Origin of the sequence: Blautia sp. MCC270, assembly GCF_018785605.1 — a bacterium.
Classification (GTDB): Bacteria; Bacillota; Clostridia; order Lachnospirales; family Lachnospiraceae; genus Blautia_A; species Blautia_A fusiformis.
The window spans coordinates 1-41,354 of record NZ_WQQD01000018.1; the positions used below are offsets into that span (position 1 = coordinate 1).

Here is a 41,354-nt window from a genome sequence, read left to right on the forward strand (position 1 = left end):
GCAAAAAAATCAACAACCAATGCATTCGGTTTATCATCCAAATAATATTTCAAACAATCTCTGACTGCATACAATGATTTTGGATATGGAAACCTTTTTTCATCAGCAAAAATATTTTTTAACAAATTAGTTCCTTCAGTTTCTGCATTATGACTTGGTCTCATCCATACAGAAACTGGTGCTTTCTTTATCTCATCAACATAAATTGCCTTAATACTACCATCAGAATTTTTTCCAATAATAGTTGCACGACCGCTTTCAACATCATCAACAACACCTGACAATAAATATGACAATTCCCACTTTTGTGGTTTTTTAGGTGTATAACGTCCCACTCTGATATAACCCTTTTTAAGCATTTCAGCACAAGTAGTATTTGTCATTGCCCAATTCATTTCCGTTCCATCATCCCTTATAGGAAAAACAGCAGTCGTTCCTTCTGGTGCTGGAAAATCAGTAATATCCTGTGTCTCTGGCAAAGGTGAACCAATATCGACAATTTTACCTTTATCGTTTACATATATAGGATAAAACTGGTTGGGTCCAACAGCACCATATCCATGATTCCCTCGTCTTTGATTCAAACTGCTTCTTCTCATTGTACGCCAAGAAATATTTGTAACCCCTGTCGCATCCATATCTTCTTCTTGATGAATAGTAGCATTTCCATTCTGTACAAAAAATAAGTATTCTTCAGTTCTTGAAAATCTACCAGTCCGCTGTTTTCCTCTAGGATTAGTAACTGTTGTAACCATATCAATATTTGAAGCCGGAAATAACTGTTCCAATAATATAGACAGCCTTGCACACTCAACTTCATCAATTGCTATAATTAACATTGAATCCTTAGGATTAAGTAACTGTTTTGCTAATTTTAATCTACGCTCCATAAATGCCAACCATTTACTATGCTTATACTGGTCATTCCCATCAACATAATTGCAATTGTATTTCCAATCTTTTGTATCTTTTTTATTATATGGTGGGTCAATATAAATACAATCAACCTTACCAGCATATGCATATGTCAATGCTTCTAACGCATGATAATTCTCAGAATTAATCACCATATGATATGGGTCTTCTGGATTTCCACGTTCTACACGGTCAATCTCTTTTAATCCTGGATAGATAACATCCCTATAACTCACAAGGACACAGATGTCTTCTAATGGAACATCTTTTGCTTCTCCATCATGTTCAAGATATGCAATACCATTATCAATATATTTCACACACCAAGGAACAGAATTTTCTTCCGTTTCCTTTTGTCCACGAGGTGCAAGAATATTCACTGTATCACCTACAGCAGGTTGCTTTTTATAAAGCCTAACTGCTTCCGGTAAATTATGTTCAAAAACCAAACCATACGAATGGTCTTTTACATATTTCTGAATCTGACGTGCAAGCTCTGGATTTAACTTTGCAACCTCAGAAATTGTTTCATTAATATTTGCCATAATACGCATCCTTTCTTTTTGTACACATTTTCATGAATTCATTAAAATCCTTGTGATTTCAAAAATTCATCTGTCATTTTATTCAAAACATCTGTCATCTTTGTATCATTGGACAGACAATACATTTTCAATTTTTTCTTCATATCATTTGTCATATAGAACTGGACAGGAACCATTTTCTGATTTCCATGATTTTTTCCAGATTCAGATGTAGTTCCACCCTTTGCCTGTTCCAGACGTGATTCTTCCTCAACAGCTCGCTTTTGCTGACGAGCTTTGAATCTATTTTCAGTCATATCTTAAAATCTCCTTTCTAAACTTTATGGAAAATATGGATAACTCTACGAGTTACCCACATATCCCATAAAGTCGGCTACTACTCCTAATTCAATTTTCATGATTTCATTTTATCATGATTTCATTAAAATTTCAATTTTAAGATTTTCCATACGCCATGTGTCAGCACGCTTGTAGCCAATGCAGCTGGAAGCCTTGGATTATATGCAACCACCGACTGATTTGCAAGCCTTGACTGTACAAACGCTTCACTTTGTGGCAGGCAATAGATTGGCTCGTCTTTATGTTCTTCTTTGAAAAATTCCATAAATTCCTTTGTAGCCTTAAATCTATTTGTACCATTAACCACATACACAATAGGTGTATCTGGTGCATTACGCTTTACAAGGTCAATCGTTGTTTCCGTAGCTGGCATATCCGTCACACTTGGACGCATCGGAATAATAACTACATCCGCATCTTTGACCCATTCACCCATCTCACCTTGTAATGAACCCGGTGTATCAATAATTGATATATCCGCATTATCCATTTCAACAGGTTCATGCAGTGTACCGCCCTGACCGTCGAGGTCATAAAAGCAATACGGAACATTCTTGGCATCCAAAGCAAAAGCAAGCTCATCTGCAACCAGCGTCTTACCAACACCGCCCTTACGGTTGATAATCAATATATTCTTCATGATTCATGCTCCTTTCATGATTTCATTGTTTCATGTTTTCATGAAAACATTATATCATGATAATACAGTGGATTTCAAGCTGCTTTTCCCTACCCAAATACACATTTAAAATCGCTATCATGTTTCAATATTCCGTATTTGATTAAAAATAAGCCCGTGGTGAAGATTTTCATATAAAATCGAGTAATTTTACAGATTAGTGATTTTATACGCGTGGTGACGTCATACGGCGTGTTAAACGATGGGTTTTGAATTGTTCTGCTAATTGCATATATGGAAAATGTGATGATAGATATTATCAGCATTTGAAAATACAGAAGCCCAAAAAATGTAGCACGTTTCGTGCTACGCATAAATCCAGTGCCCAGCAGCACATTCAGCGTTTTTGTAGCAGACAGTGTAGCAGACAAAAAAACAACGTGCTACGCATAAATCCAGTACTGGGTAAGGGATTTATGTGTTTTGTAGCACGTGTAGCACGTTTTTTTTGGAACATATATATAACATTTTTATTTTAGTCTACACTAAATACAAATCCATTACGTATCAACGGATTTATCCAAATTACACATAATATCATAATGATACAAAGTAAAATACACTTATAGATAACATCACAATGATACAAAGTAAAATCCTCATAAATCAATGTTTTTAGGCTTTTTTTATTTTTCACGTGTATATATCTTAAAAAAATGTGCTACATCTGCTACAAATGGATAAATCTGTTGTGTATCAACGGATTTCATGTAGCATCAACATTTTTCTACATGCTACATTTTTTGTAAAATTCGCTAAATCCAGTACCAGTCAACGGATTTCATGTAGCACGAAACGTGCTACATTTCTGCTACATTTCTCAAAAAATCCCGAAAAATAAAAAGTGATAGCACATTTTCTGTACTATCACTCTGTATTACACTCTTAAAATTCCTCTGTAACTTGATTTCAACGTCGGACAACACTTTTTCTTTAAATCATTTCCTTTGTATGTAGTGCTATACCAATCTTCCAGCTTGTATTCATCAATCATCCATTCTGGCTTATCCATCATATTCTTAGGTCTGACAGCTTTTTTACTGTCAGGACAATCCCAATCTGGATAATCTTTCAGCAGATTCAGAACATCTTTGATAAATACCTGTAATGATTTTACTTCCTGTTTTCCAACGTACTTTTTGTACCATTCTTTGTATAAATCATACAAGAATGTAAACGGAACAAAATCCCACTGTAATTCCGGCATAATTTCAGCCATGAACTGTCTTACAGGGTCATTGAACTCCTTATATTCTTCCAATGCTGTTTTACATGCTTCTGGAACATCGAATTCATAATAGTTCATATTAAGAACCTTATACATCACATATTCTACGACTTCCTTACGTTTCAGATAATCATCCTTGATGTATTTGCGTTCCGCACCTGTAAAGCATTTTGTAAACGGAATGAAAAGCTGACGTCTGTAGAATGAATCAGATTTATCCTTCACTCTTGGCATTTCGTTCAGACACTGCACCATAAATCCTTTAAACTTAAAAGAAATCGGTGCTTTAAATTTACGATTAACCTGAATTGTATCACCTGTAATTACAGCCTTTAAATTCGCAGCCTTGTCGATATATGTACCGACGTCGTTTTCATCAACAATAACAGATGTAGTTCTAATCAAAGGTTCCAGCATAAAATCTTTACCGAAATCTTTCAATGGAATAGATGCATATCTTCCTTCTCCGACAAGCCGTCTCATCAATACACACAATGTACCTTTACCATTGTTACCAGATTCTGAATACATAAAACAAGCCTTATTCCATGATACATTTGGACGAATGATAGCACCTAAAATCTGCCAGAGAATTGTAACCACCCCTTTGTCATCAGACAATGTGTTCATCCAGCTTTCTACATCCCAGTCTGTACCATCTTCATCGTTATGAATCACCACATTTTTTGCATTTGGATTGTAATCTACTCTTGATTTTGAAGTGAACACTTTATCCGGTGTAAACGGCATCAAAGTCTTTGTATCAAAATCAAAAATACCGTTATTGACAGCAATCAGATTCCGCTCACTACAGCGTTTCACTCTCGGAGCTTCCTCTCTCATGATATACATCATTTCCTGAAATTCCTTATATGTGATTCTTCTCTTATAGAGTCTTGCAATACGACGGATTTCAGAATCCTTTGTTGTATAAATACCTTCATCTTCACCATCTTCCATGTATACGCCCAAAAGAGAACAATCTGCATCATCTTCAGATTCAGTTGTCTCAATCAATGCAATATAATGCACACGCAGCATTATATACGCAATCTGATATGTTTCCAACTCCACAGGCACCTTCCACTTTGCCCCCTGCTGAGCAATCGAATTATACATTGTAACTTCGTTTCTGCTGTTATCTAAAATATTACCCTTAATTTCATCAGGTGTTGGCAACACTGGCTGTGCTAATGCATCGTTCACAGCATCTACTGTTGCATCAAAAATAGTTTCTTCGTAAGTTCTAGCCATATATTAACATGTCCTTTCTCATGATTTCATGTTTTCATGAATCTTCTGTTTTTCTCTTGAAGTCACCAAGAAAATATGCTAATATATGAGCATAAATAATAACTGAAAGAATTTCTTGGTAACTTCCTTGATAGCAACAGTGATGCCACTCACAGTTGCTATTTTTTTGTAATTTTACTTTTCAATATGTTTTTTCGCTTTAAGGAAATTTTCAAAAGCGATTCTATCTACCATAACTTTATTCTGTTTTCCTACTGTAATATAATCTTCAAATTCCCCACCCTTGACATATTTTCTAACTAAATCATAGCTGATGCCAGTATATCTACTAAGCTCTCTCTGGGTAAGAAATGTTCTTTCCTGAACAGGAATTGAATTTGTCCAACCTTTTTGCTTTGCCATCTTTATTCCTCCATTTTACTGTATTTCTTATGGTTTAATAAAAGTCTAGCACACTGGATTTCTAATTGCAATACTTTTCCTACCCAATTATGTATCATTTACTTTAAACGTGTTGTCTGACAACGTATCCAGCTCAAAAAAATTTTTTTCAGAACATCAAAAAAAGAGAAAGCAGATGTTCTCCACTTTCTCTCATTCTGATTTTTTCTTATATCATTCTAAAATGCTTGAACGCTTCCAGAATCAATTTTTCTTTCTCAGCTGGACAGTTCGGTACTCTATGACCGTCAACACCTTTATTATAATTTTCACGCTTCTCAAAGCCTAATTTGTCTTTTACTTGAGCAATGTATAGATTTGATACAGAAACATCATGTTGTTCCTTAATCCACTCTTTGATTTCTCTGTATGACGCTGAACCCTTAGCACTTTTCAGATACTCTGCATCTTTTGGCTCATAATCAACATGAGCATACTCAACGTTCTTATCGTTGACTATTTCCCTACCCAAAAGGCAAACCGTCTCCACATGGGCGGTGCAAGAGAACAAATCCATATATTATGGAAAGAAAACTTTTAATTTTGAAGTGTAGTAGTCACCTGGTAGAACCCGATTAACGATTATCAGCAAGGGGTGCATACAATATATACCCGATTAACGATTGCCCCTACATTCCCGAATTTAAAGTCGTTTATTTGTAGTCTCCTGGTAGTCTCACCCCCGGCGGACGCCAAATTATGCCCCAGTTTGCCCCATTATTCCGAGGATTGCGAGTAGTCATGGAGTTCTGCCGTGGCAGATGAAAAATATTTTTATCATTGTTTTATTTCTCCTTGATTTGCCCGGAAATGCCCTGTTTTGCAATGGATTTCGGGGATTTGTGAAATGTGTGTTTTAGCTGCCATCTTGGCAAAATGGGGCAAGATTAAGCAAGTTATTGCGTGATCTTATCATTTCCAAGCAGAATACCAAACAAAGCATATCCCAGCATTCCAGCCTCATATCCTGTCAGTGTAAAGGGAAAATAGATATCCTTTTCTTTTAAAAGTTTACAAAGCAGCCTTCCTGCAAAAATCCCACCTGCGGTCACTCCGAAGAAGGTAACTGGAAATATCACAGTATCTGCTTTAATACTTGCCCGATAAAAAGTATAAAACAATGAGATTAGAAGTGTAAAATTCATAACCAATGCCTGAAGTCCTTCAATTCTCTCTGGGCGGATCAGTTTTTTCTCTCTGCAGATCATCCCAATAATAAGCATTATGATCACGGGTAAAATTACTTGTAATAAACTCACTATTGTTCAGCCTCCCGTACCTGTTTCTCAGCATTCCACTGCTACTTTAATCACACCATCTCTCTTATTTTCGAACAATTCATATGCCTCTTCAATCCTGTTTAACGGATATGTATGCGTAATCAGCGGTTCCGTGTTGATCTTACCTTCTGATATCAGCTTCAGAATTTCTTCGCAATCGCAGCCATCCACTCCACCTGTTTTAAAAGTGAGATTTTTACCATACATATCTGGGAGTGGTAACATCTGCGCTTTATCGTAAAGCGCAACCACTGTCACGATTGCATTTGGTCGGGCACATTCCCACGCCAGTTTAAATGTCGATTCTGCTCCGGCAACTTCAAGGACTGCATCAGCTCCACCATGCTCACTATTAGTCTTAACAAACTCTTTACAGTCTTCCGGTGAAACAGTAAGAATCTCCGGATAATGCTCATTAATAAAGCGAATACGTGTCTCGTCCTTTTCACATATAATGATCTTCGCTGGATTTTTCAGCATAACACTAAGTAAAGTACATATTCCCGTTGGACCGGCTCCAATGATTAGTACAGTATCTTCCTCTGTGATTTCAGAAATACGTGCTGCCCAATAACCAGTAGCAAGAACATCTCCTACCAGTAAAGCCTGTCTGTCCGTAACACCTTCCGGGATTTTATTCAATCCCTGATCTGCAAAAGGAACCCGGACATATTCTGCCTGTCCCCCATCGATACGACAGCCAAGTGCCCAGCCACCATTCTTGTCGGTACAATTGTTTACATATCCTTTCTTACAGAAAAAACACTCTCCGCAAAAGGTTTCTACATTTACAGTCACCCGGTCTCCCGGTTTTACATGCGTCACCTTAGAACCGACTGCCTCAACAATACCTACCATCTCATGGCCAACTGTAATTCCCGGGACTGCACGCGGAACACTTCCGTGTTTAATATGCAGGTCACTGGAACAGATGCTGGCCAGTGTCACCTTTACAATGGCATCTCGTTCATGCATGAGCACTGGTTTCGGTTTTTCCATTAGTTCAAATTTTCCCTTTGAAACATATGTATAAGTCAGCATTATTTTGCCCCCATCTATTAGAATGTATACTAGTAAAATATCCGGTACGGAACACATCTGTTCTTATACCGGATATTTCTGATTCTATTTTGTATACACTGTTTTACCTCTTGCTATTACCTCAACAAGCTGCAGGTCCTGATCCAGGATACAAAGATCCGCATCATAGCCCTCTTCAATCTTTCCTTTTCCATTAAGACGAAGGATTTCTGCCGGATTGGATGTTATTGTTGAAAGTGCAATTTCCAACGGGATATCCGCTTTAAACACACACTCTTTAACTTCCTTCAGAAGGCAGCTGGACTGTCCAACGCCCATTCCAAGGAATTCGCCATCACTACTGTACATCGGAAGGCTTCCCTGTCCATCAGAAGAAATTGTCATGCGGTTAGGATTTACTCCTGCATCTAACATCCGTTTGATACCATTACATACTCGTACCTCATCACAGATAGTTTCCCAATAGTCAATATCTTCATTTCCGGTAAAATCTACTGCTCCGCCTTTCAGCGCATATTCCATTGACTTGCAGAAAAGCAGCTCATTTCGATTGATATGTGTTGGCAGTATTTGAGAAGTCGGTATCTCTGTCTCATCTACCACCCGTTCAATAAGATCTAAGCATCTCGGACTGTCACCAAGATGAACATTTACAATACCAGCTTTCCCGGAAAGAACACCACCAAGTCTTGTATCCGCAACGACACGTACAAATTCCTCAAAAGTCGGCTGTGAAGACCGATGATCGGAGATCGCGATTTCTCCAGTTCCAATGATTTCCTGAATCATCATAATATCTTTCACAATACTGTCAGTCAACGTACGAACCGGAATCTGATAACTGCCTGTATAACAGTATGCAGACATTCCCTGCTCATTCAATCCTTTTGTCTTTGCAACCAGTGCACATATATCACGACCGATTCCATCTGTTCCAAGGCAGCCAACAACTGTTGTTACTCCAAACTTCGTAAGTCCTTCCATAGTTGCTTCCGGAGTACGATTGGCGAATCCACCTTCGCCACCGCCTCCGAGTACATGAACATGACTATCAATGAATCCCGGAGTTAAAAGTAACCCCTCTCCATTGATCATTTCTGCCTCAGAAAGAAATCCGTCTGCGGATATAGAACCTGCATCTTTAATCTTAACAATCTTATCATTGATCATAAGTACATCTTTTTTCCCCAGATGCTGTGGAGCATAAACATCAATATTCTGAATTAATTTCATCATAAATCACTCCCAATTATCCAATGCATGTTTTAGAATCCAATTCCAACTGCAATAAGAACTGTAATGATTGCACCAATCATTAAGACGCCAAGGAATTTCCACATGAATTTAATCCAATTAGACCACTCGATCTTTGCAATTGCAAGAGATCCGATCAGACATCCGGATGTAGGAACAATCAGGTTTGTAAATGCATCACCAAGCTGGAATGCAACTACAGCTGTCTGTCGTGAAACACCTAACAGGTCTGACAGTGGAGCCATGATCGGCATTGTGATCGCAGCCTGTCCTGTTCCGGATACAACAAAGAAGTTAAATACGGACTGGAACAGATACATAAGTACTGCTGCAACCGCTCCGGAAACTCCAGCCAATGCATTTGAAATATTATACATAATTGTATTGATAACTGTAGGTGTGGTCGGATCAGATCCACCAAGAACCTGCATGATACCCTGTGCCATAGCAACAACAAGTGCAGCACCAATCAGATCTTTTGCTCCATCTTTGAATGATATTGCAATATCATTTAGTTTCATGTCGTTCAGTTTAAAGATAACTCCGATCACACCGGAAACAATTCCCATAATAAAGAACTGTGTAGCAATCTCCGGCATGTAGTATCCTTGAGTCATAACTCCCCAAATTACCCATACTACTGTAGCAGCCAGTGTCAGAAGAACTAAAATGTGTCCAAGACCAAATGAATGTCCTTCGTCAATTCCTGTTTTTTCATTCTGCTCACGGAAATATGAATCAGTCTTATATGCGATTGAGATTGTCGGAGTCTTTTTGATCTTTGATGCATAGAACATAGTCATTCCACAGCCGAGTGCTGTAAATACTACCCACATTACCATACGGAATCCTGCTCCGGAGAATACGTCAATACCTGCAATACCCTGTGCAATACCTACAGAGAATGGATTCATCCAAGATGAACCAAAACCAATCTGTGTTGCAACATAAGTAACAAGAACTGCGATAACTGAATCATATCCAACTGCTACAAACAACGGACAAAGAATCATAGTAAACGGAAGCGCTTCTTCTCCCATCCCGAAAACTGCTCCACCAAGAGAAAACAGTACGAAAAGTATCGGAATCAGTAGTTTTTCTGCTCCCTCTGCCTTACGGATCAATCCGATCAATCCGGATTCAATCGCACCTGTACGGATCATGATACCGAATGCACCACCTACTACCATAAGAAATGCGATAATCTCGATTGCAGAACTATTTACGATTCCGTTATACATATAGTTAAAAAATCCTGTTCCACCATCTCCACTAAAGAGTGCTACTCCTTCTGTTACTACATTTCCTGTATCATCTGTCAGATACTGGAAACTTCCGTCTTTGATTACTGTGCGGGTTTTCTCAACACCATTGATCATATATGAAATATCCTGTGTTTCGTAAAATCCCTTTGGTACAAGAAATGTCATAAGTGCTGCGAAAACAACTACAAAAAAGATGATAATGTAGGTATCAGGCACTTGGAATCCCTTGTTAAAAGACTTTAACCCTTTTCCTTCGTTTTTGCTCATTTTTGAATCTCCCTCCCATTTTTCATTAAACCTGTCAATATTATTTTTCAAAAAAACTGCTCTTATTTCCTGCAGCGTCCAAGTCTGCCTTTAAAATCTTCATACCCAAAATCAGTAAGACGTTCCATGGTTTTATCGCCATGTCTCAGCCATATATCAGGCAAAGGCATTCCATTAAAGGTATTGTTCTTGCAGGTTGTATAAATGGCCATATCACCAAACATGAGGATATCTCCGTACTTCAACGGCTCTGAAAAGCTGTAATCTCCTATGATATCTCCTGACAGGCAGGTTGGTCCTCCGAGCCGGATTGTGACTGCATTTTCTCCCGGTTCATCTGCTCCAAGAAGAGGAGGACGATAAGGCATTTCCAGAACATCCGGCATATGACAGGCAGCACTTCCATCCAAAATTGCAAGCCGGGTATCACCATTTTGCAGCACATCCAGAACAGTTGTCAAAAAGAATCCTGCATTTAAGGCCCATGCCTCTCCGGGCTCCAGATAAACATCTACCTTCCATTCTTCCTTTGCTGCTCTGATGCACTTCTCAAGCCGTGCAATATCATAGCCTGGTCTTGTAATATGATGTCCACCTCCCAGGTTCAGCCATTTCATCTGAGAAATCAGATCTCCGAATTTCGTCTTTACTGCTGTAAGAGTAGTTTCCAGATCAGAAGAGTCCTGCTCACAAAGGGTGTGAAAATGAATACCATCCAATAATCCGATCAGCTCCGGATGCTTTCTCACAGCAGTCTCCCACTGTGCCCTTGTGGTACCCATGCGGCTGCCTGGGGCACAGGGATCATAAATAGCATGTCCCTCCTGGGTAGAGCATTCCGGATTGATCCGAAGCCCTGCACTTTTCCCGGCCTCCTTCACTCTTTTTCCAAAGCGAAGAAGCTGAGAAGGAGAGTTAAACACTATATGATCTGCAAAGCTAAGCAGCTCCTCAAATTCATCCTCACGATATCCGGCGCAAAATACATGTACCTCTTTTCCGGGCATCTCCTGGGCACCAAGCCTGGCTTCGTACAGTCCGCTTGCTTCTGTTCCTGTCAAATATGGTTCCAAAAGATGATAGCAGTCATAATTACTGAAAGCCTTCTGTGCCAGGAGCATTTTGCAGCCTGTTCTCTTGGCAATATTCCCCATTAATTCTGCATTTTTTATAAGCGCCGCTTCGTCGAGAACATAACAAGGTGTTTTGATCTTCCGCAGCTCCGGCGGAATAATTCCGCCGGACGCTGCAAAGGGTGGTCTTGTATCTGTTCTTTCCATTAATCCACCAGCTCCGGATCATGATTTTCGCTGCGTGGAAGTCCATATTTGTCAAGTGCTTCCAGGAACGGATCCGGGTCAAATTCTTCTACTGTGTACACTCCCGGGCGGATCCATTTTCCGGTAAGCATCATTAATGCTCCGCACATAGCCGGAACGCCTGTCGTATAGCTGATTGCCTGACTTCCAACCTCTTTATAACATTCCTGGTGGTCACAAACATTATAAATATAATAGGTTTTCTCTTTTCCATCCTTTACCCCGGTGAAAATGCAGCCAATATTAGTTTTTCCCTTAGTACGTGGACCCAGGCTGGCCGGATCCGGGAGAAGAGCCTTCAAAAACTGGATAGGAACGATTTCCTGTCCATTATAGTTGATCGGAGTAGTAGAAAGCATTCCCACATCCTCCAGACAGCGCATGTGATCCAGATAGCTCTGTCCGAAGGTCATAAAGAAACGGATTCTCTTTACTCCCGGAATTGTCTGGGCAAGGGACTCGATCTCCTCGTGATGCAGAAGATACATATCTTTATCGCCGACCTGATCAAAATCATATTCCCGCTTGATCGCCATCGGAGGAATTTCCACCCAATGTCCATTCTCCCAGTAGCTTCCGGGCGCACTTACCTCACGAAGATTGATTTCCGGATTAAAGTTGGTTGCAAATGCATATCCGTGGTCTCCTCCATTGCAGTCCAGAATATCAATGGTATCGATCTGGTCGAACTCATGCTTTAATGCATATGCACAATATGCCTGGGTAACACCCGGGTCAAAGCCGCAGCCAAGAAGTGCTGTAAGTCCTGCCTCTTCAAATTTCTTCCGGTATGCCCACTGCCAGGAATAATCAAAATATGCGGAAAATCCCGCTTCCTTGCAGCGTTTTTCGTAAATAGCACGCCATTTGGGATCATCCGTATCCTCCGGCTCATAGTTTGCCGTATCCATATAGTTCACACCACATGCCAGACATGCATCCATGATGGTCAGATCCTGATACGGAAGCGCAATGTTCATTACCAGATCCGGTTTGTAACTATTGATCAGCTGGATCAGCTGGTTTACATCATCCGCATCCACCTTTGCGGTGGTAATAACTGTTTTTGTTTTTCCTTCCAGTTTCCGGGCAAGTGCATCGCATTTTTCTTTTGTCCTGCTTGCTATACACAGTTCTGTAAATACAGTATCTGCCTGACAACACTTCTGGATTGCTACACTGGCTACTCCGCCGCAGCCGATTACAAGTACTCTGCTCATGTTTTTTGTCTCCTTTTTTATACTCAATTTTCGTAACTGTTTTTATTTTGCCACCGCCAGCAGCAGTTCCCTGACCACCTTACATGCTGTAGCTGTGGAAACACCGCTTGGATCCAGCATAGGTGCCAGCTCATTGACATCTGCTCCCACAATATTTAATTCTGATACCTTCCGGATAGCAGCGAGCAATTCAAGGAAGCTTACGCCTCCTGCCTCCGGTGTACCGGTTCCCGGAAATACAGATGGATCCAGACAGTCCAGATCAATGGTAAAATATACCGGAACCTGCTTCCTGGCCAATTCCTGTACGGTTTCTTCCAGGCCTTCAAAGGTAAAGGGATGAAAATCTGTATGCTCTTTTGCAAACCGGAATTCTTCTCTTTCCCCGCTTCGGATACAAAACTGATGTATCCTCCCATCTCCCAGAATATCATAGCATCTGCGGATAACACACGCATGACTTAAATGAGCACCAAGATAATCGTCTCTTAAATCTGCGTGCGCATCAAAATGAATAATATGAAGTCCCGGATATCTCCCGGCGACAGCTCTCACAGCAGCCAGTGTCACCAGATGCTCTCCCCCCAGAAGCAGCGGCATTTTTCCCTCTTTCAGGATTTCCTCTGCACGATCCTGTATATCAGCAAGCGCCTTTTCACTGCTGCCGAAGCAAAGCTCTAGATCTCCACTGTCAAATACCCGGATATCCATAAGGTCACGATCCTGATAAGGGCTGTAGGTTTCCAGTCCAAAGCTTTCATGACGAATGGCAGAAGGACCGAACCTGGCTCCCGGACGAAAGCTTGTGGTCGAATCAAAGGGAGCTCCGTAAAGAACAATTTCTGCTTCCTCAAAGCTGCTGTCACAACCGATAAAATTTTCAATATTTGGTAAGATCATAAATCAGTCCTCCACCTCCTGAAGCATTTCCTCCAGAAAAGCCGGAAGATAAAATGCACCTTTGTGAAGCCTTGTAGTATAGTAACGGGTGCGAAGATTCAGTGAATTCCATGCCTTCGAATCCAGGTCATCCACAGGATGATATTTTTTACTTGCAAAGCCAAACAGCCAGTAGCCGGCAGCAAAGGTAGGAATATGAGCCTGGTAAACACGGCTGATCTGGAAAGTACTGGCAATTCTTTTGTGACTGCGCTGCATGGCATGCGCATCCTCGGAATAAAAAGGACTTCCCTGCTGATTAACCATGATTCCATCCGACTTCAGCGCATTATAGCAGTTTCCGTAAAATTCACGGGTAAATAATCCCTCCGATGGGCCAAAGGGATCCGAGGAATCTACAATAATAAGATCATATTTATTTTCGCAGCGGCGTATATATTTCAACGCATTTTCATAATGAAGGTGCACTCTCCTGTCATCCAGCCTGCAGGCATTTCCCGGAAGATATGCGCGACAGGCTTCTACTACCATAGGATCCATCTCTACCAGATCAATATGGCTGACACGGTCATACCTGGTCAGTTCACGTACAACTCCGCCGTCTCCTGCTCCGATCACAAGAATATCTTTGGCTTCTTTGTGAATAGCCATAGGTACATGAGTGATCATTTCGTCATAAATAAATTCGTCACGCTCTGTGAGCATTACATTACCGTCCAGTGTGAGCACCCTGCCAAATTCCGGTGTCTCAAAAATATCAATTCTCTGATAGTCACTCTGCTTTGAATAAAGCTGACGGTTTACCCGGATACTATGCTTCACATCCGGTGTATGAAATTCCGAAAACCACATTTCCATTTTCTTTACCTCCCTGCCAGTACGTTTAAACGCAATATATCCGGATCTTCAGGGCCTGTCATATTGCATCCTTTTGCCTTGGCATATTCAATATAATCCAGGATTTCCGGAGTGATTCGTTCCCCCGGAGCCAAAATCGGGATTCCCGGAGGATAACACATTACAAACTCGCTGCATACTTTGCCTTCGGTTTCTCTGAGAGGAAGGCTGCATTTTTCTGCATAAAAAGCTTCCTGAGGACTTGTCACTACCTGAGGATCGATATATTCCTGATCCAGCAATCCTGATTTATCCTTCTGGAATCGCCTGCGGATCTCCGCAAGAGCACTTACCAGCCGCTCTATTTCCTGGGCACGATCTCCGATCGACAGATAAGCCAAAATATTTCCAATATCACCAAATTCGATCTGAATATCATATTCATCTCTCAGTATATCGTAAACCTCGATTCCTGCAAGTCCGATATCCAGGGTATGTACACTTAATTTCGTAATGTCAAAATCAAAAACCGAATCTCCATTCACCAGCTCTTTTCCAAATGCATAATAGCCGCCAATAGCATTGATCTCTTCCCTTGCATACTCTGCCATATCTGCTACCTGATGAAAAATCTGGCGTCCTCGCTGTGCAAGATTCCGGCGCGAAATGTCAAGACTTGACATCAGAAGATAGCTGCCTGAAGTAGTCTGAGTCAGATTGATGATCTGACGGACATAACCGGCATGAACACCTGGTCCTGTAAGAAGAAGGCTGGACTGGGTCAGGCTTCCGCCACTTTTATGCATGGATACAGACGCCATATCTGCACCGGCTGCCATTGCCGAAACCGGCAGACCTCCGCCAAAATAAAAATGGGTTCCATGTGCCTCATCTGCCAGACACAGCATTCCTGCTTCATGAGCCATGCGTACAATTGCGCGAAGATCACTGCAGATTCCATAATAGGTGGGATTGTTCACCAGCACAGCCACCGCATTTGGGTGCTCCTTAATTGCCTTTGCCACCTGTTCACGTCGCATTCCAAGAGAAATCCCAAGTCTCTGATCCACCTCCGGATTCACATAGACCGGGATTGCTCCGCACAGAACCAGCGCATTCAGCACACTTCTGTGGACATTTCGGGGAAGAATGATCTCATCTCCCCTCTTACAGGCAGTTAGCACCATAGTCTGCACTGAGCTTGTAGTTCCTCCAACCATAAGAAATGCATGCGCTGCTCCAAAGGCATCTGCTGCCAGCTCTTCCGCCTCCCGGATCACAGATACGGGATGACAGAGATTATCAAGCGGCTTCATGCTGTTTACATCCACACCTACACATTTTTGTCCCAGAAATTCAGTAAGCTCCGGATTTCCTCTTCCTCTTTTATGTCCCGGCACATCGAAAGGTACTACTCTCATACGCAGGAATTTTTCCAGAGCTTCATGAATTGGAGCATGATTCTGGTCCAGTTTAAAACGACTTCTGTTCATTGCTTCTCCATTTCCAGTTCCTTTATCCGCACAAAAAAAGCAGGCCGATACAAAACCGTAAACCTGCTTAGATCATTCTTCCTGATTTTATTTTCATCGCATATAAATATGAGAATCCCCATATTTACATGAGATCAGAATCCGGATGATATATGTCAGAGTCTATATAGCAATCATACTTTTACTACTCTTATTGACCGTTTCACAAGTCTGCGCAACATGCGCATGACGGTTATCAAAGGAACCAACTTATAAAATTTGAGCTTCTAACTCAATCAATAAGGCAACCAAAGTTACCATCAGCGGCAGTGGACCCGGCTGTCCGTATGGCCTTGACCCCAAAATGGAGTGGTCCAAAATAATTGCTTTGAAAAGACTCTTTCTTGTCCTTCAAAATCTACATAAGCATAGCATATCTGAAAATTCATGTCAACTATCAAAATCGTTTAAATACTTATAGTATGGACCATTTATAATAATGTCAGAAGGATATTCTTTTCTTGAATCCCTTATATTTTCATGCTAATATATATAATTAGGTCAAAAACTACAAAATACAAAATGGAGGAAATATGAATCAAAAAAGTACATCTGCTCCCATAGCAGAAAACAAAATGGGGACCATGCCCGTAGGAAGGCTTGTACTAAACATGTCTCTGCCAATGATGATCTCCATGCTGGTGCAGGCATTGTACAATATTGTAGACAGTGTTTTCGTTGCCATGCTTTCCGAAAATGCTCTGACGGCAGTTTCCATGGCTTTTCCACTGCAGACACTTCTGATCGCAGTAGGTGCAGGTACCGGTGTGGGTATGAACGCACTGCTTTCCAAATCCCTTGGAGAAAAGAATTTTGAAAAAGCTGATCGGACAGCCAGCAATGCTGCTTTCCTGTATGGCTTAAGCTATCTGGTTTTCCTGATCCTTGGATTTACAGTAGTAAAACCATTTTATGCCAGCCAGGTACATAACGCAGACCCTGAGATCCTTAAATTTGGGATTGAATATCTGAGCACAGTTATGATATTCTCCTTTGGTCTGCTTGGACAGTTTTTCTTTGAACGTCTGCTCACATCCACAGGAAAAACCATATTCAGCATGACTTCTCAGCTGTGCGGTGCCATCACCAACATCATCCTTGACCCGATCCTGATCTTTGGTCTGTTCGGTGCTCCGAAAATGGGTGTTACCGGAGCTGCTGTAGCTACTGTGATCGGACAGTGTGTAGCCTGCATCGTTGCCGGAATCTGCAACCATAAATTTAATCATGAAGTCCGGCTCAGCTTCAGGGGCTTCCGTCCTGACCTTAAGATCATCGGCCATATTTATGCAGTAGGTATTCCATCGATCATCATGCAGTCCATCAGTTCTATCATGACCTACTGCATGAATCTGATCCTGGTACAGTTCACAGTCACTGCAACTGCAGTATTTGGTGTTTACTTCAAATTACAGAGTTTTTTCTTCATGCCTGTATTTGGACTTAACAACGGCATTACACCGATCATTGCCTATAATTATGGTGCACGCCACAGAAAGCGTATGCTTAAAACTGTCAAAGTCAGCATGTTCATCGCATTCTGTTTTACATTCATTGGTTTTCTTGCCTTTGAATTTATTCCGAAAACACTGCTGGGGCTGTTCAGTGCTTCCGAAGATATGCTTACCATCGGAATCCCTGCACTTCGTATCATAGGAATCCACTATCTGATCGCATGGTTCTGTATCATTGCGGGAACTGTATTCCAGGCACTCGGAAAAGCTGTATTCAGTATGATCGTATCTATCATGCGTCAGCTGTTTGTCCTGGTACCTGCTGCTTATATCCTTGCTTCCATCGGCGGACTTCACGCAGTATGGTGGTCTTTCCCCATTGCGGAGATCATTTCTCTGATCGTGTCCGTAGCTTTCCTGGTTGTCATAAACAGAACGATCATTCAAAAAATTCCGGAAGCCTAAGGACATCAAAGCTTCCCATTCCAATTTATACAAAAAGAAGACAGAAGATTTCCTTTTTTCTCTTCAGGATATCTTCTGTCTTTTTTATTGTTATTTATAGATCCGGTAGCCATCCCTTCCGGAGCGTTTTACCTGATAAAGGGCAAAATCTGCTTTTTGATACAGTTCCATAAAGGTATCTCCATCCTGTGGTGCAAAAGCAATTCCTGCACTAAAAGTAAATGTATGCTCTCCCATGCCTTCCATACGGATCTCCCTGAGCTTTTCATGAAGTTTTTTTATTCTGCTCTCCATATTTTTCCGGGAACCGATATTACAGAGCAGGATCACAAACTCATCCCCGCCGATACGCCCGATCACATCCTGTTCCCGGAACTGCTCTTTAAGAAAACCTCCCAGCATTTTTAATACATTATCTCCCATGACATGTCCGTAAACATCATTCACTTCTTTAAAATGATCCATATCCAGGATCAGGAAGCCATGAAAGCCTTCCGGAGCTTTTTCTCTCAGAATAGCATCGATCACCTTCTGCGTATTCTCTCTGTTATAAACGCCTGTAAGCGCATCCTTCTGGGCAGAACGTACCAATTCCGCTTTCTCCTGATTATTTCTTACAACAATATACAGGAGCAGGAGCAGCACCAGAATACAGAAGCTTCCCATAAATAGGATTTCATAACCAGAAATGAATTCATAAGCCTGCTGTGCACTTTTTACAGGAATTGCATAACAGATCATCCAGTCATTGTATCCAAGAGGCATATATGCCAGATACCGGTCCTCTTCTTTTCTCTCTTTGAGACTAAACTTCACCAGACCACTTTCGCCAACTTTAAAATCTTCCTGAATATCCTGAAGAGCATGCTTTCCTTTGAGATTTTTTTCTCCGTAATATTTAAAAAGATTGATTCCATATGTGATCTCCGTACCAGACGCCGAACCACTGTCAAAGGCAATGATCTCTCCATCACTTGTAGCCAGAAGACTGTTTCCCGCTCCATCAAAAAGATCATTAAAAAGCATATGGCTCAGCGCTGTAACATTACAGGATCCGCCCAACACACCGATCACTTTATGGTCTTTGTATACCGGCACACCTAAAACCACCCGCACCTTATGGTCCACACTGCTTTCCAGGGGATCGCTGATGGTCTGCTCTCCACTGATAGCCTCCTGAAAATATCTGCGATGAGAAACATTCTTGGTTACTCCATTGTCGTAGTATGCATCTCCATTCTTATCAATAAGAGCAGCCCTCTCCAGGTCTGTCTTTTCATAAATGGATATCAGTCGTTCTTTATTTTCTTCTGAAAAAAGTTCTTCTGATCTTCCCATTGCAGAGGCAATCTCATTCAGATATTGATAATTAATATCCAGTATCGTCCGCAAATGTTCACTTTGTCTCTGCACATTTATCTTCAATGTATTCTGAGAATTCACCTGTACAGCCCTCTGCACACACTCGAAAAAAATAAGAATCCCTGCTATAACCGCCAAGATAAAAACGCCGGTTGCCATAACATAATTTTTTAATTCAAAGTGATTCTTTTTCATACGTTTTCTCCTGATCTAACCTTTTTTGTCCTGCATTTTTATTTTACCATGATTTTTGTTTTTTCTCTATAACTTTGTTTTTTCTCTATAACAAAAAATCTCCTGTGATTATCTGGTTTTCAGAAAAACCTTCTGTTCAGATGGAATATTTTTGTTGCATTATTCTGAATATTCCTGTATAATTAGCGCAATAATCAAAACTTAAGAGCGTAATGTACAAGGGCGTACAGCACATGTTTCCTGTGTCTGTGCGCCCTTGTGCTATTTCTGCAGTCCTGCAGAAATTTCGCTTTGAGAAAGGGAGGAGATTTCTATGATGAATGCAATCGGAAATGTGATAAACCAGATCGACAGTCTGGTGTGGGGCTGGTGGATGATCATTTTACTTCTGGGCACCCATATTTTCATGACCATCCGTACCGGTGTGATCCAGCGTAAGATCGGTACCGCCATTCGCCTGTCTGTCACCAAAGATACCAATGCGGAAGGTGAAGTCAGCCAGTTTGGCGCCCTGACAACAGCCCTTGCTTCCACTATTGGAACCGGAAATATCATCGGTGTCGGTACTGCCATTGCTCTTGGCGGTCCCGGTGCAGTCCTCTGGTGCTGGCTTACCGGTGTCTTCGGAATCGCCACCAAATACAGTGAGTCTCTCATCGCTGTAAAATACCGCGTCAAAACCAAAGACGGCCGTATGCAGGGTGGTGCTATGTATGCCCTGGAGCGCGGATTAAATATGCGCTGGCTTGGTCTGATCTTTGCCTTTTTCGGTGGCTTTGCTTCCTTTGGAATCGGATGTGCTACCCAGGTCAATGCCATTGCAACGGTATGTAATGAGAACCTTCATATTCCGCCGGCAGCGATCGGCATTGCTGTGGCAGTTCTTACTGCTTTTGTTATTTTTGGCGGGATCAAATCCATCGCCAATGTATGTGAGCGTCTTGTTCCGTTTATGGCATTTTTCTATGTGATTGGATGTATCATCATCCTGGGGATCAATTTCGATTTTATCATTCCCGCAGTAAAAACCATCTGCAAATTTGCTTTTACCCCTGGTGCTGCTGCAGGAGGTCTTGTAGGACGTGGTATCATGATGGCCATGCAGTATGGAATCGCAAGAGGACTTTTTTCCAATGAATCCGGTATGGGTTCTGCCCCCATCGCCGCTGCTGCCGCACAGACAAGAAATCCGGTTCGTCAGGCTCTCGTTTCCAGCACCGGTACATTCTGGGATACCGTTGTGGTATGTCTGATGACCGGTCTTGTTCTGGTAACCAGTATTATGAAAAATCCTTCGATCGACATGGGAAATATCACTGATGGCGGTGTTCTTACTACACTGGCTTTTCAGCAGATCCCGGTTCTTGGTCCTGTGATCCTTGTAGTGGGTATCATTTCCTTCGCATATTCTACAGTCCTTGGATGGGCATATTATGGCGAGCGGTGCGTGGAGTATTTTTCCGGCAAAAAGGGACTCATCCCCTATCGTGTGCTGTACATTGCGGTAGCTGCCATCTCCCCTGTTATTTCTCTGAACCTGGTATGGACCGTAGCGGATATCCTGAATGCACTGATGGCTATTCCAAACCTGATCGCAGTATTACTGCTTTCCAGTGTGATCGTAAAAGAGACTAAAAAATATATTAACGATCTGGATGCACGGGATGACACACCGGTGGAAGTGATCGATAAATAAAAAAACGATAAATATAAGCATTTTATATAACAAAGTTACAGCTCCGACTACTTCTCATATTACAAAGCAGTCGGAGCTGTCCGTTTACAAATGTCTTCTTCACTTTTTTATAATACATCCTGCGCTTTCATCTCTTCGGACACAGCAAGATATTCTTTGCTGTTTTCCACGATACCAAGCTTCTCTTCCCAGGTAAGGTTTCGTTTGATCCTGGCCGGACTTCCCATTACCAGGGAGCCATCCGGGATCACCGTATTTTTAGTCACAAGGCTTCCGGCTCCTATGATACAGTCGTTTCCGATCTTTGCACCATCCAGGATCACGGCTCCCATTCCGATCAATGTCCGGTCTCCGATGGTACATCCATGGATCACCGCATTATGTCCCACAGTAACGTTGTTTCCGATATGGACCGGCATGTTGTGGCTCACATGAATGGTACAGTTTTCCTGGATATTTGTTTCTTCTCCGATCACTACCGGCGCATCATCTCCGCGGATCACCGCATAATATAATACACAGCTGTCACGGCCGATCGTTACATTTCCAAGGATCACAGACTGCTTTGCGATCCTGGCACCTTTTGCGATCTTTACATTTTTATAATTCATTTTTCCTCCTGAATCTGCTTTCCCTGTACAGGATTCTGCCATATGATATTTCTGATCATGGGTTCTATACGCAACAGCAATTCCTTTTTAACCCATATTATATTTCGTCCGGATCACAATATCTGTATACTGGTATTCCTTTTCCGGTGCCTTGCTGTCAAAGAGAAGCTGGAACAAAATAATCACCGGAGAATGTCCCTGTACAGCCGCATCCTGACCGATAAGGAAATTGATCGTCCCCTCTTTCAGCCATTTCAGATTTTCTTCCAGGAAATCATTGGCGATCACATGCATGGTTTTATCCTTTCCAAGCTTCTGCAAGGTCTGGCAGACACCCTTTACACCATGACCCGTAATATAGATCCCGGTCAGCTCCGGATAAAGCTCCAGAAATTCTTCCACGATCTTGGATGCCACCCATTCGTCATCATAAGAATACCTTATATCCACGATCTCGATTCCCGGAAAGCTTTCTTTAATCTCTGTCGTAAATCCTTTCTGCCTGCTGATCAGACCAGGATTGGCAACCTGTCCGGAAATTATGGCAACCTGCCCGTTTCCGCCTGTCATCTCCCCCATCAGGCCTGCTGCCGTACGACCGGCCTGAAAGGTATCCTGTCCCACAAAGCATAACCTTTTTGTATCTTCCAGATCCGCATTAAAGGTAACTACCGGAATTCCATACTCTTCCTGATACTGATTGATCCTCGCTCTCAAAAGCTGATCTTCTGATGGAGTCAGCGCGATTCCATTAAACCCCTCTTCCCGGAGTTCTTCCATTGCAGCCATTACTTTTTCCGGTTCCACGCCCTCGATCTCATAGATCTTTACTGTTCCGCCAAAGCTCTCCACTTCTTCTTTTGCTTCCAGGACCCCCTTTAAAACCTGCTGCATAAAAGGAGTCTCCATATACTGAAGGATCACACCGATACGGATCTTTCTCTTTGCCATGGCAAGGGCACGACCGGCACGGCTGGGCTGGTATCCCATCTCCCGGGCGATCCTTTTGATCCTTTCCTCTACTTCCGGGCGGATACGGCCTCTGTTGTTCAGTGCCCTGTCCACAGTGCCTCTTGAAACTCCTGCTGCTTCCGCAATCTGTTGTAATGTTACTGCCATATTTTACCCTCCAAAACCTCTCTTGTGTGCTTTGTGTTCACGCGCACGCTCTTTTATCTCATTATACACATTTACACTTTCTCAGGCAATCCCTGATTTCATTATTTTTATAATTTTCCTTTACGATCAGACAGGCCCGGCATAAACAGGTGCATTCCCTCAGCCAAAAATGCTTCCGAAAAAATCTCCGGAAGCATTTTTATCATTGCAAAATTGGTTCCCTTGTCAGTCCAGAAGCTCCTGTACCATCTCGGGGGTAAAGGTTACAGCCTTCACATGATCCACCTCGATCTGATACAGGGCATTGGCCGCAATATGCTCCGCAGCCTGCTCCAGATCACGGATTCCTGTGGTATCTTCAAATTTCTTAATTACTGCGTCCAGCGCCTCTTCCGTTACGATACATTCTTCCTGTTTCAGGCTCATGCGTTTTAAAACCTTAGGAAGTGCAAATCGGGAAAAGATGATCTTCTTTTCCTCCGGTGTGTAATCCGGAATATCGATCACTGCAAAACGTGACATCAAAGGTGCGCTGATCTGTGCCTTATCATTGGCTGTGGCAATAGGATAGACACCAACTGTCGGAACCATACATTCCATATAGTTATCTGTAAAACCAAGGTTATCCAGCAGTGTCAAAAGCACGTCTGCCGGATTTCCGTTTCCTTTACCTGATGCAGCCTTGTCAAGCTCATTGATGATAAATACCAGATTGGATTCTCCTGCCATGGAAAAAGCCTCCATGATGATTCCAGGCTTGGCATTTGCATAAACACGAGAGCTTCCTGTAAGCTGTTCCGGATCATTGATCGAACTCATATCCAGGGTTGTCCACGGCATTTTCAGGATTCTTGCAACTGCATAAGCGATCTGAGATTTACCGGTACCTGCAGGTCCTACAAGAAGCAGTCCGTAAGCAGGAAGTGTATGAGTACGGTTGATCTGAATGATCGTCTCAATGATCCTCTGTTTTACACGCTCCATTCCATAAAGCTCCTCATCCAGGATACGGCGTGCTTCCTTCGGATCAATAGACTCAAAATAATTATGCTTCCACTGAATATTCATCATGATGGAAAGTGCTCTCTGGGCATGGCGTCTTTCCTCCTGAGAAACCTCATGAGAACGGGCAACTGCCAGATTCCTTCTTGCCCAGAGACGGATATTATCCGGCATAGTCTTTCCGGCACAGTTCATAAAGTCGGTGATACTCTGAATACTGGTAAGCTTCATATCGTCACCGTCTTCTTCCTCCTCATCGTTCTCATTTTCTTCTGCCGGCGCACTGCTTGCAAACAGACGCTCGATCATAAACTGAAGAAATCCGTCCTCAGCAGAAAGCTTGGTGCCTCCGCCAAAAGCGATCTCGCGGATTTTGTAAACAGCATATCCTTCTTCTGTATTCTGTCCTGAAAGACGGATGTTGATATGATTTTCTCCGAGCCATTTGATCAGGCTTGTAAAACGGGAATCAATCTTCAGGATGTCTGCCGGAAAAACACCGTCCTCTTCCTTAAACTCAAATGCAGTCTGCTTCGCAGGATTGGAAAAATATCCGCAGGAATGATGTTTCCACTCTCTTTTGCTGTTATCCAGGATCAGCACCGGTTTCTCCGGTGTGGCTTTTGTTTCATTAGAACGAAATGTTGTATATGTGCACTGGCTTTTTGTCTCTTTTTTATCTGCCGGCGCTGCGCTGAAATCAAAAACTGGCATATTTTTTACTCCTCTTTCTCTGAAAAATATCTCCATTCAGTTTATCATGGATTGGAAATCTCAACAACTGCTGATATAATTTTTTATGCATTTTTTGTATTCGTCATTTTCCCGTAAGTTGTTTAAACAATTTTGCAGTTTGCCGATTGACACTGCCTGTAAACTATGTTATCGTGCAATCATGTCTGCTTTCATTTTTACAAAAGCTGACACAGTTACCATGTATGTGATTCACTGTTTTTCACGTCATTGTAATTGTATTTTTTTGGAGGAGGAAATGAGAAATCAACTTTCACAGCGGGATGATTTTTATCCACAGATCGTTAAGCTTGTCATCCCCATCATCATTCAGAATCTGCTAAGTGCAGCGGTCAATTCCGCCGATGTTATCATGCTGAACTTTGTAGGTCAGTCATCCATCTCCGCAGTATCCCTGGCAGCGAATTATTCCAATGTCCTGTTTATGGTTTATTACGGTCTTGGTACGGGAGCCACCCTGCTTTGTGCCCAGTATTATGGAAAGGGAGATTACAAAGCCATTCAGATCATCGAGGGAATCGCTCTTCGTTTTTCCATGATCATCTCTATTCTCGTGGCGCTCGTTGCATTTACCATGCCGCAGATGATGATGAAACTGTTCACCAATGATCCGAAGCTTCTGGCCATTGGTTCTTCCTATATCCGCATTATGGGTATCACCTATATCTGCTGGGGTATGACGGAGGTTTATCTGGCTGTTCTTCGAAGCATTGGCCGGGTAACTACCAGCATGGCGATGAATATGCTGGCATTTGGACTGAATATCCTTTTGAATGCGACTTTTATCTTCGGATTGTTCGGAGCACCCAAGCTTGGTGCTACCGGTGTGGCTATTGCTACTGCACTTTCCAGAATGATCGAGCTGATCGCCTGTTTTATTGTTTCTGCTTTCAGCAAAAATGTCCGACTGGATCTCCGATGTATGTTCACAAAAAGCAAACTGCTGTTCAGTGATTTCGTGCGGCTTTCCCTACCGGCTCTTGGCAATGATATTTCCTGGAGTATTGGTTTTTCCATGTACTCTGTGATCCTGGGGCATCTTGGTACGGATGCGGTTGCTGCCAATTCTCTGGTTGTAGTAGTCCGTAATATCGGCTCTGTTTTCTGTTTCGGTATTGCCAGTGCAGGAGGTATCCTTCTAGGCAATGTTATGGGGCAGGGCGATCTGGAACGTTCCAGGCGTTATGCTTCCAAAACACTGAAGCTTACTGTTATTGCAGGTTTTTTGGGCGGACTTATCGTTCTTGCCATCACACCGTTCGTAATGAGATTTGCGTCCCTGACACCCACTGCCATGCATTATCTGAAATATATGCTTCTGATCAACAGCTACTATATTATGGGGTCTGCCGTAAATACAACCCTGATCGCCGGTGTGTTCCGGGCAGGTGGTGATACAAAGTTTGGTCTGATCTGTGATACCATTGATATGTGGGTATATGCAGTACCCCTTGGATTCTTCGCTGCTTTTGTACTGAAGCTGCCGGTTATGTGGGTGTATTTTCTGCTCTGTACGGATGAATTTGTGAAGTGGCCATGGGTGATCAAAAGGTATCTTAGTGGGAAGTGGGCTAAGAATATTACCCGCGAGAATATATTTGAAAATAAATAGAATACAGAAACATTTTAGACGGCTGGAATCTGCGTTATTTTTCAAAAATTCGCTGTTTGAGCGAAGCAAGTCTCGGACTTTTGGAAAATAACTTTAGCAGGTTCCAGCCGTTCGTTACTCAACTACCGCTGCAGTCCTTCTATCACCATCTCTGTCAGACGCACAACACTTCCCTGTACCTCCCGGATCTCTTTCTCCGAAATACCATCCTTATGAAATCCCCCGGTGCAAACCACTCTCTTTCCCAGCTCTTTCGAAACCTTCTCCGCCATCCACCGGCAGATCACCTCGTCCTTATGTCCCGGAAAATTCAAAACTGAAGAAGTCGCACTCACAGAACCATCCCCTGTCAGAGACACTCTCGGTTCCGTCTGCACCACACATCCCAGATGAGGTCTCTCTCCGCCTTTCAGACAGATAAGCACATCCTCTCCGACAAATGCAGCACTGACCTCCAGCTTACAGCCTGCAGTCTCCACACACTCTTTTACAATCCATTCCATCTGCAATACTCCTTTGCTTCGATCCCAAACGGTTCCAAAAGCTTTGCCGCAATATGATACACCATATCATCAATACTCTCCGGTTTATGATAAAACGTCAGCATCGGCGGAATGATCCGCACTCCCGGAAGCATGGAAAGCTCATAAAGATTTCGGAGATGAATCCCGCTTAACGGTGTTTCTCTGGCTGCCAGCACCAGTGTTCTCTGTTCCTTGACCGTCACATCTGCCGCACGCAGAATAAGATTATCCGCATAGCCACTGTGGATCCCCGCGATCGTCTTCATGCTGCAGGGCACGATCAGCATCCCCTCTGTTTTGAAAGAGCCACTGGCCGGTTTTGCCCCAATTTCTCCCGGTGCACATACATGATCTGCCAATCGTTTCACATCCTCCGGTTCCAGCTCCGTCTCCTGGCGAAGAGTCAGCTCTGCACTGGAACTCATGATCAGATAAGACTCAAAATCCGGATTCTCCCGGATGATCTCCAGACATTTTACAAGGAGCGGCAGGCCGCTTGCACCTGTCGCACCAACTATAATTCTCTTTTTCATTTTTTCAGCCATTTCTCCGGATCCAGTTCCATAAAACGGGCTCTGTGAAAATCTTCCTTCAGATCATAAGGCACCGTACAGTCAAAAATAGTCTTGCATGCAATTCCATGATCACGGATACTTGGAGAAAATGCAGGATCATTGGACGGATCAAGAGGATGACAACGGACACCCGGAAGGGTGATCACATCCACATCCCCCTGGAATCTCGTATTCATCGCCCAAAGTACGTCATTCATATCAAAACAATCCACATCTTCATCTACCAGAAATACATTTTTCAGCTCACTAAAGGCAGAAAATGCAAGAAGTGCAGCCTGACGCTGTCTTCCCTCATCACTTTGAGAAAGCTTTTTAAACTGAAGGACAGCCATATACTTTCCACCTCCGGCACTGTTGCAGTATACGTTCTGAAGTCTTCCAGGCATTGCTTTTTCCACCATGCCATAGATGCTGGCCTCTGTAGGGATTCCCGCCATGGATACGTGCTCCTCACTTGGCCCGATACAGGTCTGCATAATCGGATTTTCACGATGTGTCACTGCTGTAACCTTGATCAGCCAACACTGATCACTTGCAGGCCCTGTATATCCCGGAAACTCCGGCATGGCGTATCCGGTATTGCTGTTCTGATCTTCCTTTACACGCACACCCGGGATCACTTCTCCCTCGATCACGTATTCCGCATTGGCGATGGCACGCTCGTTAACGGTTAAACATTTACAGAGTTCCACCGGCTCTTTGCGCAGTGCACCGGCTACAGACAGCTCATCATACCCCAGTGGTGTTGTAGGCGGCTCAAAACAGGAACCGATCTCAATAGCAGGATCAACTCCGATACTGATAGAAATCGGCAGCCTTTGTCCCAGCTCCTCAGCACGCTCTGCCATTGCTCCGATATGTCTGGCACCAGGTGTAAAGAAAATGGAAAGCTCATCTTTTCCCTGAATGCAGAGACGGTGAATGGTCACATCGTGAACTCCAGTATCCGGGTGTGTGGCGTAGCACATGCCAAGTGTGATATACGGGCCCGCATCATCCGGTGTGTTCGTTGGCGCAGGAACCAGCTTATAGAGGTCAAAATCCGGATCTGCTGCCTTATGCACCACCTGCTGACACGGTGCATCGCCTTCAAGATCGACCGGTGGAATTGGATTCTCCACGCTTTTGCAGAGCATCTTTCCAAGATTTTCCGGCTGAGTGTCAAGTAAAGCAGCAACTCTTTTTCTGCTTGCCAGAAGACCGATAGCTACCCTTGCATCCGGGTGTCCTTTTATACGATTAAAGATCATGGCAGGTCCTTCCTTTGTGGGACGCTTCACCGTTCCACCGGCTCCTACATAACGATATACCCCTGCAAGCTCTGCCATCGGATCAACTTCCACCTCTGTTTCGATCAGCTGATCTGGCATCTGCTCCAGAAGTGCCAGAGCACTTCTCAGATCTCTTACTTTTTCTGCCATATAAAACCTCCTGCGTTATCTTTATATTACTGTTCACTCCGTTCTCAGTAACATCTTTATTTTCTTATGTTATTTTATCTCTTTTTTACATGGTGAATCAATTCTTTCTATGATATAATTGTTTCCAATATGGAATGATTTGTCACTATTTTCTAAAAGGCAGGTGTTACCATGACTCTTGAACAGATCGACTATTTTATCTGTGCAGCTCAATCCCGGACTTTTTTTGATGCTGCAGAAGCTATGCATATCTCCCAGTCCTCCCTTTCCAAGCAGATCATGAAACTGGAAAAAGAACTGGAGCTTACCTTATGGGACCGCAGCAAGCGTACTGCTGTGCTTACTCCTGAAGGAGAGTTTTTTTACAAAGAAGCACTTAAGATTTCCAGACAGTATCATCGTTCTCTGGAAGCAGTGTACCATTTTAAGGACAGTAAGCTCCAGGCACTTCATATTGGAACACTTCCTTTTCTTTCTCAGTACCATCTTACTTCTGTGATACACAGTTTTTGTGATACACACCCGGAGCTTTCTTTTTCTCTGAAGGAGGTAGAAGACGAAGAACTTCTTTCCGGTCTTGAAAAAGACTTTTTTAATCTGATCTTTGTACGAAAACACATGATAGACCCGGAGCTCTATACTTTTCATGCTCTCACAGCAGACCGTCTGGTTGCTGTTTTTCCTGAAGCTCATCCCTCTGCGTCCAAAAAATCGGTCTCTCTTTCCGAACTGAAAAAAGAATCTTTTATCCTGATGCCTCCGCACACCTCCATTTACCGTTTCTGTATGCAAAGTTTTCATAATGCAGGGATCCACCCTCAGCTTCTGCGTACTGCCCGCGCAGAATCTATTGTCAGCGCAGTGGAAATTGGCGAAGGGATCAGCCTTCTTACAGAAAGCAGCTTTCAGTTCTTTCGTCAGCCTTCGCTTGTTGCTGTCCCGGTTAATGGACTGAAAAAGCTATCTGTTGGAATTGCCCATAAAAAAAATATGGCTCTCACAACCTCTGCAGAATGTTTTCTGCAGTTTGTGAAAAGCCATATGTAAGGTATTTTTTCTATAATCCAAGCATCATTCCCACACCATGTACCGCAAACGCAACGATCCATGCAGTGGCACACTGTACTGCTACAATACCGGCGGCAGCTCTTACAGTTCCCATCTCCCGACGCACAGTTGCAATAGCTGCAACACAGGGTGTATAGAGCAAGGTAAAGATCAAAAATACGTAAGCAGTAAACGGTGTAAATAAAGTCTGAAGCAATGCCGTATTTCCGCCCAGAAGGACTGTCAGCGTAGACACAACGCTCTCTTTTGCCATAAAGCCCGTGATCAATGCGGTGGATACTCTCCAGTCACCAAAGCCCAGCGGAGCAAAAAGTGGTGCCACGATGCTTCCGATCTTTGCCAGAAGGCTCTGATCTGTGCTGGTAACAAGGTTAAGACCTGCATCAAAGTTCTGCAGGAACCACACGATCAGCGTTGCCGCAAAAATAATTGTAAACGCTTTCTGTATAAAGTCCTTCGCCTTTTCCCAGATCAGCTGTCCTACACTTTTTGCAGAAGGAAGCCGGTAATTGGGAAGCTCCATGACAAACGGAACCGGCTCTCCCTTATATTTCGTCTTTTTCAGGATCAGCGCATACAGGATCCCGCAGAGAATTCCTGCAAAATAAAGGCTGATCATCACAACTCCTCTCCACTGCTTCGGGAAAAATGCACTGGTGAGAAGTCCGTAGATTGGAAGCTTGGCACTGCAGCTCATAAACGGAGTAATCAGGATCGTCATTTTCCGGTCACGTTCACTGGATAATGTTCTGGTTGCCATAATGGCCGGCACCGAACAGCCGAATCCGATCAACATCGGCACAAAGCTTCTTCCGGAAAGTCCGATCTTTCGAAGGAGCTTGTCCATAACAAAGGCTACACGAGCCATATATCCGGTATCTTCCAGGATTGACAGGAAGAAAAACAAAGTAACGATCGTAGGAAGAAATCCAATCACGCTTCCGATACCGCTTAAAATTCCATCCACAACCAGTGACTGCAGTACTGAGCTGACACCTGCCACCTCCAGTCCCCTGCCAATAAGTGCAATTACCCAGTTCACGACCATAGTCATTCCGTCTGAAAGCCAGGCTCCCAGATAATTAAACGTCATCACAAATACAATTGCCATAATTCCCACAAAACAGGGAATTGCTGTATATTTTCCGGTAAGGATACGATCTATGGCGACACTTCGTTTATGTTCACGGCTTTCTGCCGGTTTTACCACAGTTTTCTCACAAAGCTTTTCAATAAAATTGAAGCGCATGTTCGCAAGAGCTGCCTCACGGTCCAGACCGCCATCCTTCTCCATAACATGTACCAGCCCATCAAGAACCTTTTTTTCACCTTCAGGCAAAGCCAGACGTTTTTCGATCAGAGAATCTTTCTCTACGATCTTCGTAGCTGCAAAACGTACAGGAAGTCCTGCTTTTTTTGCATAAGGTTCGATCAAATGAACGGCTGCATGGATACATCTGTGAAGTGCGCCTACCGGATCCTTCGGTGACTGATTGTCAGTACAGAAATCAATTCTTCCCGGTGCTTCTCTGTATCTTGCAACATGGACTGCATGATCGATCAGCTCATCAATTCCTTCATTCTTCGCTGCTGAAATAGGTACAACCGGAATTCCTAAAATCTCCTCCAGTTCATTGATCCGAACAGAGCCTCCATTTGCCCTTACCTCATCCATCATATTTAAGGCCAGCACCATTGGGATTCCAAGCTCCATCAGCTGCATGGTAAGATAAAGATTTCTCTCAATATTGGAAGCATCTACAATATTAATGATTCCTGTCGGCTTCTCATTCAGCAGAAAATCTCTTGTTACGATCTCCTCGCTGGAATACGGGGAAAGTGAATAGATTCCAGGAAGATCCGTTACCGTTGCCTCCGGATGCCTCCGGATGCTTCCTTCTTTCTTGTCAACAGTTACACCTGGAAAGTTACCAACATGCTGATTGGAACCTGTCAGCTGATTAAAAAGAGTTGTCTTTCCACAGTTCTGATTACCTGCCAGTGCAAACGTGATCGGTTCCCCTTTGGGAATCGTATCACCGATCCGGTTCTTACGATAATCTCGAGCCTTTCCAAGTTCTCCCACACCAGGATGAGCAATCGGCTGATGCCGTTCATTTTCTTTCTTCGTTTCCGTCATGGATTCGATCGATACGATCTCAATCTTTGCAGCTTCCGCCAGCCGCAATGTCAGCTCATATCCGCGCAGCACAAGCTGTACCGGATCTCCCATAGGAGCTGTTTTACGAAGAGACACTTCTGTCCCCGGTGTAAGCCCCATATCCAGAAGATGATGTCTCAGCTCCCCCTCGCCACGAACACTGATGATTCTGCCACATTCTCCAGTCTTTAATTTGTCCAGTGTCATATTGTCACCTCATCATAAGTACAATTTACATGGTCAATACATATATCTGTATTATCCACTGGTACATCGTTTCGTAAATAACTATATCAATCGGATTCACAGACAAGTGAATGGTATAGTTATTTCAAAAACGATGCACTAATATAAATGTAACACAATTTAAGTTATTTGACAATAACTGATTAATCTGATAAGTTTCGTACAAATAATACCAATTCAAAAGTTATTTATCATTAACATTTATATTTTTTCTCACTTTAGCACAATTCCTGTTTGATAAACAAACACCTTCATATTTTTTGCAGACATACAATAACATCCATGTATATTCCCGCAATAAAAAAGCGCAAACGACATATTATCTGTCGTCTGCGCCTTTTTATTGCGAGAACCGCTTCGGTGAATCCTTACTCACCAATTAACCAATTGTACATTTCCTCATACTGACGTGCGGAATTGTTCCAGGAAAAATCTGCAGCCATCGCGCGATCTACCATTTTATTCCATTCACGTTTCTTGTCATAATATACACTCTCTGCATAACGGATCGTAGCAAGCATTTCATGTGCATTGTAATTTACGAAGGAGAATCCTGTTCCGGTTCCCTCGAATTCATTGTACGGGACAACTGTATCCTTCAGACCACCGGTCTCTCTGACGATCGGAAGAGTTCCATAACGAAGGCTCATCAGCTGGCTTAAGCCACATGGCTCAAACAGTGACGGCATCAGAAATGCGTCAGATGCTGCATAAATTCTGTGAGACATTGCCTCATCATAGTAGATCTGTGCAGATACCTTGCCATGATACTTCCAGTCAAAATGACGGAACATATTCTCATAACGTTCCTCACCGGTACCAAGAGCAACGATCTGAACCGCATCCTGACACAGTTCGTCCATGATATAAGCGATCAGATCAAATCCCTTCTGATCTGTCAGGCGGGATACAATACCGATCATCATAGCTTTCGGATCCTGCTCAAGTCCAAGATCTTTCTGAAGCTGGATCTTGTTCTTGATCTTCTCCTTGCGGAAGTTCTTTGCATTGTAATTCTTGGTGATATTCGGATCTGTCTCCGGATTGAATTCATTGTAATCAATACCATTTACAATACCACGCAGGCTGTTGGCTCTCGCATTGAGAAGTCCGTCCAGCTTCTCACCATAAAACGGTGTCTTGATCTCTTCTGCATAGGTATTACTTACTGTGGTAATGGCATCTGCAAATACCATACCGCCCTTCAGGAAGTTTGCGTCCTTGTATGCTTCCAGTTTATCCGGCGCAAAGTAGTAATCGGAAAGGCCTGTGATATCCTTAACAGTCTTAACATCCCATACACCCTGAAATTTCAGGTTATGTATTGTCATAACAGTCTTGATTCCACGGAAGAATTCATTCTCCTGGAAAGAATCGTGAAGGTAAACCGGAACAAGTCCTGTCTGCCAGTCATGACAATGGATGATATCCGGTCTGAATCCGATCACCGGAAGAACCGATAACACAGCTTTGGAAAAGAAAGCAAATTTCTCAAGATCCCATGGTGCACTGTCATATGGTTTCGGACCGCTGAAATAATATTCATTGTCAATGAAGTAAAACTGGATCCCGTCATACTGCATCTGCATAATGCCTACATAGCAGTTCTTAAATCCCAGATCCATATAAAAATGGGTCACATACTCCATTTTGTCTTTCCATTCCTGTTTCATGCAGGCATATTTCGGCAAGATCACGCGTATATCAAAATATTTTTTGTCAAAGCACTTAGGCAGTGAGCCGGCAACATCAGCGAGTCCTCCTGTTTTGATAAAAGGTACTGCTTCTGATGTAGCAAACAGAATTTTTTTCATCTGTATTCCCCTCCCTGGGTACACCCGTTTTTATTTATGATTATACTCCAAAATTCATCTAATTTAAAGACCGATTTTTATATTCTAGTCTGATTTTATCTGCGATCAGTGCTATAAATTCAGAATTCGTGGGTTTCCCTTTTCCGGTGCTTACAGTATATCCAAACAATTCATCAATGGTATCCATCTTTCCCCGGCTCCATGCCACCTCGATCGCATGTCGGATCGCCCGCTCCACTCTGCTCGGTGTTGTCTGATGGCGTTTCGCAATGGTTGGATATAATACCTTAGTAATGGAATTGAGCATTTCCATGTCATTGACAGACAAAATGATCGCATCCCTTAAATACTGATACCCCTTGATGTGTGCCGGAACTCCGATCTCATGAATGATATTCGTCACATCGGTTTCCAGATTCCTCTCCGGCTGAGGCTTTTTGGTTTCTGTGATACCTGGCCTTGCAATCTCCCGCACTCTTCTGTCCCCAATCTTCCGAATATGTTTGATCCGGTTTAAAAGTGTGGTGTTGTCAAAAGGCTTCAAAACATAATAGTCTGCTCCAAGACTGAATGCATCCTCTGTAATCCTCTCCTGTCCAATTGCAGATAATACGATAAACACTGGAACTTTTTTGACATTTGCGTTATGGGAAAATTTCTCCATAACGGAAAGGCCGTCCATCTTCGGCATAATGATGTCGAGAATCACCACATCCGGCTCCTTATCTTTGATTATGTTACAGATTTCTTCTCCGTTGTGTGCTTTTCCGACCAGTTCAAGGTCTTTATCTTCTTCGATCATCTGACCGAGCATGTCTGTCATTTTCGCGTTATCATCAGCAATTGCAACATTTAATTTGTCCATGAGGACCCTCCTAACTTCTATCTCCTTGGGTTTCCAGACATACCCCCTGTCACCACGGCAGTAACCGACACTGTTAGCTGCCTGCGCTTTCCCCTTGCTGGCGACAAAATTATTATAGTGGAAATCCTGTAGTAAAATCAAGATAAAAGTAGTTATTTTATCACACTTTCGTACGATATTTTTCGACATTTTTTCTCTTATATATCACAAAATTCACCAAAATGCAGGTATTTCCATCTGTATCCGGCATTTTTCCCCATATAAAAAAGAGGCACTTTTCCCGGACTTTTTCCATGTTTTTGTGCCTCTTTCCTCAACTGCAGATTATGCATTGCCTGTCATATTTTCAATAAAAATCCCATATCCGCCGGTAGAATCCTGCACAAATACATGAGTCACGGCACCAAAGAGTTTTCCGTTCTGAAGCACAGGACTTCCAGACATTCCCTGAACGATCCCACCTGTTTTTTCCAGGAGTTCTTTATCTGTGATCTGGATCACGAAGCTCTTATTAGAATCCTCATGGTTCATATCGATCCTGGTGATCTCCGCGGCATATTCTTTTACTTCGCCGTCTGTGCAGCAGAGAACAGATGCGGGTCCAATTTTCAGATCCTGTTTGTAACCCACAGGAATCTTCTTCAGATCCAGATTTTTCACCTGATCAGCATCCACAGTTCCAAAAATGCCGTTTTTACTGTTTTCGGAAATCTCACCCAGGATATTGTCAGCTTCGTATCGGATCAGACCAGATAGTTCTCCAGGATTTCCTTTTTCTCCTTTCTGGATCCCCAGAATCTGGGCGTTGTAAAGATTTCCATCTGCGATACTTAAAAGTTCGCCGGTATCCACATCGCTGATCCCGTGACCAAGAGCACCGAACCCTCCATTTTCGTCCACATAAGTCAGGGTTCCGATTCCCTGTGTATCGTCCCTCACCCAGATGCCAAGCTTATAGTTTCCTTTCTCATCTTTCACCGGCGTCAGGGACAGGGGAATCGTCTCTTTTCCCCGGCGGACCTTCAATGTTACAGATTCTCCGCAAAGATCTGCAAGATCCTCCAGAAGATCCTGCTTGCACTGGATCCGGTTCTGATCAAAAGCCACAATATAATCTCCCGGCTTTACAATGTCCCGGGCCGGTTCTTCCATCTCACCACTTTCCGAAAGGATCTCGCCTGTATCAATGATCAGAACTCCTTTCGTCTGCATATAAATACCTACTGCATCTCCGCTTGCATATACTTCTTTTGCAGTTATATTTTTTACCTTCACATCCTTAAAAGGGATCACTCCCAAGAGTCTGCAGTGCAACTTATAGCTGTCTTTTCCTGAAACGGTGATCGCATCATCAAAGCTGATAAAAGGGCGTTTAAGAAGATTGGCTACTTCCCGGCTGTCCTCATGATCCACCAGAATCTGATCCGGGATTTTTCTGTCCAGAAGCCGGTAGCCCAGCCATCCCATCAGAATCAGATCCAGCGCAAGAAATACAAGGAGCCAACATCGGTATTTTCTTTTTCTGTTCATCTTACGTCACATCCTTTGTAATTTTCTGATACAAGCAAATCCCCACCCACTGCTTATTGCTTTTCGCAACTGAAGCAGGGGACTGACTTGATTCGGTTAAAAAAGAGGACCGACCTTTCGGCCGTCCTCTCTTAGTATGTAACGTATAAATTATTTCAGTCTTGTATTTTTTTGTTGCTGTGCCAATTCCTTCATCTCTCTTGCATTTCCAAGAACAGCCGGCGTGATCTGGGCACCGCCCAGAAGTCTGGCAAGCTCACGAACAGATTCCTCTCCTTCCAGAGGATGGATCTGGGTGATGGTTTCTGTTCCTTCTACATGTTTCTCAATCTCAAAATGGGTATCTGCCATTGCTGCGATCTGTGGAAGATGTGTGATACAAAGCACCTGCCTGTGCTGTCCGATCACTGCCATTTTTTCAGAGACCTTCTGTGCAGTACGCCCACTGATCCCTGTATCGATCTCATCAAAGATCAGTGTATCGATCTGATCTTTATCTGCAAGGATCGCTTTGATGGCAAGCATGATCCTGGAAAGCTCACCACCGGATACAATCTGTCCCAGCGGTTTTCTACTCTCACCTGGATTTGTGGAAATCTCATATTCCACCGCATCATAACCATTATCTGTATAATTTTTTCTGCGGTCAAAACGGATAGAAAAATCCACATCCTCAAAATTCAGTTCCTTCAATCCTTCGATAATCTTTTCATCCAGCTGCTTACTGTATTTTTTCCGGATCTCTGAAAGTTCATGCGAAGCTTCCTCAAGAATCTTTTCTGCCTGCATAAGTTTTTCTTTCAGTAACCGGAAATTTTCTTCGAATCTTTGAAGTTTTTCTAATTTTTCCTGCTGTTCCTTCTGATAAGACAAAATTTCATGGATCGTCTGTCCATACTTTGCCTTCAAACTATTGATAAGATCCAGTCTTTTTTCTGTTTCAAAAAAAGTTTCTTCGTCAAAAGTCAAACTATCCATATAAGAGGACAGATCACGGCAGAAGTCACTGAGAAGTGAATCGATTTCCACAAGAGCTTCCTGTAAAGGTGCAAGATCCTTATCGTAATCTGCAATTCTTGAAAACTCTTTCAGGGCATTTCCGGTCATATCTGCGGCGCCCTGTTCATATCCGGTCATCCCACGAACCATTTGTGCTGTTTCCATGATCCTTCTGGCGTTGCTCAGCTTCCGGTAGCGGTCCTCCAGTGTTTCGTCCTCTCCTGGAATAAGAGCTGCCTCCTCGATCTCATTGATCTCAAATTCCAGAAAGGCTTTTTCACGGTTGCGCTGTTCCTCATCCATATCCAGTGCTTTCAGCTGATCCACATAGTCCCGATACTCCTGATAAGCTTTCCGGACCTTCTCCCTGGCAGGAAGGATCTGTTCTTTTCCATATACATCCAAAATAGCCAGCTGGCGGTCTCCATAAAGAAGTGACTGATGCTCATGCTGTCCGTGAATGTCCAGAAGACAGGCTGCTGCTGCTTTCATCTGGCTGACAGTACTTGTCTCTCCGTTGATCTTGTTGATACTTCTGCCGTCCATGATCTTGCGGGACATCAGCACCTGTCCGTCTTCCGGATAGATGTCAAGCGCCGCAAGGGACTCTCTGGCTTTCGTGTTTTCAACCTGAAACAGCAACTCTACCAGGGCATAGGAAGCATTTTCACGAATCATGCTTCTGGAAGTTTTTCCACCCAGGATAAGCTGTATGGATCCTAACAGAATGGATTTTCCGGCTCCGGTCTCACCAGTTAAGATATTTAAGCCTGGTCCGAATTCCACCTCTGATTCCTCTATCAGTGCAAGATTTTTTACATGCAGATGTACTAACATTGATTTCCTTTCTGGTATAAAGCATTTACATATTCTGTCATTTTATTTTCCTCTGGATAAGATCCCGCCAAGCTTCTGAACTACACCCGGTGCCTGTTCAGAAGTTTTCACCACACACATAATGGTATCATCTCCGGCAATACATCCCAGGATTTCCGGCCATTTCATGGCATCAAGAGCTGCTGCTGCCGCCATGGCCATTCCCGGAATTGTTTTTACCACTACGATATTCTGTCCGATGTTCATAGCGATCACTGCATCTTTCAAAACTCTGGAATATTTGTCACTTAACACATCCGGTGTATGTTCTTCCAGGATCGCATATCTGGACTTTCCGTTGCTGCCTGCAACCTTTGTCATTTTCAGAGCACGGATATCTCTGGATACGGTAGCCTGCGTAACCTTAAAACCGGCCTCATTCAGTCTTGCTGCAAGTTCTTCCTGTGTATCGATCTCGTACTGACGGATCAGTTCGATAATTTTTTCATGTCTTGCTACTTTCAAAATTGAACCTCCTGCATCAGCTGTTACTCATTTTCTGTCTCAGAACCTCCACAAAGCTCAGATGGTTCAGCTTGAGGATTTTTGTCCTGACTGTGGCTTTCCGGATCACGATCCGGTCACCGGTGACCATGGATATCTGGGTATCCCCGTCGAAAGAGGCCACCGCTTTCTCAATGGTATTATGTCTTCCCTCACCGATCTCTACTGTAACTGCCTCTTCCCCGGAAAGAATAATACTTCGGGTGTTCATGGTATGGGGAGCGATGGGGGTCATGATCATCATACTGGCACTGGGAGAAACCACGGGACCTCCCGCTGACAGACTATATCCGGTAGAACCGGTCGGAGTGGAAATGATGATACCATCTGCATTGTATGAATTCATATATGCATCATTAACATAATTCTTGAAACGGATCACACGGAGATGTCCTTCTCTTCCGATCACAATGTCATTTAATGCGATATCTTTTCCAATAAGTTCTTCTCCCCGATAGATCTTTCCTTCCAGCATCATACGATCTTCCAGCTCATAGTCATCTGACAGAAGCCGATCCAGAGCCGGATACACGGAATTTTTATCCACCTCGGCAAGAAATCCCAGAGTTCCCAGATTGATTCCAAGAAGAGGGATATCCAGATGCACCACATCCCTTGCAGCCTGCAGAAGTGTTCCATCTCCACCCAGTACAATAATGCACTGTGTATCCTGCGGAATCCCATCCGGGTCCGTATAATGATACGGTCCTTCCATTTTTTCGGTGATCTTCTGCACATGACACCTGGCACCATGCTTCTCCAGATAAGCAATGATCCTATTAGAAAATGTCAGTTCCGGATCCTTGGCACTGTTTGGAATTATATAAAATCTGTCCATATTGCTTCAGTCCTTTCCAAACATCAGTCCAGCTGTCCGTGGGCTTCCTTTACCACATCCTCTACGGATACGTCAAGACTCACAGGTACTTCTGTTCCTTCCGGATGTTTTTTCAGATGAAGGAGATATTCAATATTTCCTTCAGGTCCCTTGATGGGAGAAAAGGAAAGATGACAGGGCTCCATAAAAATGCTCATGGCATAATCTCTGACTTTCTCAATGACTTCTTCATGGACCTTCGGATCACGGACAACGCCTTTTTTTCCGACTTTTTCTCTGCCGGCCTCAAACTGAGGTTTGATGAGACATACGATCTCTCCGTCCTCTGTGAGAAGGTTTCTTACAGGAAGAAGCACTTTTGTAAGGGAGATAAAAGAAACATCGATCGAAGAAAATGCTGCCGGACCTTCCAGATCTTCCGGTACCACATAGCGGATATTTGTTTTTTCCATGCATACAACTCTTGGATCATTCCTGAGTTTCCAGTCCAGCTGTCCATATCCCACATCAATGGAATAGACTTTGACCGCTCCGTTCTGAAGCATACAATCTGTGAAACCGCCGGTGGATGCGCCTACATCCATGCACACCTTATCCTTCAGCGTCACGCCAAAATTTTTCATGGCTTTTTCCAGCTTCAGTCCGCCTCTGCTGACATAAGGAAGAGTCTTTCCTCTTACCTCCAGCTTGACAGTCTCAGCAAACATGGAGCCAGCCTTGTCTTCCTTCTGACCGTTGACATATACTTCCCCGGCCATGATATACGCTTTTGCTTTTTCGCGTGACGGTGCAAGTCCCTGTTCCACCATCATGATATCCAGTCTTTTTTTCATATTATCCTCCAACAGCCCGGCTCTTTATGCGCCGGGCTGTAAAATGCCTCACAGCTTCGTGTTCTTCTGCAAAGGCTATGTCCTTTATTTTCTGTTATTCACAAGATTTTCCCAGCTCTGTTCTACCGCATCCAGGATTCCCTGTACATTTAAACCTATTTTCATTCGCTGACGGTCCACCGTTCCATGCTCAATAAAATGATCCGGTATTGCCAGTGGAAGAACTCTTACGTCCGGATGACAGGCTTCCATATAAGCAGATACATGTTCTCCGAACCCACCGCTTTTTACATTCTCCTCCACAGTGACCAAAAGACTGTGGTTCTGCGAAAGCCGATCAAGAAGCTCTGTATCCAGAGGCTTTACAAAACGGACATTGACAAACGTAGCTCCTGCTATTTTGTGATTTCTTATCTCTTCACAGACCTTCTGACAGACAGAAACCATGCTGCCAACCCCGAGAACTGCAATCTCACTGCCTGGAGTGATCACTTCACTTCTGCCCTTCTTAAGTG

Annotated in this window: 35 protein-coding genes; 4 read left to right on the forward strand and 31 right to left on the reverse strand. The window is 43.1% G+C overall.

The window, feature by feature from the left end; translation table 11 throughout:
* From GPK58_RS06610 to GPK58_RS06680, 15 genes are all read right to left on the reverse strand, one after another.
* Window positions 1-1,460 (reverse strand): DNA methyltransferase (locus GPK58_RS06610; protein WP_215638384.1); only part of this gene is annotated, 1,460 nt, incomplete at its 3' end.
* A 41-nt stretch (window positions 1,461-1,501) separates the two neighbouring features.
* Window positions 1,502-1,756, reverse strand: a complete 255-nt coding sequence (locus GPK58_RS06615) for a plasmid partition protein ParG (RefSeq protein WP_215638385.1) — start codon at window positions 1,754-1,756, stop codon at window positions 1,502-1,504.
* 125 nt (window positions 1,757-1,881) lie between these two features.
* Entirely contained in the window at window positions 1,882-2,439 is a 558-nt protein-coding gene (locus GPK58_RS06620) for a ParA family protein (protein WP_117854757.1), read from the reverse strand.
* A 916-nt stretch (window positions 2,440-3,355) separates the two neighbouring features.
* A complete protein-coding gene (locus GPK58_RS06625) occupies window positions 3,356-4,960 on the reverse strand; it encodes a DNA primase family protein (RefSeq protein ID WP_215638386.1) in 1,605 nt (534 codons plus the stop codon).
* 174 nt (window positions 4,961-5,134) lie between these two features.
* Window positions 5,135-5,362, reverse strand: coding sequence for a hypothetical protein (locus tag GPK58_RS06630; RefSeq protein ID WP_117854749.1), 228 nt, complete (start codon window positions 5,360-5,362; stop codon window positions 5,135-5,137).
* A 208-nt stretch (window positions 5,363-5,570) separates the two neighbouring features.
* Complete coding sequence (locus GPK58_RS06635) at window positions 5,571-5,873, reverse strand: hypothetical protein (protein ID WP_252195780.1); 303 nt, start codon at window positions 5,871-5,873, stop codon at window positions 5,571-5,573.
* Between the two features lie 424 nt (window positions 5,874-6,297).
* Window positions 6,298-6,660 carry a hypothetical protein gene (locus GPK58_RS06640; protein ID WP_215638387.1) on the reverse strand — a complete coding sequence of 121 codons (363 nt, stop codon included), beginning with the start codon at window positions 6,658-6,660 and terminating at the stop codon, window positions 6,298-6,300.
* Between the two features lie 27 nt (window positions 6,661-6,687).
* On the reverse strand, window positions 6,688-7,722 hold the full coding sequence (locus GPK58_RS06645; protein WP_015524494.1) for an alcohol dehydrogenase: 1,035 nt from the start codon (window positions 7,720-7,722) through the stop codon (window positions 6,688-6,690).
* An 84-nt stretch (window positions 7,723-7,806) separates the two neighbouring features.
* Window positions 7,807-8,955, reverse strand: coding sequence for a beta-aspartyl-peptidase (gene iadA / locus GPK58_RS06650; RefSeq protein WP_118368405.1), 1,149 nt, complete (start codon window positions 8,953-8,955; stop codon window positions 7,807-7,809).
* Between the two features lie 32 nt (window positions 8,956-8,987).
* A complete protein-coding gene (yfcC, locus tag GPK58_RS06655) occupies window positions 8,988-10,508 on the reverse strand; it encodes a putative basic amino acid antiporter YfcC (protein WP_215638388.1) in 1,521 nt (506 codons plus the stop codon).
* A 62-nt stretch (window positions 10,509-10,570) separates the two neighbouring features.
* Entirely contained in the window at window positions 10,571-11,788 is a 1,218-nt protein-coding gene (locus GPK58_RS06660; RefSeq protein WP_092070382.1) for a carboxynorspermidine decarboxylase, read from the reverse strand.
* A complete protein-coding gene (locus GPK58_RS06665) occupies window positions 11,788-13,047 on the reverse strand; it encodes a saccharopine dehydrogenase family protein (protein ID WP_022426348.1) in 1,260 nt (419 codons plus the stop codon). Before GPK58_RS06665 ends, GPK58_RS06660 begins: the two co-directional genes overlap by 1 nt.
* A 42-nt stretch (window positions 13,048-13,089) precedes the next feature.
* Window positions 13,090-13,947: an agmatinase gene (speB, locus tag GPK58_RS06670; protein WP_015524486.1), complete on the reverse strand. Its 858-nt coding sequence runs from the start codon at window positions 13,945-13,947 to the stop codon at window positions 13,090-13,092.
* A 3-nt stretch (window positions 13,948-13,950) separates the two neighbouring features.
* Window positions 13,951-14,805 carry a polyamine aminopropyltransferase gene (gene speE / locus GPK58_RS06675; protein ID WP_114001773.1) on the reverse strand — a complete coding sequence of 285 codons (855 nt, stop codon included), beginning with the start codon at window positions 14,803-14,805 and terminating at the stop codon, window positions 13,951-13,953.
* 5 nt (window positions 14,806-14,810) lie between these two features.
* On the reverse strand, window positions 14,811-16,277 hold the full coding sequence (locus GPK58_RS06680; protein WP_015524484.1) for an aminotransferase class I/II-fold pyridoxal phosphate-dependent enzyme: 1,467 nt from the start codon (window positions 16,275-16,277) through the stop codon (window positions 14,811-14,813).
* 572 nt (window positions 16,278-16,849) lie between these two features.
* On the opposite strand from GPK58_RS06680, the gene GPK58_RS06685 reads away from it, so the two are divergent.
* A complete protein-coding gene (locus GPK58_RS06685) occupies window positions 16,850-18,235 on the forward strand; it encodes an MATE family efflux transporter (RefSeq protein ID WP_092070385.1) in 1,386 nt (461 codons plus the stop codon).
* Between the two features lie 90 nt (window positions 18,236-18,325).
* Here the strand turns inward: GPK58_RS06685 and GPK58_RS06690 are convergent, their stop codons facing one another.
* Window positions 18,326-19,792, reverse strand: a complete 1,467-nt coding sequence (locus tag GPK58_RS06690; protein WP_215638389.1) for a sensor domain-containing diguanylate cyclase — start codon at window positions 19,790-19,792, stop codon at window positions 18,326-18,328.
* A 316-nt stretch (window positions 19,793-20,108) separates the two neighbouring features.
* On the opposite strand from GPK58_RS06690, the gene GPK58_RS06695 reads away from it, so the two are divergent.
* The gene (locus GPK58_RS06695) at window positions 20,109-21,488 is read left to right on the forward strand and encodes an alanine/glycine:cation symporter family protein (protein WP_418443756.1); all 1,380 of its coding nucleotides are present in this window, start codon (window positions 20,109-20,111) and stop codon (window positions 21,486-21,488) included.
* Between the two features lie 107 nt (window positions 21,489-21,595).
* Here GPK58_RS06695 and GPK58_RS06700 read toward each other — a convergent pair whose 3' ends face one another.
* The 3 genes from GPK58_RS06700 to GPK58_RS06710 form a co-directional block, all read right to left on the reverse strand.
* Window positions 21,596-22,099: a gamma carbonic anhydrase family protein gene (locus tag GPK58_RS06700; RefSeq protein ID WP_215638391.1), complete on the reverse strand. Its 504-nt coding sequence runs from the start codon at window positions 22,097-22,099 to the stop codon at window positions 21,596-21,598.
* 87 nt (window positions 22,100-22,186) lie between these two features.
* Complete coding sequence (locus tag GPK58_RS06705) at window positions 22,187-23,218, reverse strand: LacI family DNA-binding transcriptional regulator (RefSeq protein ID WP_147603423.1); 1,032 nt, start codon at window positions 23,216-23,218, stop codon at window positions 22,187-22,189.
* 225 nt (window positions 23,219-23,443) lie between these two features.
* On the reverse strand, window positions 23,444-24,934 hold the full coding sequence (locus tag GPK58_RS06710; RefSeq protein WP_215638392.1) for an AAA family ATPase: 1,491 nt from the start codon (window positions 24,932-24,934) through the stop codon (window positions 23,444-23,446).
* Window positions 24,935-25,211: 277 nt separating this feature from the next.
* Here GPK58_RS06710 and GPK58_RS06715 point away from each other — a divergent pair, with 277 nt between their 5' ends.
* A complete protein-coding gene (locus GPK58_RS06715; RefSeq protein ID WP_215638393.1) occupies window positions 25,212-26,585 on the forward strand; it encodes an MATE family efflux transporter in 1,374 nt (457 codons plus the stop codon).
* A gap of 122 nt (window positions 26,586-26,707) precedes the next feature.
* Here the strand turns inward: GPK58_RS06715 and GPK58_RS06720 are convergent, their stop codons facing one another.
* The 3 genes from GPK58_RS06720 to GPK58_RS06730 are packed head-to-tail and all read right to left on the reverse strand — an operon-like array spanning window position 26,708 to window position 29,105.
* Window positions 26,708-27,088 (reverse strand): prenylated flavin chaperone LpdD, encoded by a 381-nt coding sequence (locus GPK58_RS06720; RefSeq protein WP_110102993.1) that lies wholly within the window; start codon window positions 27,086-27,088, stop codon window positions 26,708-26,710.
* On the reverse strand, window positions 27,073-27,642 hold the full coding sequence (locus GPK58_RS06725) for a UbiX family flavin prenyltransferase (RefSeq protein WP_215638394.1): 570 nt from the start codon (window positions 27,640-27,642) through the stop codon (window positions 27,073-27,075). Before GPK58_RS06725 ends, GPK58_RS06720 begins: the two co-directional genes overlap by 16 nt.
* On the reverse strand, window positions 27,639-29,105 hold the full coding sequence (locus tag GPK58_RS06730; protein WP_215638395.1) for a UbiD family decarboxylase: 1,467 nt from the start codon (window positions 29,103-29,105) through the stop codon (window positions 27,639-27,641). The genes GPK58_RS06725 and GPK58_RS06730 overlap by 4 nt, the downstream gene beginning before the upstream one ends.
* 171 nt (window positions 29,106-29,276) lie before the next feature.
* Here GPK58_RS06730 and GPK58_RS06735 point away from each other — a divergent pair, with 171 nt between their 5' ends.
* Window positions 29,277-30,152: a LysR family transcriptional regulator gene (locus GPK58_RS06735; protein ID WP_118608921.1), complete on the forward strand. Its 876-nt coding sequence runs from the start codon at window positions 29,277-29,279 to the stop codon at window positions 30,150-30,152.
* Window positions 30,153-30,162: 10 nt separating this feature from the next.
* On the opposite strand, the gene feoB is transcribed toward GPK58_RS06735, so the two are convergent.
* The 9 genes from feoB to GPK58_RS06780 form a co-directional block, all read right to left on the reverse strand.
* The gene (feoB, locus tag GPK58_RS06740; protein WP_173739524.1) at window positions 30,163-32,541 is read right to left on the reverse strand and encodes a ferrous iron transport protein B; all 2,379 of its coding nucleotides are present in this window, start codon (window positions 32,539-32,541) and stop codon (window positions 30,163-30,165) included.
* A gap of 407 nt (window positions 32,542-32,948) precedes the next feature.
* Entirely contained in the window at window positions 32,949-34,394 is a 1,446-nt protein-coding gene (gene glgA, locus GPK58_RS06745; RefSeq protein WP_015524465.1) for a glycogen synthase GlgA, read from the reverse strand.
* A 58-nt stretch (window positions 34,395-34,452) separates the two neighbouring features.
* On the reverse strand, window positions 34,453-35,259 hold the full coding sequence (gene spo0A, locus GPK58_RS06750) for a sporulation transcription factor Spo0A (protein WP_015524464.1): 807 nt from the start codon (window positions 35,257-35,259) through the stop codon (window positions 34,453-34,455).
* Between the two features lie 324 nt (window positions 35,260-35,583).
* The gene (spoIVB, locus tag GPK58_RS06755; RefSeq protein ID WP_118752528.1) at window positions 35,584-36,789 is read right to left on the reverse strand and encodes a SpoIVB peptidase; all 1,206 of its coding nucleotides are present in this window, start codon (window positions 36,787-36,789) and stop codon (window positions 35,584-35,586) included.
* A 150-nt stretch (window positions 36,790-36,939) separates the two neighbouring features.
* A complete protein-coding gene (gene recN / locus GPK58_RS06760; protein ID WP_022426363.1) occupies window positions 36,940-38,625 on the reverse strand; it encodes a DNA repair protein RecN in 1,686 nt (561 codons plus the stop codon).
* 42 nt (window positions 38,626-38,667) lie between these two features.
* Entirely contained in the window at window positions 38,668-39,129 is a 462-nt protein-coding gene (gene argR / locus GPK58_RS06765; RefSeq protein ID WP_021650687.1) for an arginine repressor, read from the reverse strand.
* Between the two features lie 16 nt (window positions 39,130-39,145).
* Entirely contained in the window at window positions 39,146-40,006 is an 861-nt protein-coding gene (locus tag GPK58_RS06770; RefSeq protein WP_015524460.1) for an NAD(+)/NADH kinase, read from the reverse strand.
* Between the two features lie 23 nt (window positions 40,007-40,029).
* Complete coding sequence (locus GPK58_RS06775) at window positions 40,030-40,839, reverse strand: TlyA family RNA methyltransferase (RefSeq protein WP_021650688.1); 810 nt, start codon at window positions 40,837-40,839, stop codon at window positions 40,030-40,032.
* 84 nt (window positions 40,840-40,923) lie between these two features.
* Window positions 40,924-41,354, reverse strand: a 431-nt coding sequence (locus GPK58_RS06780; protein ID WP_276571943.1) for a transketolase C-terminal domain-containing protein, incomplete at its 5' end; no start/stop codon positions are given.

What these genes read in the sequence shown, in the direction of transcription:
- GPK58_RS06615 (WP_215638385.1), bottom strand. Translation starts at nt 1,756, where the DNA reads ATGACTGAAAATAGATTCAAAGCTCGTCAGCAAAAGCGAGCTGTTGAG.
- GPK58_RS06620 (WP_117854757.1), bottom strand. Translation starts at nt 2,439, where the DNA reads ATGAAGAATATATTGATTATCAACCGTAAGGGCGGTGTTGGTAAGACG.
- GPK58_RS06625 (WP_215638386.1), bottom strand. Translation starts at nt 4,960, where the DNA reads ATGGCTAGAACTTACGAAGAAACTATTTTTGATGCAACAGTAGATGCT.
- GPK58_RS06630 (WP_117854749.1), bottom strand. Translation starts at nt 5,362, where the DNA reads ATGGCAAAGCAAAAAGGTTGGACAAATTCAATTCCTGTTCAGGAAAGA.
- GPK58_RS06645 (WP_015524494.1), bottom strand. Translation starts at nt 7,722, where the DNA reads ATGCTGACTTATACATATGTTTCAAAGGGAAAATTTGAACTAATGGAA.
- iadA (WP_118368405.1), bottom strand. Translation starts at nt 8,955, where the DNA reads ATGAAATTAATTCAGAATATTGATGTTTATGCTCCACAGCATCTGGGG.
- yfcC (WP_215638388.1), bottom strand. Translation starts at nt 10,508, where the DNA reads ATGAGCAAAAACGAAGGAAAAGGGTTAAAGTCTTTTAACAAGGGATTC.
- GPK58_RS06660 (WP_092070382.1), bottom strand. Translation starts at nt 11,788, where the DNA reads ATGGAAAGAACAGATACAAGACCACCCTTTGCAGCGTCCGGCGGAATT.
- GPK58_RS06665 (WP_022426348.1), bottom strand. Translation starts at nt 13,047, where the DNA reads ATGAGCAGAGTACTTGTAATCGGCTGCGGCGGAGTAGCCAGTGTAGCA.
- speB (WP_015524486.1), bottom strand. Translation starts at nt 13,947, where the DNA reads ATGATCTTACCAAATATTGAAAATTTTATCGGTTGTGACAGCAGCTTT.
- speE (WP_114001773.1), bottom strand. Translation starts at nt 14,805, where the DNA reads ATGGAAATGTGGTTTTCGGAATTTCATACACCGGATGTGAAGCATAGT.
- GPK58_RS06680 (WP_015524484.1), bottom strand. Translation starts at nt 16,277, where the DNA reads ATGAACAGAAGTCGTTTTAAACTGGACCAGAATCATGCTCCAATTCAT.
- GPK58_RS06685 (WP_092070385.1), top strand. Translation starts at nt 16,850, where the DNA reads ATGAATCAAAAAAGTACATCTGCTCCCATAGCAGAAAACAAAATGGGG.
- GPK58_RS06690 (WP_215638389.1), bottom strand. Translation starts at nt 19,792, where the DNA reads ATGAAAAAGAATCACTTTGAATTAAAAAATTATGTTATGGCAACCGGC.
- GPK58_RS06695 (WP_418443756.1), top strand. Translation starts at nt 20,109, where the DNA reads ATGAATGCAATCGGAAATGTGATAAACCAGATCGACAGTCTGGTGTGG.
- GPK58_RS06700 (WP_215638391.1), bottom strand. Translation starts at nt 22,099, where the DNA reads ATGAATTATAAAAATGTAAAGATCGCAAAAGGTGCCAGGATCGCAAAG.
- GPK58_RS06705 (WP_147603423.1), bottom strand. Translation starts at nt 23,218, where the DNA reads ATGGCAGTAACATTACAACAGATTGCGGAAGCAGCAGGAGTTTCAAGA.
- GPK58_RS06710 (WP_215638392.1), bottom strand. Translation starts at nt 24,934, where the DNA reads ATGCCAGTTTTTGATTTCAGCGCAGCGCCGGCAGATAAAAAAGAGACA.
- GPK58_RS06715 (WP_215638393.1), top strand. Translation starts at nt 25,212, where the DNA reads ATGAGAAATCAACTTTCACAGCGGGATGATTTTTATCCACAGATCGTT.
- GPK58_RS06720 (WP_110102993.1), bottom strand. Translation starts at nt 27,088, where the DNA reads ATGGAATGGATTGTAAAAGAGTGTGTGGAGACTGCAGGCTGTAAGCTG.
- GPK58_RS06725 (WP_215638394.1), bottom strand. Translation starts at nt 27,642, where the DNA reads ATGAAAAAGAGAATTATAGTTGGTGCGACAGGTGCAAGCGGCCTGCCG.
- GPK58_RS06730 (WP_215638395.1), bottom strand. Translation starts at nt 29,105, where the DNA reads ATGGCAGAAAAAGTAAGAGATCTGAGAAGTGCTCTGGCACTTCTGGAG.
- GPK58_RS06735 (WP_118608921.1), top strand. Translation starts at nt 29,277, where the DNA reads ATGACTCTTGAACAGATCGACTATTTTATCTGTGCAGCTCAATCCCGG.
- feoB (WP_173739524.1), bottom strand. Translation starts at nt 32,541, where the DNA reads ATGACACTGGACAAATTAAAGACTGGAGAATGTGGCAGAATCATCAGT.
- glgA (WP_015524465.1), bottom strand. Translation starts at nt 34,394, where the DNA reads ATGAAAAAAATTCTGTTTGCTACATCAGAAGCAGTACCTTTTATCAAA.
- spo0A (WP_015524464.1), bottom strand. Translation starts at nt 35,259, where the DNA reads ATGGACAAATTAAATGTTGCAATTGCTGATGATAACGCGAAAATGACA.
- spoIVB (WP_118752528.1), bottom strand. Translation starts at nt 36,789, where the DNA reads ATGAACAGAAAAAGAAAATACCGATGTTGGCTCCTTGTATTTCTTGCG.
- recN (WP_022426363.1), bottom strand. Translation starts at nt 38,625, where the DNA reads ATGTTAGTACATCTGCATGTAAAAAATCTTGCACTGATAGAGGAATCA.
- GPK58_RS06770 (WP_015524460.1), bottom strand. Translation starts at nt 40,006, where the DNA reads ATGGACAGATTTTATATAATTCCAAACAGTGCCAAGGATCCGGAACTG.
- GPK58_RS06775 (WP_021650688.1), bottom strand. Translation starts at nt 40,839, where the DNA reads ATGAAAAAAAGACTGGATATCATGATGGTGGAACAGGGACTTGCACCG.